Raw genomic sequence first — 56,584 nt, forward strand, 5'->3', positions numbered from 1 at the left:
GTGGCGAGGCGCCTGGTGGCGCGCGGGTTCGGCTGGACGGTGCATTTTGCCGCGGCGATACGGGAAGAACTGCTGGCGCAGCGGCTACGGGCGGTGCCGATTCGCGGGCTGGAGTTGCAGCGGATGATCGGCTATGCGGCGGCACGGCCGCCGTCGCGGGCTTCGCTTGCGGTGATGGAGACGTTGAGGCGGGTGGCTAGGGAGCTGACTGTGGGGGGGAGTTGGCCTCATAGTAGGTTGTTGGGGGAGATGGGGGATGGTGGGTCTTAGGGGGGGCGGCGTACTTCTTCGTCCGATGTTGTTTCGTGATTTGGGGTGGTTGCTGTTGGTGACATGCTGTCGGCTGTTGAACCGCCTGGTTCCGCCCTCCTGGGCGGGTCACTTTTTGGCCGAGCGCCAAAAAGTAACCAAAAAGCGCGTTTACTGCCCTGCGGGCGGCATGTCTTATCGTAGTGTGCCTGGGGGTTTTCGTACGGGGCTTGGCTTCCTCACATAGCTGGACTGCCTGCCGCAGGGGTGCACTACGGTGGCAGGGGCGTTGGAGTGGTGATTGAACGAGCCCAGAGCGGTCAGTGGCAGCCTGCTGCTGGCCTTGTCGTAGGAACGCCTACGGCTGCTGCGCCGTCAGTATCGCGGGGCGTGGGCCCTGGCTCGGTACGCGTCGCTGCGCTCGCTTGGCGCTGGCGGGCGTGGACGGGGGGTCTCGAGCGAAATCGCAGCAGCCCATCCGCTGGCGAAATCGCAGTACCCATCGGCTGCGCTGCGCACAAACGCCAATGATCGATCATCACCGCAATGAGCCTGCGGCAGCCACAGGCGTCGCCGCGATACGGCCGCCAGCAGGCGGCCAGCCGGGTCACCGACCGGCAGCGCCAAGCGAGCGCAGCGACGCGTTCCGTGCCAGAGCCCCTGACCTACGATACTGCCGGCGCGCAGCGCAGCCGTAGGCGTTCCTACGATAAGACCAGTAGCAGGCTGCCACTCCGCGCTCTGGGCTCGTTCAATCACCACTCCAACGCCCCACCCACCGTCGCGCACCACCGCGGCAGGCAGTCCAGCTTTGTGAGGAAGCCAAGCCCCGTACGAAAACCCAGCGCACACTACGATAAGACATGCCGCCCGCAGGGCAGTAAACGCGCTTTTTGGTTACTTTTTGGCGCTCGGCCAAAAAGTGACCCGCCCAGCAGGGCGGAACCACGCGGTTCAACAGCCGACAGCATGTCACCAAGCACGACATACCACCTCCCCCACTACCCCTACGGCACCCCCAAACTACCGCACCTCGAGCGAAGCAAAAGCGCCATCAACATGCACCACCTTCCCATCGACCATCGTCAAGACCGATCGGATCCGGTGAATGTCCTCCACCGGAACGGTCAGGTAAGGCTTGTCGAGAACCGCGAGATCCGCCAGCTTCCCCACCTCCAACGTGCCCCGCGAACCCTCGTCGAACGAAATCCACGCCGCATTAGCGGTATACAACCGCAGCGCCTCCAGCCGCGACAGCCGGAAGTCCTCCTTGCGCCGGACTTCCTTCCCGATCGAATAACCACCGACGTGAAACTCCAGCGCGCGCCAGACGCCAGGGATGCCGATACGCGTGGCATCGGTGCCGCCCGCCACTTTCAACCCGTGCTGCAGCGCCAGTCGCACCGGCGGCGCGGACTCGGCCACATGGTGGTCGTTGGCGTGCCCGATGGCGCCAGCCTCGAAGTACGGCCCCATCTGCACCGTGTAGGCAAGCCCTAGCGCCTTCATGCGCCGGAACGTTTCCGGCTTGCCGGTGTTCAGGTGGGCCAGCGCCCAGCGCAGCTTGCCCAGGTCATGGTGCTTTGCCACTTCCTCGAAGACGTCGAGGATCGCGTTGGCGGCATCGTCGGTATAAGCGTGGATCTCCACCGGATAGCCGCGGCTGGCGGCGAAGGTGGCGACCTTGAGCAGTTCCTCGCGATCCTTTGCCGCGGGGCGGAAGCCAGGGCCCATGGTGACGCCGTCGTCCATGCCGAACACCAGCATCTCGCCCGGCCCGAGGAAGCGCAGCCTGCCGTCGCCCATGCGCGGCGGCAGGTACGCCAGCGTGTTGCGGAACCACTCGGCCTCGTTGCCCGCGACCAGGGTCGGGATGCGGTAGCCGACCCGCACCGACAGCCGGTCCTCGCGCCACAGTGCGAACAGTGGATCGTACGCGCCGCCCGGACCGGCGGTCGGGTCGATCAGCGCGGTGACACCGAGGCTGTTCAGCCGGCCGAAGAAAGCCTGCAGGCTGGCCTTGGCATCGACCTGGCTCTGCGCCAGGATGCGCCCGAACAGCGCCGACAGCGGCCGGATCGCGCCGAAGATCCGGCCGGTGAGACGGCCTTCGCGGTCGCGCTCCATGCGGATGCCGGGCGGCAGCGCGTCGGGCTGGTCGAGCCTGAGCACCTCGATCGCCTTGGCGTTGACCAGCGCGTAGTCGTACAGGTACTGCACATAGGCCGGATTGTCGGGCAGCAGCGCGGTCAGTTCGGCGGGCGTCGGGGCGCGTTTTTCGATGAACTGGTCGGGGTGCCACGAACCGGTCACGGCCACCCACTTGCCCGGTCCGCGCGCCTGCGCGGTCTGCCGCAGCTGCTCCAGCCCGGCGGCCAGGCTGGTGGTTTCGCCTTCGTACCAGTAGGTCTCGAAGGCATAGCTCTGGCCGCCGCGGATGGCGTGGATATGGGTATCGATCAGCCCCGGAATCACGGTGCGCCCGCCCAGGTCGATCACCTCGGTGGCCGGACCGGCCAGGCGGCGGATCTGCGGGTTGGCGCCCACCGCGACGATCCGGTCGCCGCGCATGGCGATGGCCTGCGCCACCGTGTCCGCGGCGTCCATGGTCAGCACCGTGCCGTTGACCAGGATCCGGTCCGCTGGCGCGGCCGCGCGCTGCGCCTGCGCTGCCCCGGCCGCGATCACGCAAGCCGCTGCCATGGCGTGCGCCACGGCCCGTGCAATCCAATGCATAGCGATGTTTCCCTGATTTTGAAAAGCCCTGGCGCCCGGAGTGCTGCGGGGGCCGGGGCTGCCGGGTTACTGGCCCGGCTGCGCGCCCGAGCGCTTGACGATGGGCTCGAGCTTGGCGATGTCGGCGGCGATCAGCTTGTCGAACGCGGCCGGGGTCGACGGCTTGGCCTCGGCGCCTTGCGCCATCAGCTTGTCGCGCGTCGCCGGCGCGGCTAGGGCCCGCTGCATCGCCGTGTTCAGGCGCGCCACGATCTCCTTGGGCGTGCCCGCCGGCGCCAGCACGCCGAACCAGGCATCGAACACATAGCCCGGCACGCCCGCTTCAGCAATGGTGGGCACCTCCGGCAGCGACGGCACCCGCGCCGCGGTGGCCACGCCCAGGATGCGCAGCTTGCCGTCCTTGACGAACTGCAGCGCGGTGATCGACGGGGCGAAGAACATGTCGACGCGTCCGCTCATCACATCGGTAATCGCGGCCGGCGCGCCCTTGTACGGGATATGCCGGGTCTGCACGCCCGCGGTCACGTTGAACAGCTCGCCGCTCAGGTGCGACGAGCTGCCGCTGCCTGCCGAACTGTAGGTCACCGAATCCGGCTTGGCGCGCGCAGCCGCGAGCAGGTCCTTGAGCGTGCGGTACGGGCTGGAGGCGCTGACCACCAGCAGGTAGGGCATGGTGGCGACGGTCGAGATGCCCTTCAGGTCGCGCGTGGTGTCGTACGGCAGCTTCGGATAGAGCGTGGGATTGACCGCATGGCCGGCGGAAGTCAGCAGCAACGTATAGCCGTCGGCGGGCGCCTTGGCCACCACCGCGGTGCCGATGGTGCCGCCCGCGCCGGGGCGGTTGTCGACGACGACCTGCATGTTCGAAGCGGAGCTCATCTCGGCGCTGACGATGCGCGCGAGCAGATCGGTGGCGCTGCCGGCGGCAAACGGCACTACCAGGCGGATCGGCTTGTCGGGATAGGTGTCGGCGTGCGCCGCGCCCGGCAGCAGCGGCAGGCACAGTGCGGCGGCCAGCGCCGCGTGCAGCATGTGGCGGAATTTCATGTGGGGTCTCCTGGATCTTGATCTTGGGAAGCTTGGTAATGGCCTGAGGCGAAGCGCGTTCAGAACGTGTGGCGCATGCCCAGGGCAAAGGTCTGCGGATCGGCGCCGGCGGAAATGCCCAGCTCGTTGATCGCAAAGTCGTAGGTGGCGTTCTTCTTGTTGAAGATGCGGCTGTAGAAGCCGAACACCGCGGTGCGCTTCGACAGCGGGTATTCGTAGCCGAGCGTGGCCTGCACCGCGCCGGTATCCGGACCGCTGCGGAAGAAGCCGACGGTCTCGGTGGCACTGCCGCGGCCGTTGCCGGCAAAGCCGACGCCCGCGCGCAGGCTGCCGGTCCACAGCTTCTGCACCACCGAGGCGTAATAGGCATCGCGCTTCAGGTCGCCGGTGGCGGTGCGGTAGTGCAGCCGCTCGTAGATGGCGGACACCTTGGTAGTCGGGAACTGGTACGACAGGCCGATCTTCATGCCTTCGTCGTCGCGGCCCGCGGCCTGGTAGTTGTTGTGGCGCTCGTAGGCCAGCACCACGTTCAGCGGGCCGTTGTCATAGGCGCCGGCAAACGACCACAGGCTCGGGTTGCGCGGCACGGAGATGCGCTCCTCGTTGATGCCCCAGGTCACGCCGCCGCTGAAGCCGTTCCATTTCGGGCTGCGGTAGTGCACGCTGTTCTTCTGGCGGCGGTCGAAGGAGCTGGTGTCCTGGATGTTGTCGGAAGTCGGGGTCGAGCCATTGCCGATCAGCGCCATGTAGCCGGCGGTGGTCGGATAGAACGGATCGTAGGAGGAGGTGGCTTCCAGGTAAGGCGTGGTCCAGTTGCCCATGAAGAAGCTGCCGGCCGAGCCGGCCAGCCCAAGGCGGGTATTGCGGCTGGCGAGTTGCCCGCTGCCCGTATCCAGCGAGATATTGCTCTCGATCTGCCAGATCGCCTTGAGGCTGCCCACCAGCGCTTCCTCGCCGCGCATGCCGAACACCGAGCGGTTGTTGGTGAGGCGGCCGGTGCCGCCCAGCTTGGTGCCATCGGTCGCCGTCGACGCGTCCGAATACTCCAGCGAGGTATTCAGCCGGCCATACAGCGTCACGTGGCTCTGCGCCGAAGCGACGCTGCAGCAGGCCGCGAGCGCCGCAAAGGTGGCGCCCGCAAGGGGGTTCTTCATGTTGTCTCCAGTGTCTGTCTTGCGCCTGTCCGAATCGATACGGGGATGCCTGCCCCGCCCCGTGCACGAAATCGCGGGCAGCAGCAACCCCTGCCCGGACTACGGCATCAGCATTTCTGGATTCTTGATTGCGCTATCTCATACGGCAGATTTACGCGGCGGATTTACGCGGCGATGCAGCGTGAGGGGATTCTAGAAACCGGGTATCGCAGCGTCCATTCGCATTTTCTTTTGGCCACCATATCGGTTTGTTATCGCGATGGCTGACCCTGCTGGCATGGATATCCGCAGCTTAGGGTGCGAGCGTGGGACCCGGTAGTGGGCGCTGGTGTGTCGCTGTGTTCCAGCCATGGGACGCCGTGAACACAGGCAATGCGGGGAAGTGCTGAGAGAGAGAGAGCGGAAGGCGGCGGGACAACAAAAAAGGGCCTGGCGGCCCTTTTTTGCTTTCTGCGGTGCAGACGATCCGTGGATCAGCCAGCGAAGTTCTTGCCGGCGAAGTCCCAGTTCACGACATTCCAGAATGCCTCGACGTACTTCGGACGGGCATTGCGGTAGTCGATGTAGTAGGCGTGCTCCCACACGTCGCAGGTCAGCAGCGGCTTGGCGTCGGTGGTCAGCGGCGTGGCGGCGTTGGAGGTGGACACCAGGTCCAGCGAGCCGTCGGCCTTCTTGACCAGCCAGGCCCAGCCCGAACCGAAGGTGCCGACGGCAACCTTGGTGAACTCTTCCTTGAACTTGTCGAACGAGCCCCACTTGGCGTTGATGGCATCGGCCAGTGCGCCGGTCGGCTGGCCACCGCCGTTGGGCTTCAGCGAATCCCAGTAGAAGGTGTGGTTCCACACCTGGGCAGCGTTGTTGAAAATGCCGCCCGACGACTTCTTGACGATCTCTTCCAGGGTCGCGTTCTCGAACTCGGTGCCCTTGATGAGGTTGTTCAGGTTGGTGACGTAGGTCTGGTGGTGCTTGTCATGATGGAACTCCAGGGTCTCCTTGGAGATGTGCGGAGCCAGGGCATCATGCGCGTACGGAAGCGGGGGGAGCTTGTGTTCCATTGTTCTGTCTCTGTGGGTTGGGGTTGTGGGTCCGGAATGGCCGATTGTAGGGGACTTGCAAGACCCACGCAAACCGCGGCGCAAAGCCCCCTGCTCCGATGTTAGTTTGTCCGCGCGCGGCTTTCCGGGAGATTTCGGCGCGGCCTTCCGGGCCTGCGCCGCACGCGAATGGGAGGCGTTCCCGGCTCCGCGCGGCGGCTCAGAATTCCGGCAGCTTGGCCTGCACGCCGGCGATCGCCAGGTCGGCCACGCCTTCGGCCAGGTGCGCTTCGACCACGCTGCCGGCGCGGATCTCGGCGGGGGCGCGCAGCGCGCGTCCGCGCTGGTCGAGCAGCACCGCATAGCCGCGTTCGAGTGTGCGTTGCGGCGCCAGCAACTCGAGCGCGCCGGCGCTGCGCGCCAGGCGCTGGCCGGCGCGCTCGTGCTGGCGCAGCGCGGCGGCCTGCAGCCGCTGCCACAGTCGCGCCACGTCGGCGTGGGCCGCGGCGGCGTCGGGGCGGCATGCGCGCCAGCGCATCGCCAGCAGTTGCTGGCGATGGCGCTGCGACACCACGGTGTCGCGCAATGCCGATCGCAAATGTCGCGCCAGATTGTCGACCTGTGCGCGGCGCTCCTGCAGCTGCGCCTGCGGGCTGCGCACGCGCCGGGCCAGCCAGTCGAGGTGTTGCGCGCGCAGGTCGAGCCCGCGACGCAGGCATTGCCTCAGCGCATCGCGGGCACGCACGGTCTGCGCGAGCAGGTGGGCGCGATCCGGGCTGACCAGCTCGGCCGCGCCGGTGGGCGTCGGCGCGCGCACGTCGGCGACAAAATCGGCAATGGTGAAATCGGTCTCGTGGCCGACGCCGGAAACCACCGGCAGCGTGCAGCGCGCGATCGCCTGCGCCACCACCTCTTCATTGAACGACCACAGGTCTTCGATGCTGCCGCCGCCGCGGCACAGGATCAGCACGTCGCATTCGGCGCGCGCGGCCGCGGCATCGAGCATGTCGGCGATCTTCTGCGCCGCGCCCGCGCCCTGCACCGGTACCGGATAGACCACCACCGGCACATGCGGCGCGCGCCGCCGCAGCGTGCTCAGCACATCGCGCAGCGCCGCCGCCTGCAGCGACGTGACCACGCCGATGGTGCGCGGCTGCGCCGGCACCGGGCGCTTGCGCTCCGGCGCGAACAGCCCGGCCTGCGACAGTTTTTCCTTGAGCCGCAGGAAGGCCTCGTACAGGTTGCCGAGCCCGGCGCGGCGCATGGCCTCGACCCCCAGCTGCAGCTCGCCGCGCGCCTCGTACATCGACACCACCGCGCGCACCTCGACGGCCTCGCCCTCGCGCGGCTGGAAGTCGACATGCTGGTTGCGCCCGCGGAACATCACGCAGCGGATCTGCGCGCGCGCGTCCTTCAGCGAGAAATACCAGTGGCCGCTGGCCGCGCGCGTGAAGTTTGAGATCTCGCCGCGTACCCAGGCGAGCGGAAAGCTGCGTTCGAGCACGCGCGCGATGGCGTGGTTGAGTTCGCCGACGGGGATCACGTCGCGGCCGCTGCGCGGCGCGGTGAAGGAAGGGTCACGCGGGAAATTCGGCAGGTCAGGCATTGGGGCACCCGCTGGCAAGCGGCGTGGATCAGACATGTCCACAGCATAACCGCTCTGTCAAGGGGGTAGCGCTGATGCCGCAGGGCTGCCCTGAAACCCGCATGACTTCGTGCAAACCGTTGATTCTTATGCGATTTCTGGATGCAACAAAAATTAGGCAATATAACCATTTTTCTTTTGCATCAACCACTTACAAGGCCGGCGGGCGGCTTGTTCACAAAGTTATCCACAGCTTCTCTGGATAAAATGCGCTGCTCGGCTCACATCAAGACTTGGTGTGGCCCGTAACCCGCTTCTTTCGGATCCCACGCGCCTTGGCCTTCGCACCGACGGTAAGCGCCGGATGGTGTCACGGGCGGCGCAGCCTCGTGCTGCATTTGCACATTTTCGTAGCACCGCCGGAAAATCCACGTAAATTCAAAGACTTGGCTGTGTTCTCCCGGATTTGTCCACAGGCCATCCACAATGCTCTCCCTCGCCGCTGTGGACAAACCCCGATTTTGACGGCGCCACAGGGATGCACGGTCGGGACGCAGCCCATACGTCCGTTTGCCTGTTTTTTAAGCAAGGGGGTCGGCCACCTTTCGAATCAAGGGTTTACGCGATCTCTCAGGTAGCTGTCCACAAGCCCTCCACAGTACTGTCCCGCTGCTTTGTGGAAAGTCGCATCCGAAAGTGCGGCCGCGCACGGCGGCGGCGCCGGAGACTGTGGCAAGCACCCGTCCGGCACGTGCCGGATGCGCCGCAGCGCCAGCCGGGGCAGAGTTGCACAATTTTTACGCAGCACCTGCTTTGCCTTTTCCGATCAAGGACTTAGCCATCTTGTCCGGCAGCTTTCCACAATCGATCCACAACACTGTCCCTGTGCGCTGTGGAAAGCGATGCGCGCCGGAGACAGCCGCGCGCCGTCCCTTGCCGCGCGCCGGGCCGCGGGTTAGAGTGGCGCCTGTTTTTTTTGAGAGCAATGCCGGAGCGCGCAGCAAGGCATCGTGCCCATGCGCCTCAAGGCATGCCGACTGGTGGTTTGGGGTTTCGTTATTCGGTAGTCGATCCCGGGGGTCCAAGTGTTTTCCATCATTCAAGCGGCCGGCTGGCCGATCTGGCCGCTGTTGCTCGCCTCTGTCATCGCGCTGGCGCTGATCGTCGAACGCTTCCTGTCGCTCAAGCGCAGCAAGGTGCTGCCCGCCAGGCTCTACGAAGAGGCGCTGGCGGCCGCGCAGCAGCGCCGCGCGACGCCGGAAGTGGTCAACACCCTGGAACAGAATTCACCGCTGGGGCGCGTGCTGGCCGCCGGGCTGCGCCACGTGGTGCTGCAGCCGCATACCTCGCGCGACGCCGCCAAGGACGTGGTCGAGGAAGCCGGGCGCGTGGTCGCGCATGAGCTCGAGCGCTACCTGAACGCACTCGGCACGATCGCCTCGGTGGCACCGCTGATGGGGCTGCTGGGCACGGTGATCGGCATGATCGAGATCTTCGGCAGCCAGGGCGGCACCGGCACCAGCCCGGAGCAGCTGGCGCACGGCATCTCGGTGGCGCTGTACAACACCGCCTTCGGCCTGATCGTAGCGATCCCGGCGCTGATCTTCTGGCGCTACTTCCGCCGCCGCGTCGACGACTATGTGGCCGAACTGGAATTCCGCGCCACCTCGTTCCTCGACGCCATCCTGCCGCAGCGCCGCGCCTGAGCGCCGCACGCCGCCCCCGACGCCATGCACTTCCGTTCCCGCCAGCGGCGCGAAGAGCCGGAGATCAACCTGATCCCGCTGATCGACGTGCTGCTCGTGATCCTGATCTTCCTGATGATCACGACCACTTACTCGCGCTTTACCGAGCTGCAGATCCAGCTGCCCACCGCCGACGCCGAGCGCGCCCGGCAGCAGCCGCAGGAGATCGTGGTGTCGGTGTCGGCGCGCGGGGTCTACTCGGTCAACAAGCAGGTGATGGAGCAGAAAGACGTCACCAGCCTGGCCGACCAGCTGCGCACCGTCGCGGGTGCCGGCGGCCAGGCGCCGGTGGTGATCGTCAATGCCGACGCGCAGGCCACGCACCAGGCCGTGGTCAACGTGATGGAGGCCGCGCGGCTGGCCGGGCTGTCGCGCCTGACCTTCGCCACGCAGAGCGCGCAGCCGCGCTGATCCCGGGCCGCACTGCGCGCCGGCGTGCGCCGGCGGCCGGCGGGCTTGCCCCATGCGCACGGCAATGCCCATAATGGTTGGGCCGCCCCGAGGGGCGTAGCCGCGAGCGCACTACAATCGCATCCCGACCACCGACTCTCGCCCGCCGCGTCCATGCCCGTTCCCCGCCATGCCCTTGCCGATTTCGTGACCGCCCAGTGGCAACGCCGCGGCTGGTTCGCGTGGGTCATGCTGCCGTTCTCGCTGCTGTTCGGCCTGGTTGCGCGGGTGCGCCGCCATGGCTACCGGCGCAGCTGGTTCAAGTCGACGCGGCTGCCGATGCCGGTGGTGGTGGTCGGCAACGTCACCGTGGGCGGCACCGGCAAGACCCCGGCGGTGATCGCGCTGGCGCAGGCGCTGACCGAGGCCGGGCTGCGGCCCGGCGTGGTCTCGCGCGGCTACGGCGTGCAGCTGAAGCACCCGCGCCGCGTCAAGCCCACCTCGCAGGCGAGCGACGTCGGCGACGAGCCGCTGCTGATCGCGCGCGCCACCGACGTGCCGGTGTGGGTCTTCCCCGACCGCGCGCTGTGCGCGCAAGCCATGCTGGTGTCGCACCCCGGCATCAACGTGCTGCTGCTCGACGACGGCCTGCAGCACTACAAGCTGCAGCGCGATTTCGAGATCGTGATGTTCGACGCGCGCATGGGCGGCAACGGCCTGATGCTGCCGGCCGGTCCGCTGCGCGAGCCGCTCTCGCGCCCGCGCGACGCCACCCTGATCAACGACCCCAATTTCCGCGCCACGCCCGACCGCCCCGGCGTGTACGGCATGCGGCTGGAACTCGACGATGCCTGGCAGCTTGCCGATCCCACCATGGCGCGGCCGCTCAGCGCCTTTGCCGGGCGGCGCGTGCTGGCCGCGGCCGGCATCGGCAACCCCGAGCGCTTCTTCGCCAGCCTGCGCGGCGCCGGCCTCGCGCCGAAGACGCTGCCGCTGCCCGACCACTATGACTTTGTCGTCGACCCGTTCGTCGACCACCCCGATGCGCTCGACGCCGACGTGATCCTGATCACCGAGAAGGATGCCGTAAAATGCGAGCGCTTCGACGACCCGCGCATCTGGGTCGTGCCCACCAGGCCCGTGATCGACGCGGGCCTGATCGATAAAATCCGCCGCGCCGTGCAGGCGCAAATCCAACCCGCGCCGACCGCGCCGGCCGCCGCGAGCGGCGCCGCCGGGCGCAACGAGGAACACCGAGATGGACAACCGGCTGCTTGAAATCCTGGTCTGCCCGCTATGCAAGGGCAAGCTGGAATACGACCGCGCCGCGCAGGAGCTGATCTGCCACGCCGACAAGCTGGCCTACCCGATCCGCGACGGCATCCCCGTGATGCTGGCCGACGAGGCCCGCCAGTCGGTGCCGGGCCGCGTCATCGAGCCGGACGCGCCGGCCGGCAACTGAGCAGCGCGGCCATGACCCTCCCCGCGTTTACCGTCGTCATTCCGGCGCGGCTGGCCTCGACCCGCCTGCCCGACAAGCCCCTCGCCGATATCGGCGGGCGCCCGATGGTGGTGCGCGTGGCCGAACGCGCGCATGCGTCGTCGGCACAGCGCACCGTGGTCGCCACCGACGCGCCCGCGGTGGCGCAGGCCTGCGCCGCGCACGGTATCGAGGCCGTGCTGACGCGTGCCGACCACCCCTCCGGCACCGACCGCCTGGCCGAGGTCGCCGCGCAACTGGGCCTGGCCGATGACGCCATCGTCGTCAACGTGCAGGGCGACGAGCCGCTGATCGAGCCGGCGCTGATCGACGAAGTGGCGCTGCACCTGGCGCACCACGCCGACTGCGCCATCGCCACCGCGGCCCATCCGCTGCACGACAGCGCCGAGGTGTTCAACCCCAACGTGGTCAAGGTGGTGTGCGACGCCGCCGGGCGCGCGCTGTATTTCTCGCGCGCACCGATTCCGTGGGCGCGCGACGCGTGGTCCGGCGTGCCGTCCGCGCCCGCCGCGTCGGCCCGGGTGCCGCTGCCCGACATGCCGGTGCTGCGCCATATCGGCCTGTACGCTTATCGCGCCGGCTTCCTGCGCCGTTTCCCGGCGCTGGCGGCAGCGCCGCTGGAGCAGACCGAGGCGCTGGAGCAGCTGCGCGCGATGTGGCACGGCGAGCGCATCGCCGTGATGCAGACCGCCGCCGCGCCCGCGCCCGGCGTCGACACCCAGGCCGATCTGGACCGGGTGCGGGCGCTATGGGCGCAGTCGATGGTCCAGGAAGGGCCCTGAGCGGCACGCCTGCGGAATCGGCAAGGCACCTGCACGCGCGCCTGCCCGCTCAGGTCGAATCTGCTGCAACCGAACCGGGGGGCCGATTTCAGGCCGAATCCCCCCGGCCTCATGGCATAATGCCTGCCGATACAGAGCCGCCCCGCTGGCGCGAGCGATCGCGCCGCCGGCCAAGGCTCGGTGGGGAGATAAAGATAGAGCCCGTCCGGTGCGCCGCGCCGCCATCCCCCTGGCAGCCGCCGCCGGCCGTACGCGTGGGTACGCCTGAGCCGTGCCCGCGCTGAACGCAGTCAGCACGCACCGGGACCGCAGTCAGTCTCGCGTCAAGTTACGGCGTTACCCTCCTTCTGATCTCCCGCCATACCGGATTGAAAACTCTGAGGACCCGTAAATGCGTTTGATCCTGTTGGGCGCGCCTGGCGCCGGCAAAGGCACGCAAGCCAAGTTCATCTGCGAGAAGTTCGGCATTCCGCAAATCTCCACGGGCGACATGCTGCGCGCCGCGGTGAAGGCCGGCACGCCGCTGGGCGTGGAAGCCAAGAAGGTCATGGACGCGGGCGGACTGGTGTCGGACGACATCATCATCGGCCTGGTGAAGGACCGCCTGAAGCAGGACGACTGCAAGAGCGGCTACCTGTTCGACGGCTTCCCGCGCACCATTCCGCAAGCCGAAGCGATGAAGGACGCGGGCGTGGCGATCGACTATGTGCTCGAGATCGACGTGCCGTTCGACGCCATCATCGAACGCATGAGCGGGCGCCGCGTCCATGTGGCATCGGGCCGCACCTACCACCTCAAGTACAACCCGCCCAAGGTGGAAGGCGTCGACGACGAGACCGGCGAGCCGCTGATCCAGCGCGACGACGACAAGGAAGAAACCGTCAAGAAGCGCCTCGACGTCTACTCGCAGCAGACCCGTCCGCTGGTGGACTACTACTCGGCATGGGCCGCCAACGGCGACGCCGCGGCCAAGGTGGCGCCGCCGAAGTACCGCAAGATCCTGGGCGTGGGCAACGTCGACGAGATCACGGCGCGGGTGTTCGAGGCGCTGAAGTAACCGGTTCTGCGCCAGTGCACCACGAATGAAAAAGCGGCCTTCCGGCCGCTTTTTCGTTTTGGCTGACGTACCTCTTGCATGCCGGGCCTTGCTCCGTACAATATTGACGTTTACGTAAACGGCAATCACACCGAGGAGACACCATCGTGGAAATCAAGGACAACGTATTCATCATCACCGGCGGCGCCTCGGGCCTCGGCGCCGGCACGGCCCGACTGCTCGCCGAAGCGGGCGCCAAGGTGGTCATTGCCGACCTGAACGAGACCGCCGGCCAGGCCCTGGCGGCCGAGACCGGCGGCCGGTTCGTGCGCTGCGATGTGACCTCGGAAGCCGATGGCCAGGCCGTGGTCGCGGCGGCACAGTCGCTGGGGCGTCTCGCCGGGCTGGTCAATTGCGCCGGCATCGCCACGGCCAACAAGACCGTCGGCAAGAACGGCCCGCATCCGCTCGATGCCTTCGACAAGACCATCCGCATCAACCTGATCGGCACCTTCAACATGATCCGCCTGGCCGCCGCGGCGATGGTGCAGAACACGCCGGACAGCGAGGGCGAACGCGGCGTGATCATCAATACCGCGTCGGTGGCGGCCTTCGACGGGCAGATCGGGCAGGCCGCCTATGCCGCGTCCAAGGGCGGCGTGGTCGGCATGACGCTGGCGATCGCGCGCGACCTGGCGCGCGACGGCGTGCGCTGCATGACCATCGCCCCGGGCCTGTTCGAGACCCCGATGCTGCTGGGCATGCCGCAGGAGGTGCAGGACGCGCTGGGCAAGATGGTGCCGTTCCCGTCGCGGCTGGGCCGGCCCGCCGAGTATGCGAAGCTGGCGCGCTCGATCATCGAGAACCCCATGCTCAACGGCGAAGTGATCCGCCTGGACGGCGCGATCCGGATGCAGCCCAAGTAAGCGCCGCCCGCTGCCCGCTCAGCCGGGCAGCAGCATCACCAGCATCAGTCCCGGCGCCGCCGCCGGCACCAGCGTCAGCTGCTCGAACTGCAGCGCGCCCCGGCGCGGATGGCGAAAGCCGCGGCGCCCGCCCTCGCGCTCTTCCACGTCCTGCGACAGCCAGGCAGCGCGGAAGTCCGCGCTCTCCGCCATCAACCCCTCGATCAATGCCCGCGTCGGCGCTTCGTCGGCGTGGCGGATGCTGTGCGCGCGGAATTCGGCCACCAGGCGTGCGGCGCGGTGCGGCCAGTCGTGCACCAGTGCCTGCAGCGCCGGCGACAGGAACATCGCGCGCAGCAGGTTGCGCTCGGTGGCGGCGTCGTCGAGCCAGCCGGTGAACAGCTCCGCGGCCGCGGCGTTCCAGGCCAGTGCGGTCCACTGGCGGTCCAGCAGGTAGGCCGGCCCGTCGATGGCATGCACGCTGGCCAGCACCGCGGGCGGCACCGGCTCGCCGGCGGCGTGCTGCGGGTCGCGCCGCCCCGCCAGCTCGAACAGGTAGGCGCGCTCGGCGCGCGACAGCCGCAGCGCCGCGGCCAGGCTGGCGAGCGCGCGCGCCGACAGCGCCACCGGCCGGCCCTGCTCCAGCCATGTCACCCAGGTTGTGCTCAGTCCCGCCAGCTGCGCGACCTCCTCGCGGCGCAGGCCGGGCGTGCGCCGGCGCTGGCCGGGCGCCAGGCCCACGTCCGCCGGCGCCAGCCGTTCGCGGTGCGCGCGCAGGAAGGCGCCAAGCACGGCTTCGCGCGAGGCTGGCGCGGATGGGGAAGGATCTGAAGGCTGGGCGAGAGGCGGCATGGCAGGCTGGTGGCGCTTATACCAGGATAAGACGGTGACTTGTACCGGGAAAACGGCCCGCCTACAGTATGCCGAACCCGCCTCGCGGGCAAGTCCCCTCGCCGACAACAACGCCGCCGGCCGACCCGGCCACGGCCCAAGGAGCCCAGCACCATGCAGCAACAGGAACTCGTCGCCGCCCAGTTCGGCGCCACCGCCAGCGCCTATCTCACCAGCGCGGTCCACGCCAGCGGCGCGGACCTGCAGCAACTGAAGGACGAACTGGCCGCGCTGATTCCCGCGGCCAAGCGCCCGCGCAGCCGCGTGCTCGACCTGGGCTGCGGCGCCGGCCATGCCAGCTTTGCCGCCGCCGCGGTGGCGGGCGAGGTGACCGCCTACGACCTGTCGGCCGACATGCTGGCCGTGGTCGAGGCCGCGGCGCGCGAGCGCGGGCTGGCCAACGTGCGCACCCGCCAGGGCGCGGCCGAGCAGCTGCCGTTCGACGATGCCAGCTTCTGCGCGGTGGTGTCGCGCATGAGCGCGCACCACTGGCGCGACGTGCCGGCGGCGCTGGCCGAAATCCGCCGCGTGCTCAAGCCCGGCGGCAAGGTGATCATGATCGACATCGCCGGCGCGCCGGACCCGCTGCGCGATACCTGGCTGCAATCGGTCGAGTTGCTGCGCGATCCCTCGCATGTGCGCGACTACACCCCGGCGGGCTGGCGGGCGATGTTCGAGGCCGCGGGTTTTGCCGCGGATGCCATCGCGGTATCGGAGACCTGGCGCATCGGCATCGATTTCGACAGCTGGGTGCAGCGCATGCGCACGCCGGCGGTGGCGGTGGGCGCGATCCGGCACCTGTGGCAGGTCGCGCCAGCGGAAGTGCGCGAGCACTATCGCGTGCGGGCAGACGGCAGCTTCGAACTGGAAGCGGTGATGGTGAGCGCGCGCTGAACGGACGCGCCGGCTCAGGCCGCGGTTCAGCCGCGGTTCAGGCCGCGGCGCTGGCCGTCGGCGCCTCGGCCCGCACGGTCAGGCGCCGCACCAGCTCCCACACCGCCGCCGCCGCCGGCGACAAGGAACGGTCCTCGCGCCGCACCATGACGATGCTGCGTTCCTCGCGCGGCACCAGCGGGCGCCACACCAGCGGCGACGCCGCCGGCAGCGGCAGCGAGAACGACGGCAGCACCGACACGCCGATGCCGGCCTCGACCATGCCGAACACGCTGGCCGAATGGCCCAGTTCCTGCACCACCTGCGGCACCACGCCATGGCGGCCGAACACGCGGTCGATCAGCGGCCGGCTGCCCGAGGCAAAGTCCAGCAGCACCAGCCGCATCCCATGCAGCGCCGACCAAGGCACCGATTCCGCCTGCGCCAGCGGATGGTCGCGCCGGCATACGAAACAGAACGGGTCGGTCGCCACCGGCTCCACCAGCAATCCGTCGCGCACCAGCGGGTCGATCAGCACGCCGAAGTCGACCGCGCCGGCGCGGACCTGCTCCAGCCCGTCGGCCTGGACGTTGTCGCGCACGGTCAGGCGGATCTCGGGGTATTGCGCGGCGCAGGCGGCCACATAAAGCGGCATCAAGCGGGCGGAGATGGTCGGCGCGCCGGCTATCACTACGCGACCACGATAGCGCTCGCCCAGCTGCCGTGTTTCTTCCAGCGTGTCGTCCAGCTGCCCGAGCAGGCGCTCCAGCGCCGGCGCCAGCGCATGGCCGGCCTCGGTCAGCACCACTTCGCGCGTGGTGCGGTCCAGCAGGCGCACGCCGAGCGCGTCTTCCAGCTCGGCCACGCCGCGGCTGACCGCCGGCTGGGTCAGTCCGACAGCGTCAGCGGCACGGCTGAAGCCGCCGCTGCTGGCCACTGCCAGGAACACGCGCAACTGGCGCAATGTGTAATTCATGCAACAAGCGGATAAATAGATTCTATAAATGAATTTGCATTCTAGACCCGTCTAGCGTCCAATACTAGGCAAAACCCTAACATCGCAGGAACTCACCCGCAGTCATGTCCCGTATTGTCCGCAATCTCAAGAAGCTCTATGACCTGATCGACGGCTTTGTGCTCGTCATGCTGACCGCCATCGCCATCGCGCTGGCCGCGCCCGAACTCGGCACCGGCGACGGCCCGCTGCACCTTGGCGTGGTAACCAGCCTGGGCGTGGCGCTGGTGTTCTTCCTGCACGGCGCGGCGCTGTCGCGCGACAAGCTGGTGGCGGGCGCCAAGCACTGGCGCCTGCACGTGTTCGTGCAGGTCTTCACCTACGTGGTGTTCCCCGTGGTGGGCGCACTGCTGATGCTGTCGCTGCGCAATACGCTGCCGGCCGACCTGCTGCTGGGCGTGTTCTTCCTGTGCGCGCTGCCGTCGACGGTGTCGTCGTCGGTGGCCATGACCTCGATGGCGCGCGGCAATGTCTCGGGCGCGATCTTCAACGCCACCATCTCGGGCCTGATCGGCATGCTGGTGACGCCGCTGCTGATGGGGCTGGTGATCAGCGCCAGCGGTGCCTCGATGCCGCTGGGCAAGGCACTGACCGGCGTGGCGCTGCAGCTGCTGCTGCCGTTCGCGCTGGGCCAGCTGCTGCGCCCGCTGATCGGCAGCTGGCTGGCGAAGAAGAAGCACATCACCAACAAGATCGACCGCGGCGTGATCGTGCTGATCGTCTACTCGTCGTTCTGCGACGCGACCGCCGAAGGCCTGTGGCACCAGTACCAGTGGCAGACCATCGGCGCGGTGATGGGGATTGCCGCGGTGCTGCTGTTCGTGGTGCTGGGCTTTACCACGCTGACCGCGCGCCGCCTGGGCTTTTCGGTCGAGGACGAGATCACCGCGGTGTTCTGCGGCTCGAAGAAGAGCCTGGCCAACGGCATCCCGATGGCCAAGATCCTGTTTGCCGGCCATCCGGCACTGGGGCTGCTGGTGCTGCCGCTGATGGTCTACCACCAGCTGCAGCTGATCGTGTGCTCGGTGATCGCGTCGCGCTATGCCAACCGCGATGCGTTGCTGGAAGACCAGGCCACCGCGCGGGCCTGAAGCGCGCGGCGATGAATAAACCGGGGCATGCCCCGGTTTTTTTGTGCCTGCCGCCCGCGCGACGGATCAGACCGACGGGTTCTTCGACAGCGGCGGATTGCGCGCGAAGTACGAGCGGATGCCCTTCAGGATGGCATTGGCCAGCTGCTCCTGGTGCGCGTTGTCGTTGAGCTTGCGCTCCTCTTCCGGATTGCTGATGAAGGCGGTCTCGATCAGGATCGACGGAATATCGGGGGCCTTCAGCACGGCAAAGCCCGCCTGTTCGACATGGGCCTTGTGCAGCTTGTTGATGCCGCCGATCTCGCCCAGCACGGCCTTGCCCACCAGCAGGCTGTCGTTGATCTGCGCGGTGGTCGACAAATCGAGCAGCACGCGCGCCACCTGCGCATCCTTGTTGCCCATGTTGGCGCCGCCGATCAGGTCGGAGGCGTTTTCCTTGTTGGCCAGCCAGCGCGCCGCGGTACTGGACGCGCCGCGCTCGGACAGCGCGAACACCGACGCGCCGCGCGCCTCGGGCGACAGAAACGCGTCGGCGTGGATCGACACGAACAGGTCCGCCTGCACGCGGCGCGCCTTCTGCACGCGCACGTTCAGCGGCACGAAGAAATCGGCGTCGCGTGTCATCATCGCGCGCATATTGGGCTGGGCGTCGATCTTGGCGCGCAGCCGGTGCGCGATCTGCAGCACCACATCCTTCTCGCGCGAGCCGGCCGCGCCGATCGCGCCCGGGTCTTCGCCGCCATGGCCGGGGTCGATCGCCACGGTCAGCAGGCGGCGCATCTTGAACGGGCGCTCGGCGGTGGGGTTGTCGCGCGCCACCGGCGGCACCACCGGGGCGTTGGGCGTCGGCACCGGCGGTGCCGACGGCTTCGGCCGGGCTGCCGCCACCGGCGGCGGCAGCGGCGCGGTGGTGGGCGGCACCTCGCCCTTCTCGTCGAAGCGGCGCACCAGCGCGCCGATGGCGTCTTCTTCCGCGCCGGCCGGCGCGCCGGCGATGCCTTCGGCGCCCGGCGCCGGATCGGAGGTCGCAAAGCGGCGCTGCTTTTCCTCGGTGTCGCGCACCAGCTTCCACAGCGGATCGGGCGGATTGACCGGGTACAGGTCGAACACCAGCCGGTTGCGGTAGCTGCCGATGGGCAACAGCGTGAACACCTGCGGCGCCACGTTTTCCTTCAGGTCGAACACCATGCGGACCACGCGCGGGCGGTTCTGGCCCACGCGCACGGTCTGGATATACGGGTCGTTCGGCGTGATCTTGGCCACCAGCTCGCGCAGCGTGGGCGACAGGTCGAGGCCGTCGATGTCCACCACCAGCCGGTCGGGGTCGCGGATCATCTGGTGCACCGCGGCCAGCGGCGCGTCGGATTCGATGGTGACGCGGGTGTAGTCCTCGGCCGGCCACACGCGCACCGCGACGATGCCGGCGCCAGACGCGATCTGCGGGCCGGCCAGCGTCAGCACGGCGGTGCCGGCGCCCAGCTTCAGTGCCTGCGCCATCCATTTGCGGCGCGCCTGCAGCAGGCCGTCGGGTCCATCGGGGCGGTCGGTGGCAAGTCGCTTGATCAGCATGCGTTCAGCAAGGTAAGTCCAGTGGGAGTATAGGCGCGCAAGGTCGCGATCCGCCGCTCGCCGGCGTCATCGGCGCCGGCCATGTCCGATTGGAGCAACACGTGCAGGTCCGGTTCCCCCAGCAGGCGCCCGGCCTTTTCCGGCCACTCGACCAGGTTGAAGGCCGGTTCGGCGAAGCAGTCGCGGAAGCCCGCGTCGAGCCACTCTTCGGGATCGGCAAAGCGGTACAGGTCGAAGTGGTAGACCGTCAGCGGCGAGCCGTCGGCGCGGGCGACTTCATAGGGCTCGCACAGCGTATAGGTGGGGCTGCGGACCTTGCCCGCATGGCCCAGCGCGCGCAGCACCGCACGCGACAGCGTGGTCTTGCCGGCGCCCAGGTCGCCGGACAGCTGCACATGCACCGTGCGCGGCGGCATCGCCTGCACCGCGGCGGCCAGCGCGGCGCCCAGGCGCGCGGTGGCGTCTTCGTCGGGCAGCGTCAGGGTGCGTTCTTCGAGCAAGGGCATTGCGTACAATTCAGGAATGATCGACCGAGTCGCCCCCGGGCCGGCGGATGCGCCGCCGCCCCCTCCCGTTCCAGACACCACCGGCCACGCGGCCGCGGGCCCCGGGGAGCTTGCGGCGCTGGCCGCGTCGATCCGCGCATGGGGCGCGGCGCTGGGCTTTGCCTCGGTGCGCATCGCCGATGTCGACCTCGCGCACGCCGAGCCGGGACTGATGGCCTGGCTGGCGCAGGGCTACCACGGCGACATGGATTATATGGCCAACCACGGCCTGCGGCGCGCGCGTCCGGCCGAACTGGTGCCCGGCACGGTGCGCGCGATCGTGGCCCGCATGCCATACCTTGCCGCCGCCGGCGCGCACGCGGATGCCGCCGACTGGCGCCGCCACGAGCTGGCGCGGCTGGACGACCCGGCCACCGCGGTGGTGTCGCTGTACGCTCGCGGGCGCGATTATCACAAGGTGCTGCGCAGCCGCTTGCAGCAACTGGCCAGCCGGATCGAGGCCGAGATCGGCAAGTTCGGCTACCGCGTCTTTACCGACTCGGCGCCGGTGATGGAAGTGGCGCTGGCCAGCCAGGGCGGACTGGGCTGGCGCGGCAAGCATACGCTGCTGCTGGACCGCGACGGGGGCTCGATGTTCTTCCTCGGCGAGATCCTGGTCGACATCCCGCTGCCGGCCGACCCGCCCGAATCCGGCCATTGCGGCAGTTGCCACCGCTGCCTGGACATCTGTCCCACGCGCGCGATCGTCGCGCCCTACCGGCTCGATGCGCGCCGCTGCATTTCGTATCTCACCATCGAGCACAAGGGCGCGATCCCGGTGGCGCTGCGCGCGCCGATGGGCAACCGCGTCTACGGCTGCGACGACTGCCAGCTGGCGTGTCCGTGGAACAAGTTCGCGCACGTGGCGACGGTGCCCGATTTCGACGTGCGCAACGGCCTCGACGCGCCCGACATGGTCGCGCTGTTCGAATGGACCGAAGCGGAATTCAACCAGCGCCTCGAAGGCAGCCCGATCCGCCGCATCGGCCACGAGCGCTGGCTGCGCAACCTGGCGGTGGGGCTGGGCAACAGCCTGCGCGCGGCACTGTCGGGCACGAGCGCCGAAGACGCGGCACTGGCCGCGCGCATTCGCGCGGCCTTGCTGGCGCAGCGCGAGACCGCCACGCCGCTGGTGCGCGAGCATATCGACTGGGCCCTGGCGCAGGGCGGCCCGCCGGCGGACCCGGCGCAGGACTAAGCTCGGCGCAGCTCAGCTCACCAGCGCCAGCCACAGCGGCGTGGTGACGATCGCCGCCACCGTCATCAGCGAGATCGTCGCCGCCACCATCGGCCCGTTGCCGCCCATGCGCACGGCCAGGATGTACGCGCTGGAGGCGGTCGGCAGCGAGGCATACAACACCACGATCTGGTACTGCAGCGCCGTCAGCGGCAGGTGCCGGCCCACCAGCCATGCCACGCACGGCATCGCCACCAGCTTGACCCCGGTCCACCACGCCACCGGCCCGGCAGTGCCGGTGGCGCCGCTCATCTGCAGTCCGGCGCCCACCGTCATCAGGCCGAGCGCGGTCGACGCCGAGCCCAGCCGGTTCAGCGTCATGCCCAGCACCTCGGGCGCGTGCAGCCCCATCAGGTTGGTCGCCAGGCCGCCGGCGGTGGCCAGGATCAGCGGATTGCGCGCCAGTTCCTTCCACAGCGCGGCCTGGCCATGGCGGGCCAGCGCCCACACCGCCGCCACGTTGCACAGCGGCACGGTGCAGCCGACGATCACCGCCATCAGCGCCAGCCCCTCTGAGCCGCCCAGCCGCGAGGCCAGCGCCAGCCCGATATAGGAATTGAAGCGGAACGCGGTCTGCAGCCCCGAGGCAAAGCTGACCGCATCCGGGCGCAGCACCCATTTGACCGCGTAGCCGCCGGCCAGGCCGGTGGCCAGCACCAGCAGCGCCAGTCCCAGCATGGCCGAGGTCGAGGAGAAATCGAGCACCGCGGTATTAGTCGACTGCAGCAGCAGCGCCGGGAACAGCACGAAGTAGACCAGCCGCTCCACCCCGCCCCAGAAGGCGCGGTCGAAGGGGGAATAGCGCACCAGCAGCCAGCCGATCAGGATCAGGCTGAAGTCCGGGACCAGCAGGAGGGCGGAAGACATCTGGGGTTGTTGTTGTAATGGTGGTGGCATGGCGCTGCAGCGGCCCTGGCACCCGCGACAGGAAGCGGTAGGAAACGGCGGCGGCGAGAGATAACGGCAACAATGCCGGAATGTGCAGACTAGGGCAGATACGGATAGGTATTTTTCCAGATTTCGGGCAGCATGGCATGCCAAGTTGTACGCCTGCCGCCATGTTGTCCCGCATCCGTTGCGCGCGCCTGCGCGTGGACACCCTCCTCCGCTCCCGCTTCCGCCCTGGCCTTCGGCCGGGACACCGCCTGCGCCTGGCCGTCGTGCTGGCGGCACTCGGCGCCGCTGCGGCGGTGCACGCCGTGCCCGGGCCGGCGCGCGCGGTCGAGATCGAAGGCATGCGTTTCGACGATGCGGCGCGCGTGGGCGGCAAGGAACTGCAGCTCAATGGCGCGGCACTGCGCACCGGCTTCCTGACCAAGGGCTATGTGGCGGCGCTGTACCTGGAGGAAAAGGCCCGCAACGCGGCGGTGGTACTGGGCACGCCGGGCGCCAAGCGGCTACAGTTACGCATCCTGCGCGAGACCGAGCCGCCGGCGGTGGTGCGCGCGATCCGCCAGGGCATGCGCGACAACCATAGCGAGGCGCAGATGCAGGCGCTGGCGGCGCGGCTGGTGCAGTTCGAGCGCACCCTGGGCGAGCTCGGCACCGCGCACAAGGGCGATGTCATCAACCTCGATTTTTCCCCGCAAACGGGGACGGTCATCGCCATCAACGGCACGCCGCGCGGCCGGCCGATCGCCGGCGAAGACTTTTACCAGGCCCTGCTGCGGGTGTTCCTGGGCGAACGCCCGGTCGACGCCAGCGTCAAGCGCGGCCTGCTGGGCGGCTGACCCAGATTACGCTGCCGACGCACCGCCCGACCTGTGGCACTGCGACGGTTTTTTTGCTTCCGGGCGGCACCCTGCCCGGATTTCTGACGGGAGACATGATCTCATGCACGCTGGCAAACTCGCACTGACCCTGGCCCTGGCGGCCGCCGCCACCGCGGCGCAAGCCCAGAGCTACCCCACCAAGCCGATTCGCCTGATCATTCCGTTCGCACCCGGCGGCACCACCGACATCGTCGGCCGTGGCGCGGCGGACCAGATGAGCCGCATCCTGGGCCAGCCGGTGGTGGTGGAAAACCGCGCCGGCGGGGGCGGTTCGATCGGCGCCGACGCCATCGCCAAGGCCGCCCCGGACGGCTACACCATCGGCATCTCGACGGTCTCGACCATGGCCGTGAACCCGGCCTGCAACCCCAAGCTGTCGTACGACCCGATCAAGGACTTCAAGCCCATCACCAACCTGGCCAACGTGGCCAACGTGATCGCGGTGAACCCGAGCTTCCCGGCCAAGGACTACAAGGAGTTCCTGGCCGTGCTGAAGGCCAACCCGGGCAAGTATTCGTACGCGTCGTCGGGCACCTGCGGCTTCGGCCACATGCTGGGCGAGCAGTTCAAGGTCTCGACCAAGACCTTCATGGTCCATATCCCGTACCGCGGCGCGGGCCCGGCACTGAACGACGTGCTGGCCGGCCAGGTGCCGATCATGGTCGACAACCTGCCGTCGTCGATGCCCTACATCAAGGCCAACAAGCTGCGTCCGATCGTGGTGGCGTGGAACAAGCGCCTGGAGTCGCTGCCCAATGTGCCGACCTTCGGCGAAATGGGCCTGAAGGAGCCGAACGATCCGGCCTGGTACGGCCTGGTGGCGCCGGCCGGCACGCCTGACGAGGTCATCAAGAAGCTCAACGAAGCCGCGGTCAAGGCCCTGCAGGACAAGGACTTCCAGCAGCGCCTGCGCACCGCCGGCGCCGAGCCGTCGGGCAACACGCCGGCGCAGCACGCGGCCGAGATCAAGAAGGAATTCGACAAGATGAAGAACCTGGTCAAGGTGCAGAACATCAAGCTGGAGCAGTAAAAGCCCTGAGCAGAAAGGGCGGTTTTGGGTGCTCCCAAGCCGCCCGAGCTCGCCAAAGCAAGGTGTTCTCCCTCTCCCCTCACGGGGAGAGGGATGGGGTGAGGGGTGGTCTAGCTGGGAGCCACCTCAAGCGAAGCCCACGGTTTTGTCCAGCACGGCGGCTCCGGCCAGCGCCCGCCCTCACCCCCGCCCCTCTCCCGCAGGCGGGAGAGGGGAGCCTGCTGCAAGCTTCTGGACGACAGCATCGCGTCCAAAAAGCACTAAAATCCAGCATTCGCCCCAGCCTGACCGCCATGCCCGCCACCTACGACGCCATCCTTCCCGCCCCGTTCGGCAAGATCGGCGTGCGCACGGACGGCGCGCGCATCCGGGCCATCGTGTACCTCCCCGGCCACGTCGAAGGGCTTGCGCCGGCCGATGCCCTGACGCAGCGGCTCGCGGCGCAGCTGGCGGCCTATTACGACGACCCCGACACCGCCTTCGACGTGCCGCTGGCCCCGGCCGGCAGCGATTTCCAGCAGCACGTGTGGCACGCCATCTGCGCCGTGCCGCGCGGCGCCACCACCACCTACGGCACCATCGCCGCAGCCATCGGCGCGATGCCGCGCGCGGTCGGCCAGGCCTGCGGGCAGAACCCGTTCCCGATCCTGGTGCCGTGCCATCGCGTGGTTTCGGCGCGCGGCATCGGCGGGTTCTCGCACCATGCCGAAGACGGCTTCTACCTCGACGTCAAACGCTGGCTGCTGCGCCATGAGGGCGCCATGCTGATATGAGCGGCGCTTCGGCGGCAGCCGAGCTTACCGCCGTCGCCAGCGCTGCCGATCTGGCCCTGGTCAGCCGCTTCTGCGATGCGCTGTGGCTCGAAGACGGGCTCTCGCGCAACACCATCGACGCCTACCGGCGCGACCTGACGCTGCTGGCGCGCTGGCTGCAGCAGGAGCAGCGCGGCGAGCTGCTCGGCGCCGACGACGGCACGCTGTCGGCCTACTTCAGCGCGCGCCATACGCAGACCCGCGCGTCGTCGGCGAACCGGCGCCTGGCGGTGTTCCGCCGCTTCTACCAGTGGGCGCTGCGCGAGCACCTGGTGCAGACCGACCCGTGCCTGCTGCTGCGCCCCGCCAAGCAGCCGCCGCGCTACCCCAAGACCCTGACCGAGGCCCAGGTCGACGCGCTGCTCGAGGCGCCCGACACCGAGACCCCGCTGGGCCTGCGCGACCGCACCATGCTCGAGCTGATGTACGCCAGCGGGCTGCGCGTGTCGGAGCTGACCCAGATGAAGACCGTCGAGATCGGCCTGAACGAGGGCGTCGCGCGCGTGGTCGGCGGCAAGGGCGACAAGGAGCGGCTGGTGCCGTTCGGCCAGCAGGCGGGCGACTGGCTGCGGCGCTACCTGGCCAGCGCGCGCCCGCTGCTGCTGGCCGGGCGCGCCTGCGACGCGCTCTTCGTCACGCAGCGCGGCGAGGGCATGACGCGGCAGGCGTTCTGGCACCTGATCAAGCGCCATGCGCGCGACGCCGGCGTGCATGCCCCGCTGTCGCCGCACACGCTGCGGCATGCCTTCGCCACGCACCTGCTCAACCACGGCGCCGACCTGCGCGTGGTGCAGCTGCTGCTGGGGCACGCCGACATCTCCACCACCCAGATCTATACCCATGTCGCGCGCGAACGCCTGCGCGAGCTGCACCAGCAGCACCATCCGCGCGGCTGAGCGGCACTGAGCGACCCATCGCCATGAGCAAGAACAAGCACGTGTCCGAAACCCCTGCCACCCAGTTCCTGCGCAAGCAAGGCGTGGCCTTCGGCGAGCATCCCTATGACTACGTCGAGCACGGCGGCACCGGCGAGTCGGCGCGCCAGCTGGGCGTGCCCGAGCATGACGTGATCAAGACCCTGATCATGGAGGACGAGCGCGCGCAGCCGCTGGTGGTGCTGATGCACGGCGACTGCTCGGTCTCGACCAAGAACCTGGCGCGCCAGACCGGGCGCAAGAGCGTGCAGCCGTGCAAGCCCGAGGTGGCGCAGCGGCACAGCGGCTACCTGGTGGGCGGCACCTCGCCGTTCGGCACGAAGAAGCGCATGCCGGTGTATGTCGAAGCGACCGTGCTCGAGCTGGCGCGCATCTATATCAACGGCGGGCGCCGCGGCTACCTGGTCAGCCTGGACCCGAAGCTGCTGCCGGCGCTGCTCGACGCCAGGCCGGTGCAGTGCGCGCTGCCGGATTGAGCCTGCCCGGCGGCAGAGCGAGGGCAGCCTCCACGCCAATCCGGGAAGTCACGGTCGTGGCCAGGCCCCTGCCGCGCTACAATCGCGCCAGCCTGAAAACATCCCACTCCACATGGCCAATCTGCTTTTTGCCCTTGCCGCCTACCTGATCGGCTCCGTTTCCTTCGCTGTGGTCGTCAGCAAGCTGATGGGGCTGCCGGATCCGCACTCCTACGGCTCGGGCAATCCCGGCGCCACCAACGTGCTGCGCACCGGCAACAAGAAGGCCGCGATCCTGACGCTGATCGGCGATGCCCTGAAGGGCTGGCTGGCGGTGTGGCTGGCGGCGCGCTTCGGCCCGGCGCACGGCCTGAACGACACCGGCCTGGCCATGGTGGCGCTGGCGGTGTTCCTCGGCCACCTGTTCCCCGTCTTCCACCGCTTCGCCGGCGGCAAGGGCGTGGCCACCGCGGCCGGCATCCTGCTGGCGATCGACCCGATCCTGGGCCTGGGCACGCTCGCAACCTGGCTGATCATCGCCTTCTTCTTCCGCTATTCGTCGCTGGCGGCACTGGTGGCGGCGATCTTCGCGCCGTTCTTCCATGTGCTGATGAACGGCGTCGATGTGATGGCCGGCGCCATCTTCCTGATCAGCGTGCTGCTGATCGCGCGGCACCGGCAGAACATCGCCAAGCTGCTGGCGGGGCAGGAAAGCCGGATCGGGGAGAAGAAGAAGGTTTGAAGGATGCAGGCCGCTGGCAGACGCAACCGCTGACCACATCAGCACGCCGGCGGCGTACTCCCTCTCCCGCTTGCGGGAGAGGGTTGGGGTGAGGGCCAGCGCCACCACGAAGTGCGGGCCAGTGGTATGCCACCGCCCGCCCTCACCCCCGGCCCCTCTCCCGCAAGCGGGAGAGGGGAGCAAACCAGCGGTCATCAAGCCGTAGCCGCCCCAAACAGCATCTCCACCCTCAGCCCGCCCCCCTCGGCATTCACCAGGTTCAGCTTCCCTCCCGCCTGCCGCACCAGCCGGTCCACGATCGCCAGTCCCAGCCCGGAGTGCGCATTGCCGCCGCGCGCCGGGTCCAGCCGCACGAACGGCAGCGTGGCGCGTTCCTTGTCGTCGTCGGGAATGCCGTCGCCCTGGTCTTCCACCACCAGCATGTAGCCGTCGGGCGTGCGCGCGGTCGCGATGCAGACCGGCGGCTTGCCATAGGCGTAGGCGTTGTCGACCAGGTTGCCGACGATGCGGTCGAGCTGCGTCGCGATCATGCGGAAGCCCTCGCCCGCGCCCAGCGACAGCACCACCTGGCGTTCCTGCTCGGCCAGCGATGCCGCCAGCTCGTTGACGCGCCGGTCCACCGGCACCGGCCGCGCGGTCGACTCGCTGGTCTGCGCGAAGCTCAGGAACTGCTCGACGATGGCCGCCATCGAATCGACATCGCGCGTCACCCCCGCGGCGGCCTTGGGGTCGGCCAGCATCTCGGCGCGCAGGCGCAGGCGCGCCAGCGGCGTCTTCAGGTCATGCGCGATGCCGGCCAGCATGGTGTTGCGCTCCTGGTCGATGCGCGCTAGGTCGGCCACCATGCGGTTGAAGCGCTCGATCAGCTGGCGCAGCTCGTGCGGGCCGCGCTCGCGCAGCGGCGGCACGGCGTGCTGGCGCGACAGCAGCGCGGCGGCGTTGGCCATGTCGCGCACCGGCCGCTGGATCTGCCACGCGATCAGCACCGCGAACACGATCGCCACCCCCACCACCAGCATCACCCCCGGCACCAGCCGGTTGTCCGGCGGCGGGTTGTGGACCCACAGGATCGGCATCGCGATCCAGTCGGCGCGGTCCGGCAGCTTGATCCAGATGCGCGGCGTGGTCTCGTCCTCCAGCCGGATCTCGGTGCCTTGCGGCAGCCGGCTGATGAACTGCTCGACCAGCCGGCGCGAGCGGCCGCCCTTGGGCGCGGTGGCGTGCTCGTCGGCATCGGCGGTGTTGGCGGTTTCCACCAGGCTGGGCAGCTTCGCCGGCGGGCGCGCATCGAGCGCGCGCTCGATGCTGTCGAGCTGGAACAGCATCTGCTCCACCGAATAGTCGACCTGCTGCTGGCGGCGGTCCATGCGCAGGATGGCGAGCCAGGAGAAATGGCTGATCACCAGCACGGCGGCGATCAGCAGCGCAATGCGGCCGAACAGGGTGTCGATGCGTCGCAACTTCATGGGAAAGCAATATCTGGTGGCAAGCGGCGCCGGCTAGTGGCCGCCGCTGCCATTATTCGGTGAGCCCCGCGGAAATCTCTTCCGCTTCATCGGGAACGAAGGTGTAGCCGCGCCCGCGCACGGTCTGGATATAGCGCGGGCGCTGCGCGTCCTCGTCCAGCAGCCGGCGCAGGCGCCAGATCTGCACGTCGATGCCGCGGTCGCTGATGCCGCTGGCGCTGCCGTACATCAGCTCGACGATGCGCTCGCGCGACAGCACTTCCAGCGGATGCATCAGCAGCAGCTTGAGCAACGCGAACTCGGTATCGCTGATCGACAGCGCCTGGCCGGCCCGCAGCAGCGTGCGCTGGCGGAAGTTGACGCGGAACGGGCCGAAGGCGACCGCTTCGCGGTCTTCCGGCGCCGCCGCCGGGCGCGCCAGCTTGCGGCGCAGCACGGCGTTGATGCGCGCCAGCAGCTCGCGCGGCGAGAACGGCTTGCCGAGATAGTCGTCGGCACCGATCTCGAGACCGACGATGCGGTCGATCTCGTCGCTGCGGGCGGTGAGCAGGATCACCGGGATATCGTCGTTCCTGGCGCGCAGGTTGCGCAGCGCGGTCAGGCCGTCGACCTTGGGCATCATCAGGTCCAGCACGATCAGCGCCGGACGTTCGCGCTCCAGGCGCGCCTGCAGGCCGTCGCCGTCATGCATCACCGAGACGGCGAAGCCCTGCTGGGTCAGGTACTCGCGCAGCAGGTCGCGCAGTTCGGGGTCGTCGTCGACGACGAGGATCTGGGTAGGCTGGTTCGTTCGCATAGGCACATGATAGTCAGCCCCGGCGCCACATACGCCGGCGCGGCCGGACGGTTTTGTTTCCGCAGGTTACACCCGGGGTCCTGGTAATCCTCTGTAATAAATCGGCCGGACGCCGAAATACGGGCGTCCGCGCCCGCACATTATCCTTGCCGCATGACTTGCCGCCGGCGCCGCCCCATGCGCGCCGCACGGCACTCGCCGGCACGCTGGCGCCCTTGCATGCGCTACCTCGCAAGGCGGCCGGCGTCCATGGCGATGCGGCATACTGCGGCATCGTCACTTGCCAGCAGAACATGACGGTGCGCCGCGCGCGCCGTTCCCAGGATTGCGGACATGTCCAACCCCGAACCAGGCCAGCCTAACCCCTCCCCGTCCCCGTCTTCCCGCCCGCCCGGCCCGTCCCTGCCGCCCCTGCCGCCTGACCGCCCGCCGCGCCGGAACCGGCGCCGGCTCTATGCCGGGCTGCTGGTGCTGTTGCTGGCCGGGGGCGGCTGGTACTGGTACGCGCACCGCGGCGACGCCCCCAAGGGCAGCGCGGCAGGGCCCGGCGCTGCCAGCGGGCCCGCTGCGGGTGGCCCGGGCGGCCCCGGCGGCCCCGGCGGTCGTGCCGGCATGCCGCGCTCGCCGGTGGTGGTCGCCACCGTGGTCCAGCGCGACATGGACGTGGTGCTGAACGGGCTCGGCAACGTGACCCCGGTCTCGAACGTGACCGTGCGCGCGCAGGTGTCCGGGCCGCTGCTCAAGGTCCTGTTCAGGGAGGGCCAGATGGTCAAGGCCGGCGACGTGCTGGCCGAGATCGACCCGCGCCCGTTCCAGGCCGCGCTCGACCAGGCCGTGGGCCAGCTGGCGCGCGACCAGGCGCTGCTGCAGAACGCACGGCTGGACCAGCAGCGCTACCGCACGCTGCTGGGCCAGGACTCGATCTCCAAGCAGCAGGTCGATACCCAGGACGCCCTGGTGCGCCAGTACGAGGGCGTGGTCAAGACCGACCAGGGCAATGTCGCCAACGCGCGCCTGCAGCTCGGCTATACCAGGATCGTGGCGCCGGTGTCGGGCCGCATCGGCCTGCGCCAGGTCGATCCCGGCAATATCGTCAATACCAGCGACACCAACGGCATTGCGCTGATCACGCAGATCCAGCCGATCGCGGTGATGTACACCATCCCCGAGGACAGCCTGCCGTCGGTGCTGAAGAAGCTCAATGCCGGCGAAAAGCTGCCGGTGCAGGCCTGGGACCGCCAGGTGCGCAACCAGCTCGGCGAAGGCACGCTGCTGACCACCGACAACCAGATCGACACCACCACCGGCACGGTCAAGCTCAAGGCGGTCTTTCCCAACGCCGACGGCATGCTGTTCCCCAACCAGTTCGTCAACGTGCGCACGCGCGTCGATACGCTCAAGGACGCCACCGTGATCCCGGTGGCGGCGATCCAGCGCGGCCAGCAGGGCACCTTCGTCTATACCGTCGACGACGCCAGCAAGGTTAAGGTGCAGGTGGTCGAGCTGGGGCCCGGCGACGGCACCCGTACCGCGGTGCTCAAGGGGCTCGAACCGGGCCAGCGCGTGGTGGTCGACGGCGCCGACCGGCTCAAGGAAGGGATGACGGTCGAAACCGTCGACCCGGCGGCGCGCGCCGCCGCGGTGGTGCCCGCGAGCCAGCCGCGCGCGCGTGGGCGGCGCCATCGTGATGGTGCTGGCGGTGCCAGCGGCGCCAGCGCTGTGCACGCCGATGCCGGCGCGGCGGGCGCTTCGGCACCGCAAGGCGAACGCCGCCGCCAACGCGAAGCCGGTGCCAGCGCCCCGGCCGCGCGCGCGCCGCAGCCGTAAGGACGCCGCATGAACCCGTCCCGCCTCTTCATCGAGCGCCCGGTCGCGACGGCGCTGCTGATGCTGGCCATCCTGCTGTCCGGGCTGGTGGCGTACCGGCTGCTGCCGCTGTCGGCGCTGCCCGAGGTCGACTACCCGACCATCCAGGTCACCACGCTCTACCCCGGCGCCAGCCCGGACGTGATGACCTCGTCGGTGACCGCGCCGCTGGAGCGCCAGTTCGGCCAGATGCCGGGCCTGAAGCAGATGTCGTCGTCCTCGTCGGGCGGCGCCTCGGTGATCACGCTGCAGTTCGAACTGACGCTGCCGCTGGACGTGGCCGAGCAGGAAGTGCAGGCCGCCATCAACGCCGGCAGCAACCTGCTGCCGTCCGACCTGCCGATGCCGCCGGTCTACAGCAAGGTCAACCCGGCCGACGCGCCGATCATGACCATCGCCATGACCTCGGACACCATGCCGCTGCCCAAGCTGCAGGACATGGTCGACACCCGCGTGGCGCAGAAGATCTCGCAGATCCAGGGCGTGGGCCTGGTCACGATCAGCGGCGGGCAGCGCCCGGCGGTGCGGATCCAGGCCAACCCGGCCGCGCTGGCGTCGCTGGGCATGTCGATCGACGACCTGCGCACCGCCATCGGCGCGTCCAACGTCAACGGCGCCAAGGGCAGCTTCGACGGCCCGCAGCGCGCCTCGACCATCGACGCCAACGACCAGCTGCGCTCGGCCGACGAATACCGCCAGATCATCCTGGGCTACAAGAACGGCGCGCCGATCCGCATCACCGACGTCGCCGAGATCGTCGACGGCCCCGAGAACAGCCGGCTGGCCGCGTGGGCCAACGACAAGCCCGCGATCGTGCTGAACATCCAGCGCCAGCCCGGCGCCAACGTGATCGAGGTGGTCGACCGCATCAAGGCGCTGCTGCCGCAGCTGCAGAACGCGCTGCCTGCATCGGTCCACGTGCAGCTGCTGACCGACCGCACCACCACCATCCGCGCCTCGGTCGAGGACGTGCAGTTCGAGCTGCTGCTGGCGATCGCGCTGGTGGTGCTGGTGATCTTCCTGTTCCTGCGCAATATCCCCGCCACCGTCATCCCGGGCGTGGCGGTGCCGCTGTCGCTGGTCGGCACCTTCGGCGTGATGTACCTGGCCGGCTTCTCGATCAACAACCTGACGCTGATGGCGCTGACCATCGCCACCGGCTTCGTCGTCGACGATGCGATCGTGATGATCGAGAACATCATGCGCTACATCGAGAAGGGCGACTCGCCGATGCAGGCGGCGCTGAAGGGTTCCAGGCAGATCGGCTTCACCATCATCTCGCTGACCTTCTCGCTGGTGGCGGTGCTGATCCCGCTGCTGTTCATGGGCGACGTGGTCGGCCGGCTGTTCCGCGAGTTCGCGATCACGCTGGCGGTGTCGATCCTGATCTCGGCGGTGGTGTCGCTGACGCTCACGCCGATGATGTGCGCGCGCCTGCTGCACCATGTGCCGGAAGAAAGGCTGTCGCGCTTCCACCGCGCCACCGGCCGCTTCTTCGACAACGTGATCGCGCGCTACGGCCGCGGCCTGGAGTGGGTGCTCGACCGCCAGAAGGCCACGCTGGTGGTGGCGCTGGCCACGCTGGCGCTGACCGTGCTGCTGTACCTGCTGGTGCCCAAGGGCTTCTTCCCGGTGCAGGACACCGGCGTGATCCAGGGCATCACCGAGGCCGCGCAGACCACCTCGTTCAGCGCCATGGCGCGCAAGCAGGAAGCGGTGGCCAAGGTGGTGATGCAGGATCCGGCGGTGGCCAGCCTGTCGTCGTTTATCGGCGTGGACGGCACCAACGCCACGCTCAATGCCGGGCGCATGCTGATCAACCTCAAGCCCAAGGGCGAGCGCGACCCGATCGACGTGGTCACGCAGCGCCTGCAGCAGTCGGTGCAGAACCTCGGCGGCGTGTCGCTGTTCACGCAGCCGGTGCAGGACCTGACCATCGAGGACAAGGTCTCGCGCACGCAGTACCAGTTCACGGTGGAGGACCCCGATCCCGCGACGCTGGCGACGTGGGTGCCGAAGCTGGTCGAGCGCCTGCGCCAGGAGCCGGAGCTGCGCGATGTCACCAGCGACCAGCAGAACAACGGCCTGCGCGCCTACGTCGATATCGACCGCGACGCCGCGGCGCGCTTCGGCATCACCACCGCGGTGATCGACAGCGCGCTGTACAGCGCTTTCGGCCAGCGGCTGGTGTCGACCATCTTCACGCAGTCGAGCCAGTACCGCGTGGTGCTCGAGACCATGCCGGAATTCCGCACCAGCCCGCAATCGCTGGCCGAGCTGCGCCTGCCCTCCTCGTCCGGCGGGCAGGTGCCGCTGGGCGCGTTCGCGCGCATCACCGAGCGCACCGGGCCGCTGGTGATCAACCACCAGGGACAGTTCCCGGCGGCGACGATCTCGTTCAACCTGGCACCCGGCGAATCGCTGGGCGCGGCGGTCGACAAGATCACCAAGGTGGAACAGGAACTGGGCCTGCCGATCTCGATGCAGACCAGCTTCCAGGGCGCGGCGCTGGCGTTCCGCGCGTCGCTGTCGAACACGCTGTGGCTGATCCTGGCCGCGGTGGTGACCATGTATATCGTGCTGGGCGTGCTGTATGAAAGCACCATCCACCCGGTCACGATCCTGTCGACGCTGCCGTCGGCCGGCGTCGGCGCGCTGCTGGCGCTGCTGGTGGCGGGGCAGGACCTGGGCATCATCGCCATCATCGGCATCATCCTGCTGATCGGCATCGTCAAGAAGAACGCCATTATGATGATCGACTTCGCGCTCGAGGCCGAGCGCGAGCAAGGCATGTCGCCGCGCGATGCGATCTTCCAGGCCTGCCTGCTGCGCTTCCGCCCGATCCTGATGACCACCATGGCGGCGTTGCTGGCGGCACTGCCGCTGATGCTGGGCTCGGGCATCGGCAGCGAACTGCGCCGGCCGCTGGGCGTGACCATGGTCGGCGGCCTGCTGGTCAGCCAGGTGCTGACGCTGTTCACCACGCCGGTGATCTACCTCGCCTTCGACCGCGTGGCGACGCGCGTGAAGGGCTGGCGCAAGCGCCGCTTCGGTGATCCGGAGGAAGGCGGCACGGGCGAGGAGCCGGTCTGAGCATGAACCTCTCGGCTGCCTTTATCCACCGCCCGGTCGCGACCGCGCTGCTGACGCTCGGCATTTTGCTGGCGGGGCTGGCCGCGCTGCGGCTGCTGCCGGTGTCGCCGCTGCCGCAGGTGGACTTCCCCACCATCTCGGTGTCGGCCTCGCTGCCTGGCGCCAGCCCGGAAACCATGGCCGCGACCGTGGCCACGCCGCTGGAGCGCGCGCTCGGCACCATCGCCGGCGTGACCGAGATCACCTCGAGCAGCTCGCTGGGCTCGACCCGCGTCACGCTGCAGTTCGACCTGTCGCGCAATATCGACGGCGCCGCGCGCGACGTGCAGGCGGCCATCAACGCCTCGCGCGCGACGCTGCCGACCAGCTTGCCCAACAACCCGACCTACCGCAAGGTCAACCCGGCCGACGCGCCGATCATGATCATCGCGCTGACCTCGCCGACGATGACGCGCGGGCAGCTGTACGACGCGGCCTCGACTATCCTGGCGCAGAAGCTGTCGCAGGTCGAGGGCGTTGGGCAGGTCACCATCGGCGGGGCCTCGCTGCCGGCGGTGCGGGTCGAGCTGAACCCGACCGCGCTGAACAACTACGGCATCTCGCTCGAGGACGTGCGCAACACCATCAGCGCGACCAACGCCAACCGGCCGCTGGGCACGCTGGAGAATGCCCGCAACAACTGGCAGGTCTACGCCAACGACCAGGCCATGAAGGCGGAAGACTACATGCCGCTGATCATCCGCTACGCCACGCCGGGCACGTACTCGTCGGCGTCGGCGGGCGCGCTGATCGCCAGCACCGCCAACGCCACCGCCAGCGGCGGCGTCAGCACGAAGGTGGTCAACGGCGTCACCGTGACCACGCTGACCACCAGCAGCGGCACCACCACCATCACCAGCGGCGCCACCGGCGGCACCAGCGCCACCAGCGGGCCCAACTCGTTCGCGGTGCCGGTGCGGCTGCGCGACGTCGCCAACGTGGTCGATTCGGTGCAGGACATCCGCAACGCCGGCTCGGCCAACGGCAAGCCGTCGGTGCTGCTGGTGCTGAACCGCTCGCCCGGCGCCAACATCATCGAGACCGTCGACCGCGTCAACGAGATGCTGCCGCAGCTGCAGAAGATGATCCCGGCGGCGATCTCGATGGACGTGATGATGGACCGCACGCCCACCATCCGCGCCTCGCTGCGCGAGGTCGAGCACACGCTGATGATCTCGGTGGCGCTGGTAATCATGGTGGTGTTCGTGTTCCTGCGCAATGTGCGCGCCACCCTGATTCCCAGCGTGGCGGTGCCGGTCTCGCTGATCGGCACGTTCTCGGTGATGTACCTGGCCGGGTTCTCGCTCAACAACCTGTCGCTGATGGCGCTGACCATCGCCACCGGCTTCGTCGTCGACGATGCCATCGTGGTGCTGGAGAACATCTCGCGCCATATCGAGGCAGGCATGAAGCCGCTGGCGGCGGCGCTGCGCGGCGCGCGCGAGGTCGGCTTCACGGTGCTGTCGATGAGCCTGTCGCTGATCGCGGTGTTTATCCCGCTGCTGATGATGGGCGGCATCGTCGGCCGGCTGTTCCAGGAATTCGCGATCACGCTGTCGGTGGCGATCCTGGTGTCGCTGGTGGTCTCGCTGACCACCACGCCGATGATGTGCGCGCGCATGCTGCGGCCGGTGGAACCGGAACGGCAGGGACGCTTCTTCCGCGCCACCGAGCGCATGTTCCAGTGGCTGCATGACGGCTATGCGCGTTCGCTGGCGACCGCGCTGCGGCTGAGCCCGCTGGTATGGCTGGTACTGCTCGCCACCATCGCGCTCAACGTCTACCTGTATGTAATCGTGCCCAAGGGCTTTTTCCCGCAGCAGGACACCGGGCGGCTGATCGGCTTTATCCGCGCCGACCAGGCCACCTCGTTCCAGGCCATGCGCGGCAAGCTCGACAACTTCATCAAGATCGTCCAGTCCGACCCGGCGGTGGTCAACGTGACCGGCTTTACCGGCGGCTCGCAGCGCAATACCGGGCAGATGTTCGTCACGCTCAAGCCGCTCTCGGAGCGCAAGGAATCGGCCGACGCCATCATCGCGCGGCTGCGCGGCAAGCTGGCCAAGGAGCCCGGCGCCAGCCTGTTCCTGCAGTCGGTGCAGGACATCCGCGTGGGCGGGCGCCAGAGCAGCTCGCAGTACCAGTTCACGCTGCAGTCCGACGACCTCGAGGTGCTGCGCGCGTGGGAGCCCAAGGTGCGCGCGGCGCTGTCCAACCTGAAGGGGCTGGAGGACATCGACACCGACACCAACGACAAGGGCCTGCAGACCTCGGTGATCATCGACCGCGACGCGGCCTCGCGCCTGGGCGTGACCGCGCAGCAGGTCGATGCGGTGCTGAACGATGCCTTCGGCCAGCGGCTGGTGTCGACCATCTACCATCCGCTGAACCAGTACCGCGTGGTGATGGAGCTGAGCCAGGAATATTTGCAGGGGCCCGAGGCGCTCAAGGACATCTATGTGGTCACCGGCAACGGCAACCGCGTGCCGCTGGCCGCGTTCGCGCGCGTGACGCCGAGCAGCACGCCGCTGGGCGTGAACCACCAGGGCCAGTTCGCGGCCTCGACGATCTCGTTCAACCTGGCGGAAGGGACTTCGCTGTCGCAGGCGACCGACGCCATCAACCGGGAGATGGCGCGCATCGGCGCGCCTGAAACCCTGCGCGCCAACTTCCAGGGCGGCGCCAAGGCGTTCCAGGACTCGCTCAAGAGCCAGCCGATCCTGATCCTGGCGGCGCTGATCACGATCTATATCGTGCTGGGCGTGCTGTACGAGAGCTACGTGCACCCGCTGACGATCCTGTCGACGCTGCCATCGGCCGGCGTGGGCGCGCTGCTGGCGCTGCTGGCGTCGAAGACCGACTTCAGCATCATCGCGCTGATCGGCGTGATCCTGCTGATCGGCATCGTCAAGAAGAACGCGATCATGATGATCGACTTCGCCATCGACGCCGAGCGGCGCGAGGGGCTGTCGCCGCGCGACGCCATCTACCGCGCCTGCCTGCTGCGCTTCCGCCCGATCCTGATGACCACCATGGCCGCGCTGCTGGGCGCGGTGCCGCTGGCGCTGGGCCGCGGCGACGGCGCCGAGCTGCGCGCGCCGCTGGGCATTTCCATTGTCGGCGGGCTGGTGGTGAGCCAGCTGCTGACGCTGTACACCACGCCGGTGGTGTACCTGACGCTGGACCGCTGGCGCCTGAAGGTGAAGGCCTGGCGCGAGCGCAGGCGTGGCACCGGCGGCGGCGCCGGCACGCCCGACCAGCCGGCCGCCGTTTAGTAATGCAGAGATTCGCCATGACCGCTTTTTCCCGCTTGCTGACCCCTGCCCTGCCGCTGCCGCTGGCGTGCGCGCTGCTTCTGGCCGGCTGCGCCGTCGGCCCGGACTACCAGCGTCCCGATGCGCCGGTGTCGGAGACCTTCAAGGAAGCCGACGCCGCCACCCCGGCCTGGACCGGCGACTGGAAGCCCGCCGAGCCGCAGGATGCGCTGGCGCGCCCCGACTGGTGGACGGTGTTCGGCGATGCGCAGCTCGATGCGCTGATGGCCGAGGTGCAGATCTCGAACCAGAACATCAAGGCCGCCGAGGCCCAGTACCGCCAGGCGGTGGCAGCGCTGCAGGCGGCACGCGCCGGCTTTTTCCCGCTGGTCGATGCGCAGGCCGGTGCCTCGCGCGCGCGCAATGCCAGCGGCAATACGCTCAACGGACAGAACGCCACGCTGGGCGCGACCTGGGAGCTCGACGTCTGGGGCCGGATCCGGCGCCAGGTGGAAAGCAGCGAGGCCAGCGCGCAGGCGAGCGAGGCCGACCTGGCCTCGACCCTGCTGTCGACGCAGGCCACGCTGGCGCAGAGCTACTTCCTGCTGCGCGTGGCCGATGCGCAGAAGGCGCTGCTGGACCGCACCGTCGCCGACTACCAGAAGTCGCTGCAGCTGGTGCAGAACCAGTACGCGGCGGGCACCGCGCAGCGCTCCGACGTGCTGCAGTCCGAGACCCAGCTCAAGAGCGCGCAGGCGCAGCAGATCGACATCCAGATCACGCGCGCGCAGCTGGAGCATGCCATCGCCGTGCTGGTGGGCAAGCCGCCGGCGGCGCTGACGCTGGCGGCCGGCGAATTCCGCGCCGCGCCGCCGCGGGTGCCGGCCGCGGTGCCGTCGCAACTGCTGGAGCGCCGCCCCGACATCGGCGCGGCCGAGCGGCGCATGGCCTCGGCCAATGCGCAGATCGGCGTGGCGCAGGCGGCGTACTATCCGACGCTGTCGCTGTCGGCCAGCGGCGGGCTGACCGCCAGCACGCTGGCGCGCTGGATGTCGCTGCCGGACCGGATCTGGTCGATCGGCGGCGGCCTGGCCGGCACGCTGTTCGACGGCGGCGCGCGCCGCGCGGCCAAGGCGCAGGCGGTGGCCGCCTACGACCAGACCGTCGCCAACTACCGCCAGACCGTGCTGGGCGCGTTCCAGGAAGTCGAGGACAACCTCGCCGCGCAGCGGCTGCTGGAGCAGGAGGCGGTGGTGCAGAACGACGCGCTGCGCTCGGCGCGCGAGGCGCTGGCGCTGGTCAACAACCGCTACCGCGCCGGCACCGCGGGCCTGCTCGACGTGCTGACGGCGCAGACCAGCGCCTACACCGCCGAGCGCACCGCGCTGTCGATCACCGGGCGCCAGTACACCGCGGCGGTGGTGCTGATCAAGGCGCTGGGCGGCGGCTGGCACGCGCAGCCGGCAAGTGGCGGCGGCAATGACAGCGGCAGCGGCGGCGGGCAGACCGCCGCGCCAGCCACCGTCGGCCAGCGCTAGGCGCCGCGCTGCGGCGCGCTCGGCAACGGCTGCGCGCAGATGCGCTCGCGCAGCCAGGTGGCGGCCTTGCCCAGCGGCCGCTGCTTGTGCCAGACCAGTTCCATCGCCACCGGCCAGTCCTGCTGCTGGAACGCCAGCGGCGGCGACACCAGCTGCGCCGCGGCCGGAGAATTGGCGACCACGTGCCACGGCACGAAGGCCCAGCCCAGGCCGCGCTTGACCAGCTCGACGATCACCCACTGGCTTTCGACCCACCACACGTCGGCGGCCACGCGCAGCCGCATCTTTTCCTCGCTGTCGGTGCGGGTCGCGACCATCAGCTGGCGGTAGCGCTTGAGCTCTTCCCAGTCGACCCGCTGCGACGCCAGCGGATGGTCGGGCGCGCACAGGATCTGCATCGGCATCCAGCCGAGCGCATGGAAACCCAGTTCCGGCGGCAGCACCTCCTGGCGCCACATGATGCCGAGGTCGGCGCCGCCCTCCAGCACCAGCCGGCTGACGTCCTCCATCAGCGGAAACAGCAGCTCGAGCTCGACCGCCGGGAAGCGCCGGGAAAATTCTTCCAGCAGCCCGCCCAGCGTCTCTTCCGGATACAGCTCGTCGACCGCCAGCACCAGCCGCGTTTCCACGCCCTCGCCCAGGCTCTTGGCGACGCCGCGGAAATGCTCGCAGCGCTCCAGGATCACGCGCGCCTCGGCCAAGAGCCGCTCGCCGGCCGGGGTCAGCACCGGGTAGCGGCCGCTGCGGTCGAACAGCGCGTTGCCGGCGTCGATCTCGAGGTTGGACACGGCCGCGCTGACCACCGACTGGGCCTTGCCGAGCCGGCGCGCGGCGGCCGAGAACGAGCCGGTGTCGGCTGCCGCGACAAAGGCCTGCAATTGCTCCAGCGAGAGACTCATTGGTAACTCCGCCCCATCATCTATCTGCTAAACAGATAGTATCCAACTTGGCAATCCCTGCCCAGCAGATAGACTTGGCTCCATCGTCTTTGCCCGCAAGGAGAAACCATGCGCAAAACCTGGGACCGGATCCGCCATGCCGTTGGCTTCGAGGTGGTCGGCCTGCTGATCTTCGCCCCGCTGGCGAGCTGGGCCTTCGGCTATGAACTGCACCAGATGGGGCTGATCGGCGCGGTCGCCTCGCTGATCGCCACCGGCTGGAACTACCTGTACAACGTGCTGTTCGACAAGGGCATGCTGCGTTTCACCGGCCAGCTGCGCAAGTCGGTGCCGGTGCGGGTGCTGCACGCGCTGCTGTTCGAACTGGGCCTGCTGGTGGTGTTCCTGCCGTCGGTGGCTTGGTACCTCGATATCAGCCTGGTCGACGCGCTCATCATGGACATTGCCGTGGCCGGCTTCTACATGGTCTACGCGCTGGTGTACAACTGGCTGTACGACATCGTGTTCCCGGTGCCGTCGCTCAAGGCCCAGGCCACGGCCGAGGCCAAGCCGGAAGGCGCCGCGCTGGGCTGAGCGCGGGTTTTTCCCGACCCCGGACAGCTTGCGCCGGGGTCTTTCCCGTCTTGCCGCAAGCGGTCGAATCGTTATACTCCATAACAAATTCGATTCGCCCGGACGCCGCGCTGCGCGCGCGACCCCGGCGCGACCTGCACGCGGGGAGACACCATGAAGATCGCAATCGCCGGGGGCGGCATCGGCGGGCTGACGCTGGCCTTGCTGTGCCACCGCCACGGCATCGAGGCCGAGGTCTGGGAAGCCAGCGAAACGCTGCGTCCGCTGGGCGTCGGCATCAACCTGCTGCCGCACGCGGTGCGCGTGCTGTCGGAGCTGGGCCTGCACGATGCGCTGGCCGCCATCGCCGTCGCAACCTCATCGCTGTCGTACTACAACAAGCTGGGCCAGCGCATCTGGCATGAGCCGCGCGGGCTGGCCGCGGGCTATGACTGGCCGCAGTTTTCGATCCATCGCGGCGAATTCCAGATGCTGCTGCACCGCACCGTGGTCGAGCGCCTGGGTGCCGGCGCGGTCCATACCGGCCACAGCTTCGAGTCCGTGCTCGATACCGGCGTGCAGGGCCAGGCGCGCTTCGTGCTGCGCCGGCGCGGCGACAACGCCGCAATCGAATCCAGCGCCGACGTGCTGGTCGGCGCCGACGGCATCCATTCGGCGGTGCGCCGCCACTTCTATCCCGCCGGCGACCTGCCGCGCTTCTCGCGCCGGCTGCTGTGGCGCGCCGTGACCGAGGCGCCGCCCTACCTGGACGGCCGCTCGATGTTCATGGCCGGGCACCAGGACCAGAAGTTCGTCGCCTACCCCATCTCCGAGCCGCTGCGCCGCGAGGGGCGCGCGCTGGTCAACTGGATCGCCGAGCTGCGCGTGCCCGACAGCGTGCCGGACACCCCGCCGCGCAGCGACTGGAACAAGCAGGTCGACAAAGCCGTGTTCCGCGCGCAGTTTGCCAGCTGGCAGTGGGACTGGATCGACATCCCCGCGCTGATCGACGGCGCCGAAGCCATCTACGAATTCCCGATGGTCGACAAGGACCCGCTGCCGCGCTGGACCTTCGACCGCGTCACGCTGCTGGGCGACGCCGCGCACCCGATGTACCCGATCGGCTCGAACGGCAGCGCCCAGGCCATCCTCGACGCGCGCTACCTGGTCGACAGCCTGCTCGGCACCCGCGACACCGGCTACGCACTGCGCGAATACGAGGCCGAGCGCCTGCCGCGCACCGCCGGCATCGTGCTGCGCAACCGCATGAACGGGCCCGAGCAGGTGATGCAGCTGGCCGAGGAGCGCGCGCCACAGGGGTTCAGCGATATCAACCAGGTGATCCCGCGCGCGGAGCTGGAAGCGATTTCGCTGCGGTACAAGCAACTGGCAGGTTTCGACCGGCAGTCGATGCAGGGCAAGGCGTAAGCCGAGGGTGTACTCCCTCTCCCCTCACGGGGAGAGGGCCGGGGTGAGGGGCGGTTTAGCAAGCGACCACAACAAGCGAAGCCAACGGTCTTATCCTGAAGGCATCAGCCCTTGACGCTCCTGCCCTCACCCCCTGCCCCTCTCCCGCAAGCGGGAGAGGGGAGCAACCCAGCGGGCTTGGAAACACATAAGATCATTCAGACCGAGGAGACAACCATGGCACCCCAAACCCCAACCGACCTCGCCCGCCTCGCACTAACTGCGCTCCTGGCCTTCACCGCCACCACCGCCCTCGCCGACATCACCGTCGGCGTCAGCCTGTCGACCACCGGCCCGTCGGCATCGCTGGGCATCCCGCAGAAAAACTCGCTGGCTTACCTGCCGCAGCGCATCGGCGGCGAGCCGGTGCGCTACATCGTGCTGGACGATGCTTCCGATCCCACGCAGGGCGCCAAGGCGGCGCGCCGCTTCGTCGCCGAGGACAAGGTCGACATCATCCTGGGCTCGTCCGCGGTGGCGCCGTCGATCGCGATTGCCGAGGTCGCCGACGAAGCCCAGACCGTGCAGCTGGCGTTTTCGCCGATCGAGCTGAAGCCCGGGCGCGGCGCCTGGACCTTCCGCCTGGCGCAGCCGGTGCGGCTGATGGCCAATGCGGTGGCCGCCACCGCCAAGACCCAGGGCGTCAAGACCATCGGCTTTATCGGCTTTGCCGATGCCTACGGCGAGACCTGGCTGAAGGATTTCACCGCCGCCGCCACCGCCAACGGCATCCGCCTGATCGCCACCGAGCGCTACGGCCGCGCCGACACCAGCGTGACCGCGCAGGCGCTCAAGCTGATCGCCGCCAAGCCCGATGCGATCCTGATCGCCGGAGCGGGCACCGGCGCCGCGCTGCCGCACACCACGCTGCGCGAGCGCGGCTACGGCGGCACCCTGTACCAGACCCACGGCGCCGCCACCAAAGACCTGATCCGCATCGGCGGGCGCCTGGTCAACGGCGCGATCCTGCCCGCCGGCCCGGTGATCGTGCCGGAGCAGCTGCCCGCGGGCGACCCGGTGCGCAAGCCCGGGCTGGACTACGTCACCCGCTATGAAAAGCAGTACGGCGCCGAGACCCGCACGCAGTTCGGCGCCCATGCCTACGATGCCGGGCTGGTGCTGGAGCGCATCGTGCCGGTGGCGCTGAAGCAGGCCCGCCCCGGCACGCCGGCATTCCGCCAGGCGCTGCGCCATGCGCTGGAAACCGAGCGCGACATCGTGGTTTCGCACGGGGTGCTGAACTTCAGTGCGCAAGACCACTATGGCTTTGACCAGCGCGGACGGGTTATGGTGACAATAGAGAACGGCAACTGGAAACTGCTCAAATGATTCCCGACGCATCCGGCACCCCGCCCGCCACCCCCGCGCGGCGGGCCCGCACTGCTGCAGTGCCCGCGCGGCGCAGGACGCGCGATCCGCTGGCGCCCGACCCGGCCGCCGGCGACGGTGCCGATGGCGGCTTCGACCCGCATGTGCCGAACATCGACTACGGCGTGCTCGACAACCTGGTCGGCTACGCCATCCGCCGCGCGCAGATCCGCATCTACGAAGACTTCGTGCATTCGCTGGCGCAATGGCAGATCACTCCGCCGCGCTTCTCGGCACTGGTGATCATCTCGCGCAACCCGCAGCTGAAGCTGACCGAGCTGGCGCATATCCTGGGGATCGCGCGCTCGGGCGCGGTGCTGCTGGTGGATGCGCTCGAAGCCATGAAGCTGGTGGCGCGGCGCCCAGCGGCCGGCGACCGGCGCGCCTACAGCCTGGTGCTGACCCCGGCCGGGCGCCGCACGCTGGAAGCCGCCACGCAGGCGGTGGTGGCGCACGACGCCCACGTCAGTTCGGCGCTGAACGAAGCCGAGCAGGCCACGCTGAAATCGCTGCTGGCACGGCTGGCACCGCCGCGCGCCGCCTGACCCGCGGCAGCGGCAGCGCTGTCATCCGCTAGCGGGCGGCCATGCGTTAACATGGCCGCCATGCCAAAAACCCTCGCCGCGCCCACCGCAACGCGACCCGGCACGCTGCTGCGCCGCCTGTCGCCACTGCTCTCGCCCCTCCTTGCCGCCGTGCTGCTGGCCGGCGGTCCGGCACTGACGCCGGCCTACGCCAAGCCGCCCGCCAAGGCAGTCAAATCGGCCAAGGCGACCAAGGCCACCAAGCCCGCCAAAGCACCGAAAGCGGCCACCAAAGCCGCCACCAAAGCCGCCGCCGATCCGGCGCTGGTCAGCGCCGGCGTTCCGGCCCCGGTGGCCGCGGCCCTGCGCCGCGCCGGCGTGCCGGCCGCGGCGGCCAGCTTCTACGTGGTGCGGCTGGGCGACAGCACCGCGCGCGCCAGCTGGAACGCGCAGCAGCCGATGAACCCGGCCTCGACCATGAAGCTGGTCACCACCTTCGCCGGCCTGCAGCTGCTCGGGCCCGACTACCGCTGGCAGACCTCGCTCTACGCCGACGCGCAGCCCGGCTTCGACGGCACCATCAACGGCAACGTCTACCTGCGCGGCCACGGCGATCCCAAGCTGGTGCCCGAGGAAATGGCCAAGCTGGTGGCGCGGGCGCGCGCCGCCGGCGCCACCACCATCAACGGCGACCTGGTGCTGGACCGCAGCTACTTTGCCGAGGGCCTGGACAGCAACGGCACCATCGATGGCGAAGTGCAGCGCGCCTACAACGTCGGCCCCGACGCGCTGCTGTACGCCTTCAAGACGCTGTCGTTCACGCTGACGCCGGATCCGGCCACGCAGACCGTGGCGGTCAGCGTTACGCCGGAGCTGGCGCAACTGAAGCTGGACAACCGCCTCACGCTGACCAACGGCCGCTGCGGCGACTGGCAGAGCAGCGCCAGCCCGACCGTGCTGCCGCAAGCCGACGGCACCGTGCTGGCCTCGTTCTCGGGCGACTATTCCAGCGACTGCGGCGAGCACGTGCTCAATATCGCCACGCTGTCGCACGCGGAATTCACCTGGGGCGGCTTTGTCGCCGAGTGGCAGCGCGCCGGCGGGCGCTTTGCCCGCCTGCCGGCGCTGCGCAGCGGCAAGGTGCCGCGCGGCGCGGTGCTGCTGGCGCGCCACTACGGCCTGCCACTGGCCGACATCGTGCGCGACATCAACAAGTTCTCGAACAACGTGATGGCACGGCAGCTGTTCCTGACCCTCGGCGCCGAGATGGACCGCGGCGGGCCCGCCAGCACCGGGCGCTCGATCCGCGTGGTGCAGCGCTGGCTGGCGCGCCAGGGGCTGGACATGCCGGGGCTGGTGCTGGACAACGGCTCGGGCCTGTCGCGCGCGGAACGCATCAGCGCCTATGACATGGCGCGGCTGCTGCAGCAGGCCGCGGCCAGCCCGGTCGGGCCGGTGCTGATCGACTCGTTGCCGGTGCTGGGCGTCGACGGCACGCTGCGCAACCGCCTGACCCGCGCCAGCGCGGCCGGCAGCGGCTACCTGAAGACCGGCACGCTGGCCGATGTGCGCGCGCTGGCCGGCTACGTCGACGCTGCCGAAGGCGGCCGCTACGTGGTCGTCAGCATGATCAACCATGCCAACGCCGCGCAGGCGCAGGAGGCGCACGACGCGCTGCTGCAGTGGGTGTACCGCGGGGCGCACTGACGCCGCTGCGGCCGGGCCGGGGCGCCGCGCCGTGGCCTGCCGCCAACGCCGCGGCGGCATTTTGTTAAGCGCTCACTTACCAGCCCGCCATCCCACCCTATAATGCCAGGGTGCCAGCCGCGTCCTGCGGCGGCAGCCTTCCGGGCCGGCCTTCGGCCCCGGGCCGCATCGCCCCCGCTTCCTCTGACATGACTTCCCGACAACCCCCGGCGTGGTTGCGCCTCTGGCATCGCTTCGCACCCGCCGAACGCGCCGGCTTTATCGACGGCGCGCGCCGCTTTGCCCCGTCCCTGCCCGCGGTATTTTCCTGGGGCCTGGTCACCGGCGTGGCCATGAGCAAATCCGTGCTGACCGTGCCCGAGGCCATCGGCATGTCGCTGCTGGTCTACGCCGGCTCGGCGCAGCTGGCGGTGCTGCCGCTGTTCGCCGCCGGACTGCCGCTGTGGACCATCTGGCTGACCGCGGCCATGGTCAACCTGCGCTTCGTCATCTTCAGCGCCGGCATGCAGCCGCATTTCAGCTACCTGACGCTGGCGCGGCGCACGGTGCTGGGCTTCTTCAACGGCGACCTGCATTTCGTCTACTTCCTGCAGAAGTACAGCACGCCCGGCTATGAACCCGGCAAGGAAGGCTACTTCTGGGGTATGGCGCTGACCAATTTCTGCATGTGGCAGGTGTCGTCGATCATCGGCATCGTGCTGGCCAGCCTGTTCCCCGACAGCTGGGGCCTGGGGCTGGCCGGCACCATGGCGCTGATCCCGGTGATGATCGCCACCATCAATTCGCGCTCGACGCTGATGGCGGTGGTGATCTCCGCCGTGCTGGCGCTGCTGTGCTTCGACCTGCCGTACCGGCTCGGGCTGGTGGTGGCCGTGGTGGGCGCGATCGCCGCCGGCATGGCCAGCGACGAACTGGCCGCGCGCGCCGCGCTGCGCGGCATCCAGCGGCGCAGGCAGGCACCGCTGGCCAAGCCCGCCGCCAAGCCGGCACCCGAGCCTGCGGACGTACCCGGAGACCGCGCATGAGCCATACCGAAGTCTGGATCGCGCTCGTCGGCATGGCGGTCGTCACCGTGATCACGCGCGCGCTGTTCCTGATGGCCGGCGAGCACATCACCGTGCCGGACCGCATCCAGCGCGCACTGCGCTATGCGCCGGCAGCAGCGCTGGCCGCCATCATCCTGCCGGACCTGATGACCTGGCAGGGGCATTTCACGGTGGCGTTGTCGAACTACAAGCTGATGGCGGGCGTGGCGGCGACGGTGTTCTACCTGCTGACGCGCAAGATGGTGGGGATGATTGCGGTGGGGATGGCGGTGTATACGGCGTTGCGGTGGTTGGGGGCGTAATGTTGACGGCAGCAGGCCTGGCACACGCCTGCCCTCACCCCGGCCCTCTCCCGCACGCGGGAGAGGGAGCACACAGGCGGTAAGTGAGAGCAACCGAACTGGCTGACCACTGGAGAGTGCCGGTGGTTTGCTCCCCTCGCCCGCTTGCGGGAGAGGGGCGGGGGTGAGGGCCGGCGTATCGACGAAGTGAGGCAAGCAGCAAGCCGCCCCCCACCCTACCCCCCAAACGCCGCCGCCGCCCGCTCCAACCTGTCCCGCACCCCGGCCCAGTCCTGCCCCTCGGGCAACACCTCGAACACCAGCTGCGTATACCCCTTCTTGTCGAGCGTGCGCAGCAGCCGGTACAGCTCGCGCGCATAGGTGCTGGCGTCGGCGGGCGCCTGCACCCAGGTGCAGCGCTGGTCCGCCAGCGGTGCGCGCCCGACCCAGGCCACGCGGGCATCCGCGGGCAGCGCTTCCAGGCGCGCGGCGGCGGCCTGCGCATCGGCCAGCAGCAGCGGCGTGTGCGGGGCGTAATGGGCTTTCAGGGTTCCGGACGCGCGCGGCGCGGCGGCGTCCGGCGGCAGCGGGGCCTCGCCCAGCACCTGCGCCAGCATCCCTACCGTGATGGCACCGGGACGCAGCAGCACCGGGCCGATGCCCTGGTCCAGCCGCGACAGGTCGACGATGGTCGATTCGATGCCGACTTCGACGCCATCGCCTTCCAGCACATAGACCGCGTCGCCGAACTCATCGCGCACATGCTGCGCGGTGGTCGGGCTGACCTGGCCGAACTTGTTGGCCGAAGGCGCCGCGATGCCGCCGCGGCCGCGCTTGAAGCGCGACAGCAGCGCCTGCGCCACCGGATGCGACGGGCAGCGCAGGCCGATGCTGTCCTGCCCGCCGGCGACGGCGGCGTCGATATGCGCGGCGCGCTTCAGGATCAGCGTCAGCGGGCCGGGCCAGAAGGCGTCGATCAGCTGCTGCGCGGCCTCGGGCACGTCGTCGGTCCAGTAGCCGATGTCGGCGCCGTCGACCACGTGCACGATCACCGGATGGTTCGACGGCCGGCCCTTGAGCGCGAAGATGCGGCCGACCGCCGCGGGGTTTTCTGCATCGGCGCCAAGGCCGTAGACGGTCTCGGTCGGGAAGGCGACCAGTTGCCCGGCCTCGAGCAGGCGGACGGCTTCATCCAGTTCGGCGGCCGTGGGCGTGCGCGGCGACATCGTGTTCCTTCAGGGTGTGGCGCGACGGCCGATGGAAAATCAGAGCGGAATGTGCAGCGCCTGCGCGGCCGCCCGGAAAGCGGCGTCGGCGGCCTCGGCATGCTCGCCGATGCAGTTGACGTGCCCCATCTTGCGCGACGGGCGCGCATCGCTCTTGCCGTACAGGTGCAGCTTGGCGCCGGGTTGCGCCACCACTTCGTCCCAGGCCGGGGTGCGCTCCAGCCCGAACTCGAACCATACGTCGCCGAGCAGGTTCAGCATCTTGCCGGCCGAATGCTGGCGCGTGCTGCCCAGCGGCAGCCGCGCCATGGCGCGCACCTGCTGTTCGAACTGGCTGGTCTCGCACGCGTCCATGGTGATATGGCCGGAATTGTGCGGGCGCGGCGCCATTTCGTTGGCGACCAGCGAACCATCGGTCAGCACGAAGAACTCGATGCACAGCACGCCGACATAGCCCATTTCGGTGGCAATGGCGGCGGCGGCGGCGCGGGCGCGCTCGGCGATCTCGGGCGAGACGCTGGTCGACGGCATCTCGGTCGAGAACAGGATGCCGTCGCGGTGCACGTTCTCGGCCAGCGGCCAGGTCGCGGTGGCGCCGTCCGCGCCGCGCGCGGCCAGCACCGATACCTCGTACGCCAGCGGCAGCATGCGCTCCAGCACGCACGGCACGTGCTGCATCGCCTTCCACGCGGCGCGCACGTCGTCGCGCGTCTTCACGCGCGCCTGGCCCTTGCCGTCGTAGCCCATGCGCGCGGTCTTGAGGATGCCGGGCAGCACGTGGTCGGGCAGCTGGTCGACGTCGGCGTCGTGCTGGATCACCCAGTGCGGGGCGGTCGGCACGCCGGTGCGCTCGGCGCAGGCGGCAAAGAACTTCTTCTCGCCGATGCGGTTCTGCGCGATCGACACGCAATAGCCGCGCGGCGCAACGAACGCGCCCAGCTGCTCGAGCCGGTCCAGCGACAGCGACGGCACGTTCTCGAACTCGGTGCTGACCGCCTGGCACAGCTTGCCCATCTCGGCCAGCGCGGCCTCGTCGGTGTACTGGGCGCAGATATGCTTGTCGGCGACCACGCCCGCCGGGCTGTCCTGGTCCGGGTCGAGCACGCACACGCGATAGCCCATCGCCTGCGCCGCATGCGTGAACATGCGGCCGAGCTGGCCGCCGCCCAGCATGCCCAGCCACGCGCCGGGCAGGATGGGCGCGTCGGGACGGTCGACGCCGAACTCGGCGCGCGATTCCGGCGTGTGGGCTTCGGAGAGGTGGGGATGGATATCGGTAGGCATTGCTCGGTTCCGTGTGGGTCCGGAGGATTACAGCGACAGCATTACAGCGGCAACGTCATCGCGCGCGCGGCTTCGGTCTGCTTGGCGCGGAACGCTTCCAGCGCGGCGGCCAGGGCGTCGTCGGTGGTCGCCAGCGTGGCGATCGCGTGCAGCGCGGCGTTGGCCGCGCCCGCCTCGCCGATGGCGAAGGTGGCGACCGGCACGCCCTTGGGCATCTGCACGATCGACAGCAGCGAATCTTCGCCGCGCAGGTACTTCGACGGCACGGGCACGCCGAACACCGGCACGATGGTCTTGGCGGCGATCATGCCGGGCAGGTGCGCGGCACCGCCGGCACCGGCGATGATGGCGCGCAGGCCACGGCTGCGGGCGCTCTCGGCATAGCTGAACATATCGTCGGCCATGCGGTGCGCGGACACCACCTGGGCTTCGAACGGCACGCCGAAATCCTTCAGCATCGCCACGGCGTGCTGCATCACGTCCCAGTCGGAGCTGCTGCCCATGACGACGCCGACCAGTGGCTTTTGATTAGTGCTCACTTCAAGATCCTTCCTGTTTGCTCCCCTCTCCCGCTTGCGGGAGAGGGGCGGGGGTGAGGGCCGGCGCTTCTTGATGCGTGGCACCTTGCTAAACCACCCCTCACCCTGCCCTCTCCCCATGCGGGGAGAGGGGAACACCATCGGCTTGCGGGAAGCCGGTGGTCCCTCTTACTTCAGTTCTTCACCCGTCAGGCGCGTCAGCGCCTCGCGGTACTTCGCCGCGGTCTTCTCGATCACGTCGTCCGGCAGCTGCGGCGCCGGCGCGGTCTTGGGCCACGGCTTGCCGTCGATGCGCACGGCTTCCAGCCAGTCGCGCACGAACTGCTTGTCGAACGACGGCGGGTTGGTGCCCACCTGGTACGAATCGGCCGGCCAGAAGCGCGACGAGTCGGCGGTCAGCACTTCGTCCATCAGCGTCAGCACGCCGTTGTCGTCCAGGCCGAACTCGAACTTGGTGTCGGCGATGATAATGCCGCGCGTGGCCGCGAACTCGGCCGCTTCCTTGTACAGGCGGATCGAGATCTCGCGCATCTGGCGCGCCAGCGCGATGCCGATGCGGGCCTCGACTTCGGCGAACGAGATGTTCTCGTCGTGCTCGCCCATCTCGGCCTTGGCCGCCGGCGTGAAGATCGGCTCGGGCAGCTTCTGCGCATTCTGCAGGCCCGGCGGCAGTTCGATGCCGCACACCTTGCCGGTGGCCTGGTAGTCCTTCCAGCCGCTGCCGGCAAGGTAGCCGCGCACCACGGCCTCGACCAGGATCGGCTTCAGGCGCTTGACCACCACCGCGCGGCCCCTGACCTGCTCCACTTCATCCGCGGCCACCACGGTCTCGGGCGCGATGCCGGTCTCGTGGTTGGGCACGATGTGGGCGAGCTTGCGGAACCAGAAGTTCGCCATCTGGTTCAGCACGCGGCCCTTGTCGGGAATCGGCTCGCCCATGATGACGTCGAACGCCGACAGGCGGTCGGTGGTGACGATCAGCAGCTTGTCGTTGCCGACGGCGTAGTTGTCGCGCACCTTGCCGTGGCCCAGCAGCGGCAGCGAGTTGATGGAGGACTGGTAGAGAGCGTTAGGCATGGTCAATACGGCGGAGCCGGCAAAAAAGCGAGGTGCTCAGAAAAGCGTCGTCCCCGCGCAGGCGGGGACCCAGTGACTTTGTCTTTCTCCAGCGCCTGATGAAAGACACTGGGTTCCCGCCTGCGCGGGAACGACGGTCAGGTTACTGCACGACCTGCGCCAGCTTGCCCGACTTGTACTGCTGCGCGATCTCGCTCAGCGCGACCGGCTTGATCTTGCCGGCCTGGCCTTCGCAGCCGAACGCCAGGTAGCGTGCCTTGCACACCTGCTTGGCGGCTTCGCGGGCCGGCTTCAGGTATTCGCGCGGGTCGAACTTGCTCGGGTTCTCGACGAAGAAGCGGCGGATCGCGCCGGTCATGGCCAGGCGGATGTCGGTGTCGATGTTGATCTTGCGCACGCCGTACTTGATCGCTTCCTGGATTTCCTCGACCGGCACGCCGTAGGTTTCCTTCATGTCGCCGCCGAACTTGCGGATCTCTTCCAGCAGTTCCTGCGGCACCGACGACGAGCCGTGCATCACCAGGTGGGTGTTGGGGATGCGGGCGTGGATTTCCTTGATGCGGTTGATCGCCAGGATGTCGCCGGTGGGCTTGCGGGTGAACTTGTAGGCGCCGTGCGAGGTGCCGATGGCGATCGCCAGCGCGTCGAGCTGGGTGGCCTTGACGAAGTCGGCGGCCTGCTCGGGATCGGTCAACAGCATGGAGTGGTCCAGCTTGCCTTCGGCGCCGATGCCGTCTTCTTCGCCGGCTTCACCGGTTTCGAGCGAGCCCAGGCAGCCCAGCTCGCCCTCGACGGTCACGCCGATGGCGTGCGACAGCTGCACCACCTTGCGGGTCACGTCGACGTTGTATTCGTAGTCGGCCGGGGTCTTGCCGTCTTCGCGCAGCGAGCCGTCCATCATCACCGACGAGAAGCCCAGGTCGATCGCGGCCTGGCAGATCGCCGGCGACTGGCCGTGGTCCTGGTGCATCACCACCGGGATGTGCGGATAGGCTTCGACCGCGGCTTCGATCAGGTGGCGCAGGAAGTGCTCGCCGGCGTATTTGCGGGCGCCGGCCGAGGCTTGCATGATCACCGGAGCGTTGACCTCGTCGGCCGCCTGCATGATGGCCTGCACTTGCTCGAGGTTGTTCACGTTGAAGGCCGGCAGGCCGTAGCTGTTCTCGGCTGCGTGGTCCAGCAGCTGGCGCATCGAAACGAGTGGCATGTCTAACTCCTAAATGAAAATGGGATGTCTCGGTATTTTTTTGTCGGCGCTCAATGCCCCACCCTGACGATCTTCAGGGTGTTGGTACCGCCCGGCTGGCCCATCGGCTCGCCAATGGTCAGCACGATGAAATCGCCCCGCTGCACCACGCCCTGCGCCAGCAGCAGTTCCTCGGCCTGCTCCAGCGCGGTATCGCGGTCGGTGCTCGACTGCAGCGGCAGCGGCACCACGTTGCGGTACAGCTGCATCTTGCGCTGCGACGCCAGGTTGGGCGTCATCGCGTAGATCGGTACATGGATGCGGTGCCGGCTCATCCACAGCGCGGTCGCGCCGGAATCGGTCAGCGCCGCGATCGCCTTCACCTGCAAATGATAGGCGGTGAACAGTGCCCCCATCGCCACGGACTGGTCGATGCGCGAGAAGGTCTGGTTCAGGAAATCGGTGTCGAGCTGCACCACCTCGGACTTCTCGGCCTCGATGCAGACCGCGGCCATGGCCTCGACGGTCTCGACCGGATAGCGGCCGGCGGCGGTCTCGGCCGACAGCATCACGGCGTCGGTGCCGTCCAGCACGGCGTTGGCCACGTCCGAGACCTCGGCGCGGGTCGGCACCGGGTTGACGATCATGCTTTCCATCATCTGCGTGGCGGTGATGGTGAGCTTGTTGGCCTCGCGCGCCAGCTTGATCATGCGCTTCTGCAGCGCCGGCACGGCGGCGTTGCCGACTTCCACGGCCAGGTCGCCACGCGCCACCATAATGCCGTCGGAGGCCTGCAGGATTTCTTCCAGCACGCCCGGATGGATGGCCTCGGCGCGCTCGATCTTGGCGATCATGCGGGCCCGGTGGCCGTGCGGCTGGCCGGCCACGGCGGCCAGCTGGCGCGCCATTTCCATGTCGGTGGCGTTCTTGGGGAAGCTCACCGCGAGGTAGTCCGCGCCCAGGGCCATGGCGGTCTTGATGTCGTCCATGTCCTTGGCGGTCAGCGCCGGCGCCGACAGCCCGCCGCCCTGGCGGTTGATGCCCTTGTTATTGGACAGCTCGCCGCCGACGCGCACGGTGGTGAAGATCTCGTTGCCCAGCACGCGGTCGACCACCAGCACGATCAGGCCGTCGTTGAGCAGCAGCAGGTCGCCCGGCCCGACGTCGCGCGGCAGGTCCTGGTAGTCCAGGCCGGCGCGCTCTTCGTTGCCGAGCTTGCAGTTGGAATCGAGGATGAAGGGCTCGCCCGCCTTGAGCAGGATCTTGCCGTGCTCGAACTTGCCCACGCGGATCTTGGGGCCCTGCAGGTCGGCCATGATGGCGACCTCGCGCCCGCACGCCTGCGCCGCCTCGCGCACCAGCCGGGCGCGGTCGAGGTGGTCCTGGGCGGTGCCGTGCGAAAAGTTCAGCCGCACCACGTCGACCCCTGCCGCGATCATGCGCGTCAGGATCTCCAGCGAGCTGGAGGCGGGGCCGATGGTGGCGACGATCTTGGTGGAACGGGTCATGCGGGGTTTCCTGGTTTCAGCGCTCGATGGCCCGACGGCCGGTTGGCGCGACCGGCGGGCCGACGGCTCCGCCAGGCGCGGGGCGGATGCGTCAGCCTGCGGCGCGCTGCTCCAGCACTTCGAAGGCGGGCAGCGTCTTGCCTTCCAGGAATTCCAGGAACGCGCCGCCGCCGGTCGAGATATAGCCGACGCGGTCGGCAATGCCGTACTTGGCGATGGCGGCCAGGGTGTCGCCGCCGCCGGCGATCGAGAATGCCTTGGACTCGGCGATGGCCTCGGCCAGCACCTTGGTGCCGTTGCCGAACTGGTCGAACTCGAACACGCCGACCGGGCCGTTCCAGACGATGGTGCCTGCGGCCTTCAGTTGATCGGCCAGCATCGCGGCGGTCTTCGGGCCGATGTCCAGGATCATGTCGTCGTCGGCGACATCCTTGACGTCCTTGACGGTGGCCGTGGCGGTCGCGCTGAATTCCTTGGCGCAGACCACGTCGACCGGAATCGGCACCGAGGCGCCGCGGCGGGCCATGATGTCGATGATGGCCTTGGCGTCGCCGACCAGGTCGGCTTCGGCCAGCGACTTGCCGATCTTCAGGCCGGCGGCCAGCATGAAGGTGTTGGCGATGCCGCCGCCGACCACCAGGTTGTCGACCTTGTCGGCCAGCGACTTCAGGATGGTCAGCTTGGTCGAGACCTTGGAGCCGGCCACGATCGCCACCAGCGGACGCGCCGGCTGGCCCAGCGCCTTGCCCAGCGCATCGATCTCGGCGGCCAGCAGCGGGCCGGCGCAGGCGACCGGCGCGTATTTGGCGATGCCGTGGGTGGTGGCTTCGGCGCGGTGCGCGGTGCCGAAGGCGTCGTTGACGTAGACGTCGCACAGCTTGGCCATCTTCTGCGCCAGCTCGTCGCTGTTCTTCTTCTCGCCCTTATTGACGCGGCAGTTTTCCAGCAGCACCACCTGGCCGGGCGCCACCTCGACGCCGTCGACCCAGTTCTGCACCAGCTTGACCGGCTTGCCCAGCAGTTCGGACAGGCGCGCGGCGATCGGCGCCAGCGAGTCTTCGGGCTTGAACTCGCCCTCGGTCGGGCGGCCCAAGTGGGACGTGACCATCACCGCCGCGCCGGCGGCCAGGCAAGCCTCGATGGCCGGCACGGAGGCGCGGATGCGGGTGTCCTCGGTGATGTTGCCGGCGTCATCCTGCGGCACGTTCAGGTCGGCGCGGATGAAGACCCGCTTGCCGGAAAGTTTGCCTTGGGAAATCAGATCGGAAAGACGCAGGACAGAGGTCATGACGGTGGATGGCGCGAGATTTCGCTACGGACTCGGGGAAACCGGCATTTTACCTGAAGGCGATCCGGGCTTTGCCGAATCCGGACCGGCGCCTACCTTGATGCGTCCCGCAAGGCACAAAGCGGCGCGCCAGCCTGTGCCGGCGGGCGCCCCGCCTGGCCTGACTCCCCACCAAAGAAGGGGCGCCCGCGTTTTCCGCGAGACCCCCAAGTGCGGTAATGTACGCAACGTCTGCTACATCAGACACGCAATCACGCCAGAGCCGGTCTACAAACGGCCAAGACAAGCGGCGGCCGACAAGAGGCTAACCATAACAGCCCACTACCAGCAGCCAGAACAACAAAGCATGCCGGGGTGCGAGCGGACGCACCACCGGCGTCGCGCATTATTTTGTCGCGAATGCAAGGGGTAAGTCAGATGAATGAAGCCGACATCCACGGAGCGATCCGCGGCTTGTACGAGGGCATTCTGGATCCGGGAGCCTGGCAGGACAGCCTGCGCACCCTGACCGGGCTGGCGGGCGCCGCACATGCCTCGATGATGGTGTGGGACACGGTGCGCGACCAGATCACCGTCAACGAGATCGTCAACCCGGTGGTCGAGCTGTTCACCGAATACGAATCGGACTACCAGGCGATCGACCCGGCCAAGCAGTTCGCGCCGGCCATGCGGCCGGGCCACTGGTATATCGACGCGCGCGAACTGGGCGAAGGCACCATGGCGCGCCATCCGTTCTACCGCGAGTTTTTCCACCGCTATGGCCTGCGCTCCTACGTCGCCTGCCTGGTCGAGCGCCAGCCCCATTACGAAGTCTATTTCTCGATGCAGCGCGCGCGCCGGCAGCCGCTGTTCTCGAGCGCCGACACCGGCGGCCTGGACTGGATCATCCCGCATATGCGCAGCGCCATGGCGATGCGCGACCGCGCGCTCGGGCTGACGGTGCTGGCGCGGCTGTCGACGCAGCTGGTGGAGCGACTCAATTTCGCCCTGCTGGTGTTTTCGCCGCAGCGCCAGGTGCTGTTGTGCAACCGCGCCGGCGAACGCTGGGCGCGCCGGCTCGACCCGGCCGGCAAGGTTTCGGACTGGAGCCTGTCGCGGCCGTTCGCCGACATGCTCCAGGCCGCCTGCGATCCGCGCCACGCGGTGGCCGCGCAGGCGGCGCGCGCCACCAGCGGCGCCGACAGCGCCCAGGTCATCGTGCTGCCGCTGCCGCCCTCGCACGCCTTCGCGGCGCAGTGGCAGGAACCGGCTGCGCTGGTGATCGTGCACGAGCAGGACCGCGCGCCGCTGTTGCTCGGCCCCGTGCTGCGCGACCTGTACGGGCTGACGCCGGCCGAGACCCGGCTGAGCGTCCAGCTGGCCCACGGCCAGGGCCTGCCCGAAGCCAGCCAGCAATTGGGCATCCGCCACGAGACCGCGCGCACGCAGCTCAAGGCGGTGTTCCACAAG

At 68.9% G+C, this 56,584-nt stretch carries 49 protein-coding genes (2 of these 49 only partly in view); 29 read left to right on the forward strand and 20 right to left on the reverse strand.

Annotation, left to right across the window (positions count from 1 at the left end; translation table 11 throughout):
* Positions 1-270, forward strand: partial view of a LysR substrate-binding domain-containing protein gene (locus LIN44_RS14735; protein WP_227312709.1) — the end only. The gene continues 678 nt to the left of window position 1, outside the view; the window shows 270 of its 948 coding nt (coding positions 679-948); its start codon lies off the left edge, out of view; it ends in the stop codon at positions 268-270.
* A gap of 1,002 nt (positions 271-1,272) precedes the next feature.
* Here the strand turns inward: LIN44_RS14735 and LIN44_RS14740 are convergent.
* From LIN44_RS14740 to xseA, 5 genes are all read right to left on the reverse strand, one after another.
* Complete coding sequence (locus LIN44_RS14740) at positions 1,273-2,985, reverse strand: amidohydrolase (protein ID WP_227312710.1); 1,713 nt, start codon at positions 2,983-2,985, stop codon at positions 1,273-1,275.
* A gap of 66 nt (positions 2,986-3,051) precedes the next feature.
* On the reverse strand, positions 3,052-4,032 hold the full coding sequence (locus tag LIN44_RS14745) for a tripartite tricarboxylate transporter substrate binding protein (RefSeq protein ID WP_227312711.1): 981 nt from the start codon (positions 4,030-4,032) through the stop codon (positions 3,052-3,054).
* Positions 4,033-4,091: 59 nt separating this feature from the next.
* Positions 4,092-5,186 (reverse strand): porin, encoded by a 1,095-nt coding sequence (locus tag LIN44_RS14750; RefSeq protein ID WP_227312712.1) that lies wholly within the window; start codon positions 5,184-5,186, stop codon positions 4,092-4,094.
* Positions 5,187-5,659: 473 nt separating this feature from the next.
* Positions 5,660-6,241 (reverse strand): superoxide dismutase [Fe], encoded by a 582-nt coding sequence (gene sodB / locus LIN44_RS14755; protein WP_012351891.1) that lies wholly within the window; start codon positions 6,239-6,241, stop codon positions 5,660-5,662.
* A 199-nt stretch (positions 6,242-6,440) separates the two neighbouring features.
* Entirely contained in the window at positions 6,441-7,826 is a 1,386-nt protein-coding gene (xseA, locus tag LIN44_RS14760) for an exodeoxyribonuclease VII large subunit (RefSeq protein ID WP_227312713.1), read from the reverse strand.
* A 1,064-nt stretch (positions 7,827-8,890) separates the two neighbouring features.
* On the opposite strand from xseA, the gene LIN44_RS14765 reads away from it, so the two are divergent.
* The 7 genes from LIN44_RS14765 to LIN44_RS14795 all read left to right on the forward strand — a co-directional run bounded on the left by LIN44_RS14765 (position 8,891) and on the right by LIN44_RS14795 (position 14,185).
* The gene (locus tag LIN44_RS14765) at positions 8,891-9,511 is read left to right on the forward strand and encodes a MotA/TolQ/ExbB proton channel family protein (protein ID WP_025583550.1); all 621 of its coding nucleotides are present in this window, start codon (positions 8,891-8,893) and stop codon (positions 9,509-9,511) included.
* Between the two features lie 24 nt (positions 9,512-9,535).
* Positions 9,536-9,961: a biopolymer transporter ExbD gene (locus LIN44_RS14770; protein WP_227312714.1), complete on the forward strand. Its 426-nt coding sequence runs from the start codon at positions 9,536-9,538 to the stop codon at positions 9,959-9,961.
* Between the two features lie 153 nt (positions 9,962-10,114).
* Positions 10,115-11,218 carry a tetraacyldisaccharide 4'-kinase gene (lpxK, locus tag LIN44_RS14775; protein WP_227312715.1) on the forward strand — a complete coding sequence of 368 codons (1,104 nt, stop codon included), beginning with the start codon at positions 10,115-10,117 and terminating at the stop codon, positions 11,216-11,218.
* Positions 11,199-11,402 (forward strand): Trm112 family protein, encoded by a 204-nt coding sequence (locus LIN44_RS14780; protein ID WP_012351886.1) that lies wholly within the window; start codon positions 11,199-11,201, stop codon positions 11,400-11,402. Before lpxK ends, LIN44_RS14780 begins: the two co-directional genes overlap by 20 nt.
* Positions 11,403-11,413: 11 nt before the next feature.
* The gene (gene kdsB, locus LIN44_RS14785) at positions 11,414-12,223 is read left to right on the forward strand and encodes a 3-deoxy-manno-octulosonate cytidylyltransferase (RefSeq protein WP_227312716.1); all 810 of its coding nucleotides are present in this window, start codon (positions 11,414-11,416) and stop codon (positions 12,221-12,223) included.
* Positions 12,224-12,614: 391 nt separating this feature from the next.
* On the forward strand, positions 12,615-13,280 hold the full coding sequence (gene adk, locus LIN44_RS14790) for an adenylate kinase (protein WP_227312717.1): 666 nt from the start codon (positions 12,615-12,617) through the stop codon (positions 13,278-13,280).
* A gap of 146 nt (positions 13,281-13,426) precedes the next feature.
* Positions 13,427-14,185, forward strand: coding sequence for a 3-hydroxyacyl-CoA dehydrogenase (locus LIN44_RS14795; protein WP_227312718.1), 759 nt, complete (start codon positions 13,427-13,429; stop codon positions 14,183-14,185).
* Between the two features lie 18 nt (positions 14,186-14,203).
* On the opposite strand, the gene LIN44_RS14800 is transcribed toward LIN44_RS14795, so the two are convergent.
* On the reverse strand, positions 14,204-15,016 hold the full coding sequence (locus LIN44_RS14800) for a helix-turn-helix transcriptional regulator (RefSeq protein WP_227312719.1): 813 nt from the start codon (positions 15,014-15,016) through the stop codon (positions 14,204-14,206).
* 153 nt (positions 15,017-15,169) lie between these two features.
* Between LIN44_RS14800 and LIN44_RS14805 the strand changes: the two genes are divergently transcribed.
* The gene (locus LIN44_RS14805) at positions 15,170-15,949 is read left to right on the forward strand and encodes a class I SAM-dependent methyltransferase (protein ID WP_227312720.1); all 780 of its coding nucleotides are present in this window, start codon (positions 15,170-15,172) and stop codon (positions 15,947-15,949) included.
* A gap of 37 nt (positions 15,950-15,986) precedes the next feature.
* Here LIN44_RS14805 and LIN44_RS14810 read toward each other — a convergent pair whose 3' ends face one another.
* Positions 15,987-16,904, reverse strand: coding sequence for a LysR family transcriptional regulator (locus LIN44_RS14810; RefSeq protein WP_227312721.1), 918 nt, complete (start codon positions 16,902-16,904; stop codon positions 15,987-15,989).
* 104 nt (positions 16,905-17,008) lie between these two features.
* Here LIN44_RS14810 and LIN44_RS14815 point away from each other — a divergent pair, with 104 nt between their 5' ends.
* On the forward strand, positions 17,009-18,034 hold the full coding sequence (locus LIN44_RS14815) for a bile acid:sodium symporter family protein (protein ID WP_062797028.1): 1,026 nt from the start codon (positions 17,009-17,011) through the stop codon (positions 18,032-18,034).
* Between the two features lie 66 nt (positions 18,035-18,100).
* On the opposite strand, the gene LIN44_RS14820 is transcribed toward LIN44_RS14815, so the two are convergent.
* Positions 18,101-19,603 (reverse strand): N-acetylmuramoyl-L-alanine amidase, encoded by a 1,503-nt coding sequence (locus LIN44_RS14820; protein WP_227312722.1) that lies wholly within the window; start codon positions 19,601-19,603, stop codon positions 18,101-18,103.
* The gene (tsaE, locus tag LIN44_RS14825) at positions 19,597-20,109 is read right to left on the reverse strand and encodes a tRNA (adenosine(37)-N6)-threonylcarbamoyltransferase complex ATPase subunit type 1 TsaE (protein ID WP_227312723.1); all 513 of its coding nucleotides are present in this window, start codon (positions 20,107-20,109) and stop codon (positions 19,597-19,599) included. Before tsaE ends, LIN44_RS14820 begins: the two co-directional genes overlap by 7 nt.
* Before the next feature lie 16 nt (positions 20,110-20,125).
* On the opposite strand from tsaE, the gene queG reads away from it, so the two are divergent.
* A complete protein-coding gene (gene queG, locus LIN44_RS14830; protein ID WP_227312724.1) occupies positions 20,126-21,346 on the forward strand; it encodes a tRNA epoxyqueuosine(34) reductase QueG in 1,221 nt (406 codons plus the stop codon).
* 12 nt (positions 21,347-21,358) lie between these two features.
* On the opposite strand, the gene LIN44_RS14835 is transcribed toward queG, so the two are convergent.
* Positions 21,359-22,252, reverse strand: coding sequence for an AEC family transporter (locus tag LIN44_RS14835; RefSeq protein WP_227312725.1), 894 nt, complete (start codon positions 22,250-22,252; stop codon positions 21,359-21,361).
* Positions 22,253-22,419: 167 nt separating this feature from the next.
* Here LIN44_RS14835 and LIN44_RS14840 point away from each other — a divergent pair, with 167 nt between their 5' ends.
* The 6 genes from LIN44_RS14840 (at position 22,420) to plsY (ending at position 27,131) form a co-directional block, all read left to right on the forward strand.
* The gene (locus LIN44_RS14840; protein ID WP_227312726.1) at positions 22,420-23,115 is read left to right on the forward strand and encodes a chalcone isomerase family protein; all 696 of its coding nucleotides are present in this window, start codon (positions 22,420-22,422) and stop codon (positions 23,113-23,115) included.
* Positions 23,116-23,218: 103 nt separating this feature from the next.
* Positions 23,219-24,187, forward strand: coding sequence for a tripartite tricarboxylate transporter substrate binding protein BugE (locus tag LIN44_RS14845; protein ID WP_227312727.1), 969 nt, complete (start codon positions 23,219-23,221; stop codon positions 24,185-24,187).
* Between the two features lie 293 nt (positions 24,188-24,480).
* On the forward strand, positions 24,481-24,960 hold the full coding sequence (locus tag LIN44_RS14850; protein ID WP_227312728.1) for a methylated-DNA--[protein]-cysteine S-methyltransferase: 480 nt from the start codon (positions 24,481-24,483) through the stop codon (positions 24,958-24,960).
* A complete protein-coding gene (gene xerD / locus LIN44_RS14855; RefSeq protein ID WP_227312729.1) occupies positions 24,957-25,895 on the forward strand; it encodes a site-specific tyrosine recombinase XerD in 939 nt (312 codons plus the stop codon). The genes LIN44_RS14850 and xerD overlap by 4 nt, the downstream gene beginning before the upstream one ends.
* A gap of 23 nt (positions 25,896-25,918) precedes the next feature.
* Positions 25,919-26,410, forward strand: coding sequence for an aminoacyl-tRNA deacylase (locus LIN44_RS14860; RefSeq protein WP_227312730.1), 492 nt, complete (start codon positions 25,919-25,921; stop codon positions 26,408-26,410).
* A 112-nt stretch (positions 26,411-26,522) separates the two neighbouring features.
* Complete coding sequence (gene plsY, locus LIN44_RS14865; protein WP_227312731.1) at positions 26,523-27,131, forward strand: glycerol-3-phosphate 1-O-acyltransferase PlsY; 609 nt, start codon at positions 26,523-26,525, stop codon at positions 27,129-27,131.
* A 194-nt stretch (positions 27,132-27,325) separates the two neighbouring features.
* On the opposite strand, the gene LIN44_RS14870 is transcribed toward plsY, so the two are convergent.
* Complete coding sequence (locus LIN44_RS14870) at positions 27,326-28,597, reverse strand: ATP-binding protein (RefSeq protein ID WP_227312732.1); 1,272 nt, start codon at positions 28,595-28,597, stop codon at positions 27,326-27,328.
* 52 nt (positions 28,598-28,649) lie between these two features.
* Positions 28,650-29,393, reverse strand: a complete 744-nt coding sequence (locus tag LIN44_RS14875) for a response regulator (protein WP_227312733.1) — start codon at positions 29,391-29,393, stop codon at positions 28,650-28,652.
* Between the two features lie 333 nt (positions 29,394-29,726).
* Between LIN44_RS14875 and LIN44_RS14880 the strand changes: the two genes are divergently transcribed.
* From LIN44_RS14880 to LIN44_RS14895, 4 genes are read left to right on the forward strand one after another with little or no spacing between them, the layout of a single operon-like run.
* A complete protein-coding gene (locus tag LIN44_RS14880; protein WP_227312734.1) occupies positions 29,727-31,220 on the forward strand; it encodes an MdtA/MuxA family multidrug efflux RND transporter periplasmic adaptor subunit in 1,494 nt (497 codons plus the stop codon).
* A gap of 9 nt (positions 31,221-31,229) precedes the next feature.
* Positions 31,230-34,352 carry an MdtB/MuxB family multidrug efflux RND transporter permease subunit gene (locus tag LIN44_RS14885; RefSeq protein ID WP_227312735.1) on the forward strand — a complete coding sequence of 1,041 codons (3,123 nt, stop codon included), beginning with the start codon at positions 31,230-31,232 and terminating at the stop codon, positions 34,350-34,352.
* A 2-nt stretch (positions 34,353-34,354) separates the two neighbouring features.
* Positions 34,355-37,666, forward strand: a complete 3,312-nt coding sequence (locus tag LIN44_RS14890; protein WP_227312736.1) for an efflux RND transporter permease subunit — start codon at positions 34,355-34,357, stop codon at positions 37,664-37,666.
* Between the two features lie 17 nt (positions 37,667-37,683).
* On the forward strand, positions 37,684-39,183 hold the full coding sequence (locus tag LIN44_RS14895) for an efflux transporter outer membrane subunit (RefSeq protein ID WP_227312737.1): 1,500 nt from the start codon (positions 37,684-37,686) through the stop codon (positions 39,181-39,183).
* Here the strand turns inward: LIN44_RS14895 and LIN44_RS14900 are convergent.
* Positions 39,180-40,082, reverse strand: coding sequence for a LysR family transcriptional regulator (locus LIN44_RS14900; protein WP_227312738.1), 903 nt, complete (start codon positions 40,080-40,082; stop codon positions 39,180-39,182). The genes LIN44_RS14895 and LIN44_RS14900 overlap by 4 nt on opposite strands.
* Positions 40,083-40,190: 108 nt before the next feature.
* Here LIN44_RS14900 and LIN44_RS14905 point away from each other — a divergent pair, with 108 nt between their 5' ends.
* The 7 genes from LIN44_RS14905 to LIN44_RS14935 all read left to right on the forward strand — a co-directional run bounded on the left by LIN44_RS14905 (position 40,191) and on the right by LIN44_RS14935 (position 47,048).
* Positions 40,191-40,655 carry a PACE efflux transporter gene (locus LIN44_RS14905; RefSeq protein WP_227312739.1) on the forward strand — a complete coding sequence of 155 codons (465 nt, stop codon included), beginning with the start codon at positions 40,191-40,193 and terminating at the stop codon, positions 40,653-40,655.
* 153 nt (positions 40,656-40,808) lie between these two features.
* Complete coding sequence (locus LIN44_RS14910) at positions 40,809-42,062, forward strand: flavin-dependent oxidoreductase (protein WP_227312740.1); 1,254 nt, start codon at positions 40,809-40,811, stop codon at positions 42,060-42,062.
* Between the two features lie 216 nt (positions 42,063-42,278).
* Entirely contained in the window at positions 42,279-43,430 is a 1,152-nt protein-coding gene (locus LIN44_RS14915; protein ID WP_227312741.1) for an ABC transporter substrate-binding protein, read from the forward strand.
* The gene (locus tag LIN44_RS14920) at positions 43,427-44,014 is read left to right on the forward strand and encodes a MarR family winged helix-turn-helix transcriptional regulator (RefSeq protein ID WP_227312742.1); all 588 of its coding nucleotides are present in this window, start codon (positions 43,427-43,429) and stop codon (positions 44,012-44,014) included. The genes LIN44_RS14915 and LIN44_RS14920 overlap by 4 nt, the downstream gene beginning before the upstream one ends.
* 51 nt (positions 44,015-44,065) lie before the next feature.
* Positions 44,066-45,700: a D-alanyl-D-alanine carboxypeptidase/D-alanyl-D-alanine-endopeptidase gene (gene dacB / locus LIN44_RS14925; RefSeq protein WP_227312743.1), complete on the forward strand. Its 1,635-nt coding sequence runs from the start codon at positions 44,066-44,068 to the stop codon at positions 45,698-45,700.
* A gap of 188 nt (positions 45,701-45,888) precedes the next feature.
* On the forward strand, positions 45,889-46,725 hold the full coding sequence (locus LIN44_RS14930; RefSeq protein WP_227312744.1) for an AzlC family ABC transporter permease: 837 nt from the start codon (positions 45,889-45,891) through the stop codon (positions 46,723-46,725).
* Positions 46,722-47,048: an AzlD domain-containing protein gene (locus LIN44_RS14935; protein WP_227312745.1), complete on the forward strand. Its 327-nt coding sequence runs from the start codon at positions 46,722-46,724 to the stop codon at positions 47,046-47,048. Before LIN44_RS14930 ends, LIN44_RS14935 begins: the two co-directional genes overlap by 4 nt.
* A 215-nt stretch (positions 47,049-47,263) precedes the next feature.
* On the opposite strand, the gene LIN44_RS14940 is transcribed toward LIN44_RS14935, so the two are convergent.
* The 7 genes from LIN44_RS14940 to LIN44_RS14970 all read right to left on the reverse strand — a co-directional run bounded on the left by LIN44_RS14940 (position 47,264) and on the right by LIN44_RS14970 (position 55,135).
* On the reverse strand, positions 47,264-48,253 hold the full coding sequence (locus tag LIN44_RS14940) for an L-threonylcarbamoyladenylate synthase (protein ID WP_227312746.1): 990 nt from the start codon (positions 48,251-48,253) through the stop codon (positions 47,264-47,266).
* 39 nt (positions 48,254-48,292) lie between these two features.
* Positions 48,293-49,537: a 5-(carboxyamino)imidazole ribonucleotide synthase gene (locus tag LIN44_RS14945; protein WP_227312747.1), complete on the reverse strand. Its 1,245-nt coding sequence runs from the start codon at positions 49,535-49,537 to the stop codon at positions 48,293-48,295.
* A 41-nt stretch (positions 49,538-49,578) separates the two neighbouring features.
* Positions 49,579-50,076: a 5-(carboxyamino)imidazole ribonucleotide mutase gene (gene purE / locus LIN44_RS14950; RefSeq protein WP_227312748.1), complete on the reverse strand. Its 498-nt coding sequence runs from the start codon at positions 50,074-50,076 to the stop codon at positions 49,579-49,581.
* Positions 50,077-50,244: 168 nt separating this feature from the next.
* Positions 50,245-51,153, reverse strand: a complete 909-nt coding sequence (locus LIN44_RS14955) for a phosphoribosylaminoimidazolesuccinocarboxamide synthase (RefSeq protein ID WP_227312749.1) — start codon at positions 51,151-51,153, stop codon at positions 50,245-50,247.
* Between the two features lie 142 nt (positions 51,154-51,295).
* The gene (fba, locus tag LIN44_RS14960) at positions 51,296-52,360 is read right to left on the reverse strand and encodes a class II fructose-bisphosphate aldolase (protein ID WP_018008879.1); all 1,065 of its coding nucleotides are present in this window, start codon (positions 52,358-52,360) and stop codon (positions 51,296-51,298) included.
* Positions 52,361-52,410: 50 nt separating this feature from the next.
* On the reverse strand, positions 52,411-53,847 hold the full coding sequence (pyk, locus tag LIN44_RS14965) for a pyruvate kinase (protein WP_227312750.1): 1,437 nt from the start codon (positions 53,845-53,847) through the stop codon (positions 52,411-52,413).
* 91 nt (positions 53,848-53,938) lie between these two features.
* Positions 53,939-55,135, reverse strand: coding sequence for a phosphoglycerate kinase (locus LIN44_RS14970; RefSeq protein WP_227312751.1), 1,197 nt, complete (start codon positions 55,133-55,135; stop codon positions 53,939-53,941).
* Between the two features lie 417 nt (positions 55,136-55,552).
* On the opposite strand from LIN44_RS14970, the gene LIN44_RS14975 reads away from it, so the two are divergent.
* Positions 55,553-56,584, forward strand: partial view of a helix-turn-helix transcriptional regulator gene (locus LIN44_RS14975; RefSeq protein WP_227312752.1) — the 5' portion only. 72 nt of this gene lie beyond the right edge of the window; 1,032 of the gene's 1,104 nt are visible here — the first part of the coding sequence; its start codon is at positions 55,553-55,555; its stop codon lies off the right edge, out of view.

Source organism: Cupriavidus sp. MP-37 (assembly GCF_020618415.1).
Lineage (GTDB): Bacteria > Pseudomonadota > Gammaproteobacteria > Burkholderiales > Burkholderiaceae > Cupriavidus.

Excerpts from the sequence above, each read along its gene's own strand:
- LIN44_RS14740 (WP_227312710.1), bottom strand. The coding sequence starts at position 2,985 with ATGCATTGGATTGCACGGGCCGTGGCGCACGCCATGGCAGCGGCTTGC.
- LIN44_RS14745 (WP_227312711.1), bottom strand. The coding sequence starts at position 4,032 with ATGAAATTCCGCCACATGCTGCACGCGGCGCTGGCCGCCGCACTGTGC.
- LIN44_RS14750 (WP_227312712.1), bottom strand. The coding sequence starts at position 5,186 with ATGAAGAACCCCCTTGCGGGCGCCACCTTTGCGGCGCTCGCGGCCTGC.
- sodB (WP_012351891.1), bottom strand. The coding sequence starts at position 6,241 with ATGGAACACAAGCTCCCCCCGCTTCCGTACGCGCATGATGCCCTGGCT.
- xseA (WP_227312713.1), bottom strand. The coding sequence starts at position 7,826 with ATGCCTGACCTGCCGAATTTCCCGCGTGACCCTTCCTTCACCGCGCCG.
- LIN44_RS14770 (WP_227312714.1), top strand. The coding sequence starts at position 9,536 with ATGCACTTCCGTTCCCGCCAGCGGCGCGAAGAGCCGGAGATCAACCTG.
- lpxK (WP_227312715.1), top strand. The coding sequence starts at position 10,115 with ATGCCCGTTCCCCGCCATGCCCTTGCCGATTTCGTGACCGCCCAGTGG.
- LIN44_RS14780 (WP_012351886.1), top strand. The coding sequence starts at position 11,199 with ATGGACAACCGGCTGCTTGAAATCCTGGTCTGCCCGCTATGCAAGGGC.
- kdsB (WP_227312716.1), top strand. The coding sequence starts at position 11,414 with ATGACCCTCCCCGCGTTTACCGTCGTCATTCCGGCGCGGCTGGCCTCG.
- adk (WP_227312717.1), top strand. The coding sequence starts at position 12,615 with ATGCGTTTGATCCTGTTGGGCGCGCCTGGCGCCGGCAAAGGCACGCAA.
- LIN44_RS14800 (WP_227312719.1), bottom strand. The coding sequence starts at position 15,016 with ATGCCGCCTCTCGCCCAGCCTTCAGATCCTTCCCCATCCGCGCCAGCC.
- LIN44_RS14805 (WP_227312720.1), top strand. The coding sequence starts at position 15,170 with ATGCAGCAACAGGAACTCGTCGCCGCCCAGTTCGGCGCCACCGCCAGC.
- LIN44_RS14810 (WP_227312721.1), bottom strand. The coding sequence starts at position 16,904 with ATGAATTACACATTGCGCCAGTTGCGCGTGTTCCTGGCAGTGGCCAGC.
- LIN44_RS14815 (WP_062797028.1), top strand. The coding sequence starts at position 17,009 with ATGTCCCGTATTGTCCGCAATCTCAAGAAGCTCTATGACCTGATCGAC.
- LIN44_RS14820 (WP_227312722.1), bottom strand. The coding sequence starts at position 19,603 with ATGCTGATCAAGCGACTTGCCACCGACCGCCCCGATGGACCCGACGGC.
- tsaE (WP_227312723.1), bottom strand. The coding sequence starts at position 20,109 with ATGCCCTTGCTCGAAGAACGCACCCTGACGCTGCCCGACGAAGACGCC.
- queG (WP_227312724.1), top strand. The coding sequence starts at position 20,126 with ATGATCGACCGAGTCGCCCCCGGGCCGGCGGATGCGCCGCCGCCCCCT.
- LIN44_RS14835 (WP_227312725.1), bottom strand. The coding sequence starts at position 22,252 with ATGTCTTCCGCCCTCCTGCTGGTCCCGGACTTCAGCCTGATCCTGATC.
- LIN44_RS14840 (WP_227312726.1), top strand. The coding sequence starts at position 22,420 with ATGCCAAGTTGTACGCCTGCCGCCATGTTGTCCCGCATCCGTTGCGCG.
- LIN44_RS14845 (WP_227312727.1), top strand. The coding sequence starts at position 23,219 with ATGCACGCTGGCAAACTCGCACTGACCCTGGCCCTGGCGGCCGCCGCC.
- LIN44_RS14850 (WP_227312728.1), top strand. The coding sequence starts at position 24,481 with ATGCCCGCCACCTACGACGCCATCCTTCCCGCCCCGTTCGGCAAGATC.
- xerD (WP_227312729.1), top strand. The coding sequence starts at position 24,957 with ATGAGCGGCGCTTCGGCGGCAGCCGAGCTTACCGCCGTCGCCAGCGCT.
- LIN44_RS14860 (WP_227312730.1), top strand. The coding sequence starts at position 25,919 with ATGAGCAAGAACAAGCACGTGTCCGAAACCCCTGCCACCCAGTTCCTG.
- plsY (WP_227312731.1), top strand. The coding sequence starts at position 26,523 with ATGGCCAATCTGCTTTTTGCCCTTGCCGCCTACCTGATCGGCTCCGTT.
- LIN44_RS14870 (WP_227312732.1), bottom strand. The coding sequence starts at position 28,597 with ATGAAGTTGCGACGCATCGACACCCTGTTCGGCCGCATTGCGCTGCTG.
- LIN44_RS14875 (WP_227312733.1), bottom strand. The coding sequence starts at position 29,393 with ATGCGAACGAACCAGCCTACCCAGATCCTCGTCGTCGACGACGACCCC.
- LIN44_RS14880 (WP_227312734.1), top strand. The coding sequence starts at position 29,727 with ATGTCCAACCCCGAACCAGGCCAGCCTAACCCCTCCCCGTCCCCGTCT.
- LIN44_RS14885 (WP_227312735.1), top strand. The coding sequence starts at position 31,230 with ATGAACCCGTCCCGCCTCTTCATCGAGCGCCCGGTCGCGACGGCGCTG.
- LIN44_RS14890 (WP_227312736.1), top strand. The coding sequence starts at position 34,355 with ATGAACCTCTCGGCTGCCTTTATCCACCGCCCGGTCGCGACCGCGCTG.
- LIN44_RS14895 (WP_227312737.1), top strand. The coding sequence starts at position 37,684 with ATGACCGCTTTTTCCCGCTTGCTGACCCCTGCCCTGCCGCTGCCGCTG.
- LIN44_RS14900 (WP_227312738.1), bottom strand. The coding sequence starts at position 40,082 with ATGAGTCTCTCGCTGGAGCAATTGCAGGCCTTTGTCGCGGCAGCCGAC.
- LIN44_RS14905 (WP_227312739.1), top strand. The coding sequence starts at position 40,191 with ATGCGCAAAACCTGGGACCGGATCCGCCATGCCGTTGGCTTCGAGGTG.
- LIN44_RS14910 (WP_227312740.1), top strand. The coding sequence starts at position 40,809 with ATGAAGATCGCAATCGCCGGGGGCGGCATCGGCGGGCTGACGCTGGCC.
- LIN44_RS14915 (WP_227312741.1), top strand. The coding sequence starts at position 42,279 with ATGGCACCCCAAACCCCAACCGACCTCGCCCGCCTCGCACTAACTGCG.
- LIN44_RS14920 (WP_227312742.1), top strand. The coding sequence starts at position 43,427 with ATGATTCCCGACGCATCCGGCACCCCGCCCGCCACCCCCGCGCGGCGG.
- dacB (WP_227312743.1), top strand. The coding sequence starts at position 44,066 with ATGGCCGCCATGCCAAAAACCCTCGCCGCGCCCACCGCAACGCGACCC.
- LIN44_RS14930 (WP_227312744.1), top strand. The coding sequence starts at position 45,889 with ATGACTTCCCGACAACCCCCGGCGTGGTTGCGCCTCTGGCATCGCTTC.
- LIN44_RS14935 (WP_227312745.1), top strand. The coding sequence starts at position 46,722 with ATGAGCCATACCGAAGTCTGGATCGCGCTCGTCGGCATGGCGGTCGTC.
- LIN44_RS14940 (WP_227312746.1), bottom strand. The coding sequence starts at position 48,253 with ATGTCGCCGCGCACGCCCACGGCCGCCGAACTGGATGAAGCCGTCCGC.
- LIN44_RS14945 (WP_227312747.1), bottom strand. The coding sequence starts at position 49,537 with ATGCCTACCGATATCCATCCCCACCTCTCCGAAGCCCACACGCCGGAA.
- LIN44_RS14955 (WP_227312749.1), bottom strand. The coding sequence starts at position 51,153 with ATGCCTAACGCTCTCTACCAGTCCTCCATCAACTCGCTGCCGCTGCTG.
- fba (WP_018008879.1), bottom strand. The coding sequence starts at position 52,360 with ATGCCACTCGTTTCGATGCGCCAGCTGCTGGACCACGCAGCCGAGAAC.
- pyk (WP_227312750.1), bottom strand. The coding sequence starts at position 53,847 with ATGACCCGTTCCACCAAGATCGTCGCCACCATCGGCCCCGCCTCCAGC.
- LIN44_RS14970 (WP_227312751.1), bottom strand. The coding sequence starts at position 55,135 with ATGACCTCTGTCCTGCGTCTTTCCGATCTGATTTCCCAAGGCAAACTT.